The following is a 57,671-nucleotide window of genomic DNA, read 5'->3' as shown; positions in this document are numbered from 1 at the left end:
ACCTGCGCAAAATCAACCGGCGACAGGGTTGCAATGTTGTTTGATGGGAAGTTTATAAAGGAGGGTACTTTTGATGAAGTTTTTAATACAGACGACGAAAGAATAAAAAACTTTTATAATTATAATTTTATTAATCAATTGTAACATGCCTGGTAATGTTAGCGATAATCTGAATAAGACATTTCTTAAAAAATAAAAATAGTAATATGAAATCTACCGGTTATACAAGAACAATAATAGTTGGGATATTTGTTTTCCTGGGTGTGGCTATTTTTATTATTACCGTTCTCACCCTTGGCTCCCAACGTAAAACTTTCGAAAAATCAATCACCGTGAAAACTGTTTTCGACAATGTAAATGGTCTTCAAAAAGGCAACAACGTTTGGTTCTCCGGCGTAAAAGTTGGAACCATTAAAAGAGTAAATCTAAAAGATAGCGGAAAGGTAGAAGTAGTAATAAATATTGAAGATGTGTCTGTAAAATTTATACCCAAAGATGCAAAGGCAAAACTAAGTTCTGACGGTTTAATTGGTAATAAAATAATCGAAATACATGGGGGAACACCCGATGGGGCAAAAATTCAGGAGGGGGATATCATTGGCAGCGATAAAATATTAAGTACCGATGCAATGATGAGTACACTTTCAAAAAATAACGATAACATCCTGGCAATAACCAACGACTTTAAATTAATAAGTAGCCGAATTGTGGCTGGGAAGGGTTCTATTGGAAAATTATTAACTGACGAAACGCTGGCTGATCAGCTAAATGCAACTACAAATATTTTAAAACGGGCTTCGCTAAATTTAGAAAGATTATCTGAAAATGTATCGGACTATACCGCCAAGCTTAACAATAAAGGCTCTTTGGCCAATGATCTGGTAACCGACACTGTTATATTTAATAAATTAAGAACTACAGTCTCTCGCCTGCAGAATATCGCAGACTCATCACAAAATATTATTGCAAACTTTAACAAAACAGGAAACATTATTAATGAAGGGCTAACTAATAAAAATACGCCGGCTGGGATGTTGCTTAGCGATGAACAATCTGCTAATAAAATAAAAGGCACGTTACAAAATCTCCAGTCGGCCAGTAAAAAATTAGACGAAGACCTGGAGGCTCTTCAACATAACTTCTTGTTACGCGGATTTTTTAAAAAGAAGGCAAAACAGGATAAAGAAAATTCTAAAATTGTTCTAGATACGGTTGTAACTAATTGACACTCTTTCTAGGCGGCAGATTAAAAGCTTTCGCATCGTGCTCAAAATGCCCTTTGTGAGAACCATCGCAAAAAGGTTTATTCTGCGAAAGGCCACAACGGCAAATTGAAATAATTTCCCTTCCTTCAAGACCGTAAAAATTTCCTTCCATATCAACTATTTCAAAGTCGCCTTCTACCTTTAATGATCCATTGCTTTTTACCGTAATTTTCGTTGAAGCCATTTTTAACTTTATAATTGGAGCGCAAAAGTAATGAAATAAATCCCATGTGCTTTTTGGCACTATCTCTGTAATTGAAATGGTACCAAAATAATTGAATATATTCATTACACTTAATTTCAGTTGTTGACCAAATTTTTAAAATACACCTTGAGGGCGTTTGTAACGCTGCTGGGTACATTATTCCTTTTATACATCATTGTTTTTGTTTATGTTTCTATAAATAAAAAATCTATTATAAAAGATGTAACGGAAGAAATAGGCAAGAAAATAAATGGGAACGTGTCCATTGGCGACGTTGAATTAAGTTTTGTAAGAACTTTTCCAAAGATTTCCGTACTGCTTCATAAGGTTTTAGTTACGGATACGATGTTCGCTCAACACCATCATCCATTTTTTAAGGCGGAAGAGGTATTTGCGCAGATAAGTGTTATAAAGCTTATTAAAAAAGAATCTGCCGTTAACGGTATACGTGTTGAACAAGCGTCTATTTATTTATTTACCGACACCAGTGGCTATACCAATGCTTATTTATTAAAGCCAAAAACTAAACCTGCGGGAGTTAACGAGACAAAAAATGCTCAACAAAAAGTTCAATTAAAATTAATTGAGCTTAAAGACGTAAGAATAACAATTGACGATCGTCTTAAAGAAAAATTGTATGAGGGTGTGGTTAATAATCTAAAAGTAAAATTGGACGATGAAGACGATGCTTTATTTTTTTCTGCAAAGGCGAATATCGTTGTAAACACCCTGGCATTTAAATTATCTAACGGGAGTTTTATTAAGAACAAAAAATTAGAAGGTAATTTTGATTTCAGGTTAAATAAAAAATTACAGCAGTTACAATTCGATAGCATTGATATAAAATTGGCAGGTCAACCTTTCAACATTACCGGCAGGTTCGACCTGGTTAAACCTGATCCGCAGTTTAGCCTCAGGGTACATACGCGGCAAATATTTTATGATTTTGGACGATCATTATTGACTGCGAAAATAGACACAGCGTTAGCAATTGTAAGCCTCGATAAAAAATTAGATGCAGATGCAAATATCAGCGGATCATTAAATGGTGGCGATCCTTTGATAGTTGTAAATTGGAGCGTTAATCATTCAAAATTAACAACGCCCTTTTTAGATTTTGATGATGCTTCATTTGTTGGCTATTACACTGATGAAGTGGTTGAGGGCGAGCCCCGGCGTGATCCAAATTCTAAGATAAACATTAGTAACTTTTCTGCCATATGGAACGATCTGCCTGTTTCTTCTAACAATATTGAAATACTTAATTTATATAAGCCACAATTAACCTGCGATCTTACTTCCAACTTTTCGCTTGGAAAGTTAAATGAACTTATCGCAAGTAATTCTATTCAGTTTCAGGCCGGCAATGGCTCTATTGATGTAACGTATAAAGGCCCGCTCGAAAAAAATAATAATATCAATTCGTTCTTAAACGGAATAGTATCTTTTAAAAACGGGGATGTATTATATGGCCCAAGAAATGTAGAATTAAAAAATGTAAATGGCCGGCTTGAATTTAAAAATTCTGACGTGTTGATTAAAGACCTTCAATGCGAAGTATTAAATAATAAAATAATTATGAACGGCGAGGCGAAAAACCTGCTTACGCTTATTAACACCCAACCCAACAAAGCCATTATTGATTGGAATATTTATTCTCCTTCGCTCAACCTTGCATCTTTTGTTTATTTATTAAAAACGGGAAAAAAGGTTACACATAACTCTTCCAACACGACGGGAAATAAATTAAACCGGGTATCTGCAAATATCGATGACGTATTGGATAAGGGGTTATTGCGGGTAAATTTAAAAACGCCACACCTGGTATATAAGAAGTTTGAAGCAGGTAATGTAAATGCCAATGTTACGTTATTGCAAAACAGCTATGAAATTAATAATGTGAGCATGGATCATGCGGGCGGCCGTATTGGCCTCAGTGGCTCACTTATTACTGATAAAGATAATTATCACCAGGCAAAGCTTAATGCATCCTTAGATAATGTGGATGTAAATAAAATATTTACTGCTTTTAATAATTTCGGGCAAAATGGGATAGAAGCTCAAAATCTAGAGGGAAAACTAACGGCCAGTGTAAACGCAGTTCTTGCTTTGGATGATGAAGGAAAAGCTTACCCCAACAGTTTAAGCAGTAACATATTTTTTTCTTTAAAAAACGGTGGATTAAACAATTTCGAACCTGTAAAAAAAATACAATCCTTCATTTTTAAAAAGCGCGATTTTGATAACATTCGTTTTGCAGAGCTAAAAGATAGTTTAGAGATAAAAGACCAGGAAATTAAGATTAACAAGATGGAAATACAATCTAATGTTTTGTCCATGTATGTGCAAGGCGTATATAGCATGAAGGGCAATACTGACATGAGCATACAAATTCCGTTAAGTAACCTTAAAAAACGTAATGCTGATTATGATCCCCACAATGAAGGGCTCGATCAAAAAGCCGGGCCCAGCTTATATATCAGGGGAAGGCCAGGAGCGGATGGCAGTATCCAGTTTAAGCCGGAGCTGCTGCATATTTTCCGCAAATCAAAGAACAAGTAATATCGCACTGCATTCTTTTCTATAAAACTTAATTCCAAAATAATTTCCCGTAAAGTTTGCGTTTACTATAAAAGTTGTATAAAATTATATAGTTTTATTTCACTGGTTGACTTACTCACTTTATCCTGATAAGATAACATTTACCTCAGAGACATTTTGCAATTGATTGCAAAACGCAGGAAGATTATTTGATAATCAATTTTTCTAAAATATAATTCCTTCTATGAGAAGAATAATTCCTGCTCAAAAAATATCAGTCTTTCTAATGCTGGCTTTTATGATTACCTCTTGCCGGGTAATGTTGGTTCCCGAATATAGCGCTGCGTTAGAGGATCAAATTGCGAATACCGCAAAGGCAACTGATAAGCTATACATTGATATGCTGGATGTGCCGGTGAACAAACGAACGTATCATGATTTAAATGAACGGTACAATGAAATTGAAGTAGAAATAAATTCTATTCAACTTAAAAATGAAGCAAGGCCAAAAAACGGAGATTTTCTGGTAATTATAAAAAATTTGAAAGATGCGTTTGCTGAAGCAAAAAAATATCATAAGGATCATAACACGCTTACCGATGGCGAAGCAATTGCCTACCAGGCAACACTCGCGGGCTTTTGGAAGCCGCTTTATATAGCAGAAAAAGCTTTGAAATAATTTATAAAATCTTTTCAACCTAAATAAATAAATTATGGCATTCGATATAAATGAAGTTGTGGCCCAAATGCTTGGCGCAATTAAGGATACCGCAAAAGATAACTGGGATCTGGTGAAGAATAGTGTAAACGGCTATTTCAGCGATCATAAATCAAGGCTTGAGTTGCTGGCCAGCTTAAGGCTTAATAAACAAATAAGTGATGAATTTTTTGAGAGCCGCGTGGCGGATGAGGAAAATATTCTTGAATCTGAATTGCATTCTATAGCAATAATTACAAAAGCAGTTGCTCAAAAAGCTGCCAATGCAGCAATTGATATTTTTCAAAATGCAATATCAAAAGCTCTAGGCTTTTAAGGTGAATATATCAATTGATATATTTGCATCTTTAATTTAAGATGAAAAATATTTTTTTTACCGTGCTTTTACAATTACTTGTTCTTACCGCACTTTGCCAGGCCGATAAAATACCCTACGGAAATAATCCCGCAAATGGCAATTTTTATAACGTTCGCGGCATTAAAATTTATTGCGAAATATATGGTAGCGGGCAACCTTTATTAATGATTCATGGAAATGGGGGAAGCATTGCAAGCTTTAAAAATAATATTCCTTATTTCGCTAAAAAATATAAAGTAATTGTTGCCGACAGCCGGTCGCAGGGAAAATCAAAAGACATAAATGATTCTTTAAGTTTCGAGATGATGGCCGATGATGAAGCTACTTTGCTGGCTGTGCTTCACATTGACTCTGCTTATGTTTTAGGATGGAGCGATGGCGGCATAAACGCTTTACTGCTTGCAATGCGCCATCCCCAAAAAGTTATAAAACTTGCTTCTACCGGGGCAAATTTGTGGCCTGATTCTACCGCAATTATTCCCTCGCTTTGGAAAGATGAAAAGGCCACTTACGATTCTTCTAAAAATAAAACTTATACAACTGAGCAACAAAAGAATGATTGGAAATTGTTCCTGCTGGATTGGTTTCAGCCAAATATTTCATTGAACGATTTGGGTTCAATTAAATGCCCGTCATTAATTATTGGCGGCGATCACGATCTTATAAAAATTGAACATACAGTTTTAATTTATCAAAACATACCGCATGCTTATTTATGGATAGTTCCAAATTCGGGCCATGGAACTTTAATAGAACATCAAGACGAATTCAATAAAATTGTAGACGATTTCTTTTCGACGCCATTCCATTCCCGCTAAAAATTTATGATAGCATTCGCGTAATTGATTGGCCGCATTAACTACATTTGGACAATAAATTTTTTATGAAAAAATACCATATTTTTTCAGTTTGTTTTCTTGTTTTCATCCTCGCTGCCTGTAAAAATTCTTCGGGGCAAAATCCTGAAAACTGGACCAGCGATCAACTTACAGAGCCCTCTGCCCTGGCAGCGATTCTTAAGGAAAATAAAGATGTGCCGGTAATGTTTAGTGTGGGGCCTGGCGCAATAATTCCTAATTCTATTGATATCGGGATGGTAAAAGATGAAAAAAATCTTGCAAAGTTCCAGCAACAAATAAGTAAGCTTCCTAAATCAACCAACATCTTAATTTATTGTGGTTGCTGTCCTTTCGAGCATTGTCCTGATGTTCGACCGGCAATTGCGTTATTGCAAAAAATGAAGTTTACAAATTATCACTTACTTAATTTACCAAATAATATTAAAACAGATTGGATTGCCAAAGGTTACCCTACTTTAGATAAATAGTTTAGAAGCTCCCGGTTTTTTCTGAAGGTCTTATATCTGCATCATTTTCTTTTTCGTACACCATTACCTTAACCGTCCAGTTGGGCATGTTATAATTCAGGGCTATTTCAATTTTTAATCGTTGAAAAACTTTGTCGCTTACATTGGGTTCAAGAATACTTGATGCAAAAGACCGGGCATCATCGGGAGTATCATAAAGTCCTTCAAATTTCCAGGATTGATTTTCCTGTATTTTAAAATTTGAGCCATTAAGCTGATGAAATATTTGCTTGTATTTTTCTACGGCCTTTTCATAATCATCGGTTTTCAACAGGGTTGTTTGCCAGCTATAAACGTTATGTAGGCTCTTTATTTGAGTGATCGTACTTTCAAGTGAACCCGCGGGTATTATTTTGCTTTGATATTCAATAGTGCTTTCACTTTCCGAAATTTTTTCGCCCTTAATATTATCAAAATGATCATAGTAATCCCGGGCTACTTTTTCAATATCGGGCTTTATTGAGCTCCCGGTTTTTAAAAGCAAGAGGCTTTTTTGTGCTAAAAGATGAAAGGTTGAGAAAATAAAAATTAATGAAAGCAGTTTTTTCATAAGAGTAAATTTGGATTTTTTGAAACTTGAATTAAACGCGATAATAAGGATTATATTTTAAGCTTTGTTAATGTAAATAATCCACAGGTGTTGATATCTCATAGTTTTTGAATTGATAGCGCCGCAAATATGCCAAGATACATTCCTTGCCATCGTCTGTAATAAACATTTAATAGTCGTAAAAATTGCAGTTGCCAATTATTTTTTTTATATTAACTCAACCTAAAAGCTTGATATCATGAAAAATTTAATTTTGGCTTCAATAGTACTTGCCACAATAAGCTGCACTTCTAATGTAAAGGAAGCTCCCAACATGCCAGGCGCTTATTTTATGACATCTCAAACAATTAACGACGGGAAAAAAGACACTAAATACACCGACCTTAAACAACTTAAAATTTATACCGATAGCTTCATGATGTACACGCAGGTGAATCCAGGCGATTCTGTCTCATCTTTTGGCGTTGGTGCATACACTGCAGATACGGGAACTGTAACTGAATATGTAAAATACAGTGCGTCTGACTCAACTATTAATTCTTCTCCCAGAACGTTTACTTTAAACATTACCAAAACACCGGAGGGTTATACCCAGGTAATTCCTGACATTTCAATCGATACTCAAAAAATAAAACTAACTGAAGAGTATCAGTCAGTAAGTAAGGCGCAGAAAACACCGTTAGACGGCGTTTGGAAAGAAACAAATTCTTTTATCGTAAAGGGCAACGATACCACAAAAAACAACCGAACACAATACAAGGCTTTTTATGCCGGGTATTTTATGTATGGCCATACATTTAAAGATTCTGCTAATAGAAATTTTACGGGAATTGGCTTTGGAACCTTTACAATGGATGGCGATAACAAAATGAAAGAAGTGGATTTAAATTCAACCTATTCAATTGCAGTAGGCCAATCTTTCATGATTGATATTGAAATGAACGGCGCCGACAACTATAAACAAACAATTGTAAATGCAGACAGTTCAAAAAGTGTAGAATATTATGAACGCCTGAAAAAATAAACTACATTATTTAAAAAAATATTTTTCTAAATTCTTCTTTTTTACCGACTGTTAAAAACTTCATGGTTGTGTAAAGACGTCAGGCATCATCTTCTCTAATTGCCCGTTATTTTTATTTTTATTAACCTTGATTCTTTTATTTTTAGGGTTTACAGAAAATAAGTACATGAAAGCCATTTTTATTTCATTGTGCATACTGTATGGATTTTCCAGCAGCGCACAAAAGGATTATGACTACCAGGACACCCGTAGAAAGAATGAATCGTTTGCAAGATTGCCGAAGACACAAATAAGGGCTGACCTGGCAACCTTTACTTTATCGGGAATTAGCGAAGCAATTGGAAAAGATGATCTTCAAAAAATTCCTTTCACGACGTTTGGGCCTGATTTTATGAATTTTAATGGCGATAATATTAAGGCTAGCGTTAAACTTTCACCATTCGATAAAAGCAAACATAAACTTGATTTTGATGAAAGATATTTAATAAGAATTGACCGGAAGACTTATTATGGCGATTATGGAAATATTCCTAAAACATATATTAGCAATATAACTATTGCAGTAGATAACGACACCGTGGCAATACCGCCAATGGCCTACGCAGATATTTATAACCTTAACCTAACGTACATGGATAAGGGTACTTTAAGATCACGTAACGGAATTTATAAATCTAAGGATGGGCATAGAATTTATTTATATCTTTTTTGCAAAGATGCAACTGGCAGTTATGAAGTAACGTGGATAGTGCAGGACAAAAAATATTTACGAAGGGTACTTGATTACGGGTTTATGTAACTGATTTCAACATAGATTTTATTTTCGCTCCCTCTAAAACTGGAATGATTTTAGAGGTCATTTTATTATGCCTAATAAATCATCACTTCTCTATCTAAGCAGGTTCGGCATAATTTCGTCGGCCCTGTATTGTATCCCTGTATTTCTGTTCTTAAAAGACGAGCGATATTCTGCAACCTGGCTTTTATACCTCGGTAGTGCTATATTTCTTGTCTGCGTTTTTTCTTTTGGCCTTATGTATGGTGGAAAAAAGAATGATGACCCAAACAAAAAATATAATGGTTTCGTAGTGACAACTTTGGGTGTAATTTTCTCCTGCATATTAATACTGTTACTAACGCTTGTTTTTGCTCCCGGGGTTTTTAATATAGGAGCTTCAAACGATGTGCTGAGGCAAACACCGGCAGCGTTAAGTAAAAATGCCGGGCATGGTTTATTATTTTCCATGCTGGCAAATGCAATTATTGGTAACTTTTGTGCAGGAACGTTTGCTACCGTAATGGCACGTGGCAAAACTGAGGAAAACAAACTGCCACCAAATGCATGAAGCAATTACTTTGTTAAATAAATTAAATTATTACAATAAAATTTATTAAATGAACAAATTAGTAAGAGCGCTAATTGCCGGCTGGGGAGCAAAAAAATTAGGCGGAGGCTGCATAAGCACTATTATCGTATTTATTATTATTTACTATGCATTGGGTACATGCAATTCTCATCCTGTTCAAACACATACAGTACCTGCCAAAACTTCCAACCTTTCATCTCCTGCACTGAAGAATACTTCAATGGTTTATTTTTTTCATCAGGTACTCGTAAGCTAATCTAAATAAGAATTATCTGATTAATGGTTGTCAATTTCCCCAAGTTGGGTATTATCCTATAAAACCATCCCCCCTGATACCTCAATTCTTTGGCCACTTATCCATTTAGCATCTTCAGAACATAAAAATGCGACTACGCCACCAATATCGTTGGCCTGGCCTACTCTTCCCAAAGCAGCCTGCGAAGCAATCATAACTTTTCTCTCCGGGCTGTTGCGTATCGCGGCATTATTAAAATCGGTTTCAATTGGTCCCGGTGCAACTACATTGGCCGTTATACCTTTTTTGCCAACATCTTTTGCAAGATATTTTGTAAAAGTTTCTATAGCACCTTTCATGGAAGCATAGATAGAATAACCCGGAACACCAACCCGGGTGCTGCCTGATGATAGATTTATAATTCTGCCATTATTGTTTATGATAGGCAACAATTGTTGTGTAAGAAAATAAACACTTTTAAAATGGATATTCATAAACCGGTCAAAATCATTTTCTGTAGCCTGCTCAAACGGAATGGTAGCACCAACGCCAGCGTTGTTTACCATGAAATCGAACGTGCTGGTTTCAAAAAAACTATTTAATGTTTCTTTTACCTGCTTTATAAAATGATCTAACGACTTAAAATCAGCTGAGTCGTATTGCAAGGCTGTCCCTTTCTGTCCAATATTTTTGATTTGATTTACCACCTCCTCTGCAGACTCTTTGTTAGAATTGTAGGTGATAATTAAATCATGCCCATGATTAGCCAGTCTTATCGCCATATCTTTTCCAAGGCCACGACTCCCCCCAGTAACTAAGGCTATTTTATTTTTCATAATTTGTTTAGAGATTTAATTTATAATAACAATGTTGTATTGAATTGCAAATTTAAATCCATTAGTATTTATATATTTTTAAACGACTTTAAATAGTAAAAAATAAATGGCATAGAATTTAGGCCTACGTAATAATTTTAACCACCAAAAAATTTGCATGACAGAAACAAACTTGTTAGAAAAGAAAAAATTGGACTTGGAGCTTGTAACTGAAGCCCACGAGCAGGCGGAGAGAGATATTGGAAAAGATCCCGACTTAAATTTGGAGCCTAAAACCGGAGACGATCTTGATGAAGGCGAATTGTCGAGGCTTGAAGGTGAAAAGTAATACATTCTTCTGCAATGATAGCGTTGATATTACTTTCTTATTTGTAGCAAAAAAGCCAATAAAGTTATTTTTTTAAATTGTTGCTTTAAACTAATTCCCTGGATTTTTCCTGGCGTATTTTTTCCGAAGGGATATGATGCAAATGCTGGTTCAAATAGTTCTTTCAATTCAAAAACATTTCCTGCCATCGTCCATCCTTTAAGCGCAGCATGCCACACCTGGGCTTCTTTATTTAAAAGTTTGATTTTTAATTGGTCAATCGTAAATGGCCCGGCTTCGCAATCTTGTTCTTTGATAAAATAAGTTGTCATAGAAAGCTACTTGTAGTTGCGGTTCAAATTATTTTATAAAACGTTGAAAGATGTTATATTATTTCTTTTTAGCTTTTTATAAACTGGAAATGCCGGAATAAAAAATAAAAATCCGGGTTTTTAAAGAAACTGCACTGGCCATCACAACATTTTCTTATTTACTTTTGTTTCAATAAAAAATAAAAAAATGAATATTAAATTATTATCCATGAGTTTAATTATAGCTGGTACAGTTGCAATGAGCTGCAACCAGCAAACCAGCAATACCCAGGCAACTTCTTCAAAAGATTCGTCTGACATAAAACCTGTTGCAATAAAAGAAGAGCCTGTTACTTATAATGTTAGTGGTAAAGAGTATAATGGATATATTACTTACGATTCTAACCAGGTTGGTAAAAGGCCCGGTGTACTTGTTGTTCATGAATGGTGGGGCCTTACAGACTATCCACGCATGCGTGCTAAAGAATTGGCCGCTCTTGGCTATGTAGCAATGGCTGTTGATATGTATGGCGGTGGAAAAATTGCGCCAGATCCAAAAACTGCAATGGCGCTTGCTACTCCTTATTATAAAGAACCAACGCTTGCCAAAACTGTGCTTGATGCAGCAATTAATAAACTAAAAACATTTCCTGAAACAGACACATCCAAACTGGCTGCCATTGGTTATTGTTATGGCGGTTATATAGTGTTAAACGCTGTAAAACTTGGTGCTGATCTCAAAGGTGTAGTATCTTTTCACGGAGACCTTTCAGGTGTTGCGCCCAATAAAAATCTTATAAAGGCAAAAATTTTAATTTGCCATGGCGATTCAGATCAGTTTGTAAATCCTGAAGTTGCGGGTTTTAAAAAATCTATGGATTCAGCGGGCGTTGATTACACTTTTAAATCATATGCAAATGCTACTCATGCGTTCACAAATCCTGCTTCTGATGAAAATGGAAAGAAATTTAATATGCCGATAAAATATAATGCGGCTGCCGACACCGCATCCTGGAATGATATGAAAGAATTTTTTAAAAAAATATTTTGATATATGTAATTGGTTGACGTAAAATTCTATAAAAAGATCGTTGACCTGAATTCTAAACTTTTATAGTCTAAATAAAGACTAATAATTTTCTTATAATAGGATGATTGTAGACTACAAAGTTTTGCACAACTTCAAAAATTTATTATTAAACACTTGCATTAATTAATCTCAAACACTACTTTTACGTCCGACATACACATCGACTCTTCCCCCTCCACATCCTCTGAAAATCATAATTACTTTATCTTGACTTGTTGTCCGCTTTAATTTCGAATATTAATTTTCAATTCCTTTGAATTTCCCGGGATTTCATTACCTGAATTGTTAGCTTTCTATCAATAACAATCATAATTTAATCGCACCAATACTTCCAGGCAAACCCATCCGATTAAGAATTCCTATAATTTAATAGCGAATTCGGTAATCTCCTCCTCTATCCTTGTAAAGCATTGAAATCGTAATTGGCACCAAATTTAGTGCTAAGAAAATATAAGGATCTATTAACAGCTTAACCTCAATTAAAAAAACACGTATGGAAAATTTTTACACAGCCTATACGAAAGTTGTTCAGAATACAACTTTCTATTTTGTCAAAAAGTATATTACATTTCCTGAGTTTAAGGACGTGCCCGGTATACTCGATAGCTACGGTATGCATCCTAACTTTGAGCGTGCCTGCGAAATAGCTGCGATCAAGGAGAAAGAAATCAGGAAAAATTTGTTCGCTGATCTTCAGAATTGCGACGAAAATAGCGCAAGAATAATTCATATGAATATTACAAAAGGCCTAAGTGCTGCTCAGTAACTCAGTATCATTACAAAAAATTATGTTTGATTTTTTAAAGGTTTAAAATAATCTCCGGGATTGTTAATTACAATCCCTTTTTTATTTAGATCCTTTTAATTGAAATTACCTACTTGTTTATAGCTAGGCCTTTTACATCGTGCCCCCTGCTACCGCCATTAATAATCGATATTCCTTCCATTCTTTGTAACCTGTAATAAAACTGTAGCGTGGCAATTGCCGGTATGGATATTATTAGCTTTAATAAAATTTATATTAAACCGGGTTTGCATTTCTAAGTCTTAAAAATTATACCCCAGGTATAAATAAAAATTTCTTTTCGTTTTTAATTGAAAAATAAACTAACATATAAATGTCAATATCCGCCAATCAATTAAAAAATCAACATTTATTATGGAGGGCCGCATTTGGGCCAATGGCCGAAAATGCTAATGAACTATCCACCGTCCCACAAAAAGATTTGTATAAACTGCTGGTAAGAACTTCTTCTAAAAAGCCTGTTGAATTTAATGTTGCCAGTAACTTATTTGATGGCCTTGTAAAAGGAGTGCAGGATGTAGGTATGATGCAACAACTTACACAAGATAAAAAAAAAATGCTCCGGAAACAATCTGTTCAGGATATTAAAAATTTAAATCTCACATGGCTTAGCGAAATGATAAATAGTGAGGCGCAGATGAGGGAAAAAATGAGTCTCTTCTGGCACGGGCATTTTGCATGCCGCGTTATAAATATATATTTTCAACAACAACTCTTAAATACCATTCGCGAAAATGCTTTAGGGAATTTTGGCGATTTGCTTCGCGAGGTAAGCAAGAGTCCTGCTATGCTTTCTTTTCTAAATAATCAGCAAAATAAAAAGCAACATCCAAATGAAAACTTTGCCAGGGAAGTGATGGAACTATTTACAATGGGTCGTGGTAATTATACTGAAGAAGATGTGAAAGAAAGTGCAAGAGCTTTTACCGGATGGGGATTTAACTTAAAAGGCGAGTTTGTAGAAAGACCATTTCTTCACGATAATGGTAACAAAACTTTCCTTGGAAAAACCGGGAATTTCGACGGCGATGACATCATTGATATTTTATTGGAACAAGGCCAAACTGCAAAGTTTATAACTCAAAAAATATACAAATACTTTGTAAATGATAAGCCAGATTCCGAAAAAATTGAATCGCTTGCGAACAGCTTTTATCAAAGTAATTACGATATAAAAAAGTTACTAACTCAGATATATACAAGTGATTGGTTTTACAATGATAAAAACATAGGTACACATATTAAATCTCCTGTAGAATTGCTGGTAGGCATTCGCAGGTTACTACCTATGGAACTTGATAAACCCGAAGTGCAATTATTATTTCAGCGGGCGCTGGGGCAAATTTTATTTTATCCTCCAAACGTGGCAGGCTGGCCGGGCGGTAAAAACTGGATAGACAGTAGCGCTTTAATGTTAAGAATGAGAATTCCTCAAATTCTCACCGCTGCCGATGATTTTGTTGTAAATCCAAAAGATGATGATGATACCATGATGGGAATGGAAGACGTTGATAAAAAAGCAAAGGCCAGGCAAGTGAACTCCTCCGTTGATTGGGCTGCGATAACAAAAGTGTTTGACAATATCGCCAGGGAAAACCTCATGCAAAAAATAAGTGACATTGTTTTGCAAACAAAAAGTAAAATCGATAAAAATATTTTAGATAAATATGTAGAGAAGGATGCGAGAGATGGTTACATCAAAACAACAATAGTGGAACTAATGAGTACGCCTGAATATCAACTCTGCTAAAGAAACAATAAGAATAAAATTTTTAATTTTTTGAAATGCAATTCAAACGTAAAGAATTTTTGCAAATAGGCTCGCTTGCAACGGCATCTTTAATGCTGCCAAAATTTTTAAAGGCATTCGACGGAAAAGCGATTGTGCCTCCCGGTAATAAAGTTTTGGTTGTGCTGCAATTCAGCGGAGGAAATGATGGCCTTAATACGGTCATTCCTATTCGAAATGACATCTATTATAAATCACGCCCAAAACTTGGAATTGAAAAAGAGAAAGCATTATCGCTTACAGATGAAGCAGGAATTAATCCTGCATTACCTGCATTTAAAGAATTGTTTGATGATGGCAGTTTAGGGATTATGAACAGTGTTGGTTATCCCAATCCCGACCGTTCTCATTTTCGCAGCATGGATATTTGGCAAAGTGCAAGTGATAGTGATAAATATATTTACACAGGTTGGCTGGGACGATACCTGGATGCGCAATGCAGCGGCTGTAGTAAGCCTACGCAGGCACTTGAAGTGGATGACGTACTAAGCCTTGCTTTAAAAGGCGAAAATAATAAAGGCCTTGCAGTTAAGGATCCGAAACGGTTGTATAACACCAGCCACGAAAAATATTTTAAAGAAATAAATGCCGCACATGAAAACGGGGAAGAAACAGTAGATTATTTGTATAAAACACTTAGTGCAACATTAAGCAGCGCTGATTATATTTACCAGCAGAGCAGGCTGCATCCCTCATCGCAAATTTATCCTCCAACAGAAATGGGTAAGAATCTAAAAACAATTTCATCGCTTATTATGAGCGATATTAATACCAAAGTTTATTACCTCAGCCTTGGTAGTTTTGATACGCATGTAAACCAGGAAAATCAGCAGAGAAGGTTATTTACCGAACTGAATGATGCAATAAGCGCTTTTGTAAAAGATCTAAAAGCTAACAACCGGTTCGATGATGTAATGCTGATGAGCTTTAGCGAATTTGGAAGAAGAGTTGCACAAAATGCAAGCGGCGGTACGGACCACGGAACGGCAAACAATATGTTTTTTATTGGCGGCGGTTTAAAGCAAAAAGGATTAATAAATGCAATGCCCGACCTTAATGATTTAAACGAAGGGGATTTAAAATATAAAGTGGATTTTAAGGACGTTTATGCAACGGTATTACGTAAATGGCTAGACGCAAATGATAAGGAAATTTTGGGAACGCAATATGAGTATATGAATTTTATATAAGCAACATGAGGATAAAATGCTAACATAAAAAACTCCCTGAAATAATAATTACTTCAGGGAGTTTTTAATAAGAAGCTTTTTTATGCAGAACCGGTTTTATCTTTTACAATGGTGTTTAAAGATTTCAGCCTGCTAAAAATTAATATCCCACCAATAAATGCTGAAATGACAAGTATAAGAAAGAACACTTTTTTATCTGTAAAATCATCCCAAAAACTTGTCATAACACCTGCAATTTTTCCACCAATGGATGTAGACAAAAACCATCCGCCCATAAGCAAGGCCGTTAGTCTTGCCGGTGCAAGTTTTGATACTAATGATAAACCAATAGGGCTTAATAATAGTTCACTAATTGTAAAAACAAAATAAGTTCCCCAAAGCCAGTAAGGAGATGTCTTTTCAAGATAAACGGAGTTAACCGACATGATAGCAAACACCATCACCAATGCCGAAAGGCCTGAAATAAATAAGGCCATTCCAAATTTTGCGGCTGTCGAAGGCTCTTTATTTCTGTTTCGCAAAAAACTAAACAGGAGAACAAGCAGAGGTGTAAGTATTATTATAAACAGAGGGTTTATAGATTGAAATAATTCTGTATTGGCTAATTTTTCATTTCCCTTTTCCGGCCACTCACTTTTAGGTACATTGTTAAAGTAGGGATCAGGCCCCATCACCTGCACCACCCTTGTATTCTTATCTACGATATTACCGTCCACCAACTTTACATTGCCATTACCCGCAGGGCCGGCAATTGCTGCGTTATCTTTAATATCAACAAAATATTGATCTACTTTATTTACAAGTCTTGGGCTATCGCTTACGGTTTGCATAAAGCCTAATGATCCAGCTATTTTTTCTCCAGCTGGGGAAACCGTTCTGTCAGTATGCTTTTGAGCCCATAAAGTAAGTCCTGTAGAATTTTGGTTATAGATCGTCCAGAAAATAATTGAAATTGCAAAAATAAACAGTAACGAGCCAATGCCTTTTTTATCCTGGCCTTTTGCCCCTATATAAAGCGAAACATAAAAAGCAATAATCGGGAGGCAGGCAAAAATAAACGCATCATTTGATTTGCTTCCCATTATTGTGGTTCCAAAAAGCATTGTTGGAACTATCCATCCAATTACTGCGGCAATTATTGCAGGCAAAAATACATATCCAAAAATTTTACCTATTGGCATATCTTCCGGCCGCTTCTCCTTTTTTATTTCGCCTTCCCGCACGTTCTTGAGAGAAGAGGCGAGAATAATCAATCCAATTATTAGTCCTACACCTGCCGCGGAAAATGCATATCCCCATCCATATTTGTTTCTTAAATATGCAGCAACAAAATTGCATACCAGTGCACCAATATTAATTCCCATATAGAAAATATTATAAGCATTATCTTTTAATGGTTTAAGATCCTCACGATTATAAATATTGCCAAGAATGGTAGAAATATTTGGCTTAAAAAAACCATTTCCAACAATTATTAAACATAGTGAAACATATAATGCCGTATTGCCAGGAAGCGCAAGGCCAAAGTAACCAAGCGCCATTAAAGTACCTCCAATAAAAATTGATTTAATGTATCCTAAATAACGATCAGCAAGCAAGCCACCAATAAATGGGGTCAGATAAACAAGGGCAATAAAACTACCCACAATATCAGCACCCATTTTTTCAGTTAGCCCCTTACCACCGGTTTTATCGTCAATAAGATAAAGCAGCAAAATACCAACCATTAAGTAATAGGCAAATCGTTCCCACATTTCTACAAGGAAAAGCACATACAAAGATTTTGGATGCCTTCCTTTCCTTGTTTCAGCAGTATTTGCAGGAATTCCTTGGTCTTGCATAGTCTCAGTATTTTAAAAATTAACAAGCAGGTTTAGTTATTTAATAAATTGTAAAGTACAGATAAATTTTAAATACCAGTATTCAATTTTTACAAATTAAATGAAGTGATATTAATTCTTTACAAAAGGTAATGAAGTGAAAATCTTAATTCATAACTTGCGAGTTCTTATCCTTAAATTAAAAGATTTCTTTTGAAAATACTTATTCTTGGCTCCGATGGAAGAGCACATGCTTTTTGCTGGAAGATTAGCCAAAGTGAATTATGTACTCAATTATTTATTGCGCCCGGTAATGCGGGTACTGCGCAGTATGGCGAGAATATTGACATTGCGATTACCGATTTTGATTCAATTAAGAAAACGTGTATTGCCAAAAGTATTGATATGGTTGTTGTTGGCCCGGAAGAGCCGTTAGTAAAAGGTATTTATGATTTTTTCAAAAATGACGAATCCCTTAAAGATATTATAGTAACCGGGCCTTCCGCTGGTGGTGCAAGACTCGAAGGCAGCAAAGCGTTTGCAAAAGCGTTTATGCTGAGGCATAATATCCCGACGGCGTATTACAAAGAATTTGACGCAGATTCTTACGATGAGGGGCTTGATTATATAAAAAACCATCGATTGCCGGTTGTGCTAAAAGCTGACGGGCTCGCCGCAGGAAAAGGTGTTGTTATTTGCAATAATCCTGTAGAAGCTATGGGAGAATATGAACTTATCATTCAAAAATCAAAATTTGGAGAGGCTGGTAAAAAAGTAGTGGTTGAGCAATTCTTAGATGGTATTGAGTTAAGTGTTTTTGTTCTTACTGACGGTAACGCCTATGTGCTTTTTCCCGAAGCGAAGGATTATAAAAAAATACTGGAAGGCGATAAAGGTCCAAATACTGGTGGCATGGGTGCTGTAAGCCCTGTTCCGTTCGCTTCAGAAATTTTCATGAATAAGGTTATTGAGAAAGTGATTGAGCCAACGATAAAAGGATTGCGTGAAGAAAAAATAGATTATAAAGGATTTATATTTTTTGGATTAATAAAAGTGGAGGATGACCCTTTTGTTATAGAATACAATTGCCGCATGGGCGACCCGGAAACAGAAGTGGTATTATTGCGCCTGAAAAATGATCTTGTGAAATTGCTAATAGCCACGGAGCAAAAAAAATTGCATGAGGAAGAAATACTGTTGGATGAAAAAGCGGCTGCCACTATTGTTGCAGTAAGCGAAGGATACCCGGGAAATTATAAAAAAGGATTTGCAATAGAATTTGGATACCTGGAAAATCCTGAGGCTATGAAACACATTGATTCCGAGGGCGGCGTAATGGTTTTTCATGCGGGAACCAGGCAAGATGGCGGGTATGTTGTAACTAACGGTGGAAGGGTAATTGCAGTTTCGGCAATTGCAGATACGCTTGCCGAAGCAGTTGAGCTTTCTAAAGAAATATTAAATCAAATACATTTTGAAGGAATGTATTACAGAAAAGATATAGGATATGAGTTTATTAAATAATAATATCCAATTTCATTTTAACTCATTATTGTAAATAAAGCAGCCGAATTTTCCATTTTTTCAGCTAACTAAATCCCTTGAAAATTTAAAATTTAAATTTCGCATAAACGGTTGTAGTTATGCGTTTATAAGGGGTTAACGACTAATAATTTTAATTACGAAATTGTAAAAATCTAAATGAGCTTACAATTGTTAATTCAAATTATTTCCTACAACTTTGCATGCATTCGTAATTTCTCAATATCTAGTTAAAACATGGGTCTTTTTAATTTTTTTACACAGGAAATAGCCATTGATCTTGGTACCGCAAATACGCTGATAATTCATAACGATGTTGTTGTTGTAAATGAGCCATCTATCGTTGCATTAGATCGAAATAATCCGAAAAATATATTGGCGGTGGGCAAAAAAGCATTGATGATGCATGAAAAAACCCACGAAAGCATCAGAACAGTACGTCCGTTAAAAGATGGGGTGATCGCAGATTTCAATGCTGCTGAGCTTATGATACGGGAGATGATCAAAAAAATCTATCCCAAAAAACCATTATTTCCGCCGAGCTGGCGAATGATGATTTGTATTCCCAGCAGTATTACAGAAGTGGAGAAGCGTGCAGTGAGAGACAGTGCAGAACAGGCGGGAGCTAAAGAAGTTTATCTGCTTCATGAGCCTATGGCTGCAGCTTTGGGAATTGGAATTGATGTGGAAGAACCAGTTGGAAATATGATTATTGATATCGGTGGCGGAACTACCGGTATTACTGTTATTGCGTTGGCAGGCATTGTTTGCGATCAATCCATTCGCATAGCTGGTGATGAATTTACCGGCGATATTATGGAAGCGCTTCGCCGTTATCATAGTCTTCTTATTGGAGAGCGAACGGCAGAACAAATAAAAATTCAGATTGGCGCTGCAATGAAAGATATAGATAATCCCCCGGAAGATATGCCGGTAAATGGGAGAGATCTTGTAACCGGTATTCCTAAACAAATAATGGTAAGCTACCAGGAAATTGCTGAGGCTTTGGATAAGTCAATTTTTAAAATTGAAGAAGGCATTTTAAAAGCTTTGGAAACTACACCTCCCGAACTTGCTTCGGATATATATCGTCGCGGGTTATATTTAACGGGTGGTGGCGCTTTGCTAAGAGGACTTGATAAAAGGCTTGCAGCAAAAATTAAACTTCCAGTTCATGTAGCTGATGATCCATTGAAAAGTGTGGTGAGAGGTACCGGCCTTGCATTAAAGCATTACGACCGCTATCCTTTTGTAATGAGATAAAAAGAACTTAGCTAACAGGTGATATTTAATAAATCAAAAGGTGCTGTATCTTCCAAATAAACTTTCGAAATTTCCTGTTAAAGCGGGATAGAAAAGTCTTTTATGCGTAATATTTTTCTTTTTATCCGCATCTATTTTAATTTCCTTTTCTTTTTATTTCTGATGGGCATCTCTTTGTTTATGCTATTTAATTACAATCGCTATCAACATACCGTGTACTCGGCTACAGCAGGGGAAATTACCGGAAGAATCAGCAAACAATACAATGATGTTGAATATTATTTTCAACTTAAAAAGACAAATGATTCGCTTGTAAAAGCAAATGCTGTTTTGTATAATAAACTAAAACAGGATTATGAAATGCCCGATACAGTGAGCAAACTTGCTGTTGATACAATACAAATTGATACCATTCTTCATCAAAGAAAATATTTATACCTGCCTGCAAAAGTGGTGGGCAATTCTGTGAGTCAGCCCAACAATTATCTTCAAATTCACAGGGGTTCGCTGCAAGGGGTAAGCGCAGATCTTGGCGTAACGGATATCAATAATTATGTGGTTGGAACTGTTGTTGATGTAAGCAAAAATTATTCGGTAGTAATGAGTTTACTTCATCGCCAAAGTAACATTAGTGCGAAGCTTAAAAAAACGGGAGAAACCGGGAGCGTTATCTGGGATGGGGTTAAACCAAATGTTGTTATTCTGAAAGATATTTCAAAAGAAGTGAAAGTTGCAAAAGGCGATAGTGTTATTACAAGCGGCTTCTCTGATAAGTTTCCGCTTGGTCTGCTCATTGGTACAGTAACAGAAATTGTGAATGACAAAACGAGCAGTACTTATACCATCAAAGTAAAAACTGCGGCAAATTTTTATAACCTGCAATATGTAAATATTATTAATAATCTTCAAAAAGATGAACCAAAGCAACTTTTAAAAAGTGTTAAAAAAATAAATGAGTAGCCTCTTAAAAAATATTATCCGGTTTTCTTTTTTTATACTGGTGCAGGTGTACGTACTTAACCAGGTTCCACCATTGCATCATCTCGTTACCCCATATGTTTATTTTTTATTTATTCTCTGGCTTCCTTTCAAAATAGGGCGACGTGCCTTAATGCTTCTTGCTTTTGCCATTGGTTTTTGCCTTGATTGTTTTATGAAAACTTATGGGTTACATACTGCACCCTGCGTATTGATTGCCTATCTGCGGCCTTTTTTAATAAATCTCCTTATTTCGCAGGAAGGCGCCGAAAGTAATTATAATGAACCGTCAATTAAAAGCATGGGCTTCACTCCCTATTTTACCTATGTTGCCATTTTAACCCTGTTGCATCATTTTTTACTTTTCTTTTTACAGGCTTTGCAAATGGGAGGTTATTTTTATTTTATATTGAAAACACTATTATCTTCTGCAATTAGTCTTTTATTAATTTTATTAACAGAGCTTTTATTCGTTCGAAAGCAAAGATTTAGAACTAATACAGTATAGACATATTATTTTTGCAGTAAATTCCGTTCTATTCTTTCTCAACCCCCCAAAATCATTATAAGTCTGTGTCTGTTTTTAACCAGTCCCGAAAAAATATAATTATTGCCATGTTCCTGTTTATGGCGTTGGTTATTATTCTGCGGCTTTTAAACCTCCAGGTTTTAAATAAGAAATATTCCATAATGGCTGATGAGCAGGGAAAATTTCGTAAAGTAATTTATCCCGACAGGGGAATTTTATTTGATCGTAATGGTAAGGCTATTTTAAGAAATACTATTATTTATGATCTGATGGTAACGCCTTCAAAGCTAAAGGGAATGGGCTTAGATACTGCTGCTCTATGCCACATTCTTGATATAGATACGGCGGAATTTAAGAAAAGAATTATTAATGCTATTATTAAAAACAGGAGCTATCGTGCTTCGGTTTTTGAGCCTTTACTTCCACCTGAAAAAATCGCACGGATTAATGAAAGCATGTACAAATTTGTTCCCGCATTTTACCTGCAGGAAAGGCCGGTTCGCGATTATCCTTTTGATGCTGCGGGAAATATTTTGGGTTATCTATCGGAAGTGGATTCATCATTTATTAAAAATCATGAAAGCGATGGATACCAGGTGGGAGATTATGCCGGCAGAACCGGATTAGAACGCAGTTATGAAAAAGTATTAATGGGCCAAAGAGGTATTGAGTTTTGGAAAAGGGATAATAAAAACAGGCTTACGGACAGGTTTGATAAAGGAAGGTATGATACTGCTGCCATTCCGGGCAAAAACCTGCATCTTTCACTGGACATTAATTTGCAAATGCTTGGTGAGCATTTAATGGAAAATAAAATCGGTGCTATTGTTGCTCTCGATCCTAAAACCGGCGGCGTTCTTGCGATGATAAGCAGCCCTACCTATAATCCCGGACTTTTAGCCGGTGCCGAAAGACGGAAACATTTTGCAGACTTACTTTTAGATCCACGTCTTCCAATGATTAACAGAACGGTGAATGCCTATTATTCGCCCGGATCTACTTTTAAAACATTGCAGGCACTAATCGGTCTCCAGGAAGGCGTTATTACAACTTCAACAAGGTTTCTATGCACCGGTGCTTTTTATGGTTGCGGTAAGCCAATGGGTTGCCTCGATCCGGGCAATTTTAATTTGAAGGGAGCAATAGCCGTTTCATGTAATACTTACTTTGCGAACGTTATGCAAAGAGTTATTAATAATCCACAATATGGTTCTGTTGATAGTAATCTTAAAGTTTGGGATCATTATATGTATTCTTTCGGGCTTGGCCATAAATTAGGAATTGATATTCCTACGGAAAAAGGCGGCCTTATTCCTACCCCCAGAACTTATAACAGAATTTATGGAGACGGTCATTGGAATTTTTGCACTTTTAAATCTGTTAGCATAGGCCAGGGCGAAGTAAATGTTACCCCATTGCAGGTAGCAAATGAAATGGCCTACCTCGCAAATAAGGGCTGGTACATAACTCCCCACCTGGTTGATTCTATTGAAGGTGGAGACATTTATGGTCTGTTGGATTCTTTCAAAGAAAAACATCAGCCTCTTTCTATTCCGGATACAATATTCAATGCGGTACATGATGGTATGCAGGGCGTAATGGAAACAGGTACAGGATCGGCCGCGAAGGTTCCCGGCATTGTGGTTTGCGGTAAAACCGGCACGGTCGAAAACTATTATAAAGGTGTTAAACAAAAGTCTCATGCTTTTTTCGCGGCTTTCGCTCCAAGAGAAAATCCTCGTATAGCCATAGCCGTTATTTGTGAAAATGCGGGAATGGGTGCTAACTCTTCAGCGCCCATAGCCAGCCTGATGATAGAGCAGTATTTAAAGGATTCTATTCCTGAACCAGATAGGAAAGCAAAAGTAGAAGCACTTGCTAATCTTAATTTAATGCCGGCACGTATCTATGAAGCCATTCGCATTCGGGATTCTTTACGAAAAGTCAAAAATAATTCTTACAATATGGAAAAAGGATATATAAAATCGGCGAAAGATACTTCAGAAATTGAAGATGATGAGGACGGAGCAGACTCTTTATATAAAGAAAAAAAGCCTGTTGAAAAAAACAATTCACTTACAGACACACTGCCTACTAAAAAAGATAACGCATATTTTAAGCCTCAGCGGGAAGCAATATTGCCTGAGAGAAAAAAGAAATCAGACATTTCTCAACTAATAAAATAAATTTATTTCTCAAGTTAATGAGTAATCAATCTGTAATATCAAAAGGAATTGACTGGGTAACGGTTTGGCTTTATATAATCCTCGTGTGTATAGGAATACTTTGTATTTTTTCAGTTGAATACCATGGTAATGAAAATATTATTCAAAGTATAACCGGTTTGAAAAAAAATTATTCCAGGCAAATACTCTTCCTCGGAATCTCATCAGTAATCGCAGTGATAATTTTATTAACCGATAGTAAATTTTTCACGGCCACCGCTAATCTTAGTTATGTTTTAGGATTATTTCTTATGATCGCGACTTTTGTCGTTGGAAAAGATATCAATGGGTCAAAATCATGGATTCCGCTTGGATTCTTTAATCTCCAACCGGTAGAGACTTGTAAAATATTTACGGCTCTTGCGCTTTCAAAATATTTATCACGGCCCGAAACAAATTTTGAAAAGCCACGCTCACAACTTATTGCAGCAGCTATTATATTAACTCCCGCGGCATTTTCAATCCTGCAAAATGAAACTGGCCTGGCGCTGGTATATTTTTCTTTTCTAATTCCAATGTACCGGGAAGGATTACCCCCGGTTTATCTTATTATCGGGTTTTCATTTGCAATACTTGTAGTGGCAACTATTTTAGTTGAGAAAAATACTTTGGCAATTATTCTTACTTCGATCGCCGGTTTAACTGTTTATATTTTGAGAAAAAGTATAAAACGCGATAAAAGTGTGCTGGTTGTAATTCTTGGCCTTTGGATTTTATGTGTAAGTATTCAACGATTTGCTGTTCCCTATATTTTTAATCATGTTTTGCATCCCTACCAGGTTGAAAGAATTCTAAACACTTTTGGCGTAGATTATGTTCCCGATGCAAAGGCGGATTCGAGAGATCCTGAACAGCAAAAAGAAATTCAAAAATCAAAGGCATTAAAGAAAGCAAAAGAAAATTATAATGTTAAACAATCAAAAATTGCTATTGGTTCGGGTGGATTATTTGGCAAAGGGTTTTTAAAAGGAACACAAACGCAGGGAGATTTTGTTCCGGAACAACATACCGACTTTATTTTTACAAGCGTTGGAGAAAACTTTGGATTTTTAGGAAGCAGTTTAATTATTATTTTATATTTATTATTCATGTTAAGAATTGTATTTCTTGCAGAACGGCAACGAAGTACTTTTAGCCGCGTATACGCTTATAGCGTTGCTGCCATTTTGTTTTTTCATGTTACGATAAATATTTGTATGACGGTTGGCCTGGCGCCTGTTATCGGTATTACATTACCTCTGATGAGTTACGGCGGATCCTCTTTATTGACCTTTACAATATTGATTTTTATTTTAGTGCGCCTCGATGCAGACAGGCACATGGTTTTGCGATGAGAGTAAATAATTCAAACTCACTGCATTTTTTTTATAAATTATTTCAAGTTTAAATACTACTTAAAATAAAAAGCATTTATGAAGATTATTCCGCTAAGTGAAGGTTCGTTCACTGTTGGCCAAACAAAAAAATTTGTTCCCTTCCGGGTTGCTGAAGATGACTTGCAGCAAAGGTCGAAGGGAAGTTTGCTGGTAGAGATTCAGCCTTTCGTTGTTATTGCTTCAAAAGATATTTTGTTATTAGATACCGGCTTAGGCTTTGCCGATGAACATAACCAATTACAGATTCATAAAAATTTGGCTTTGCATGGAATCGACTCTTCCGATGTAACAAAGGTCCTTTTATCTCATCTTCATAAAGATCATTCAGGTGGAATAGCAATGCCGGGTAAAAAAGAATTAAGTTTTCAAAATGCAACTTATTATATCAATCAACACGAATGGAACTTTGCTTTTGAAAAAGGATTTCCATCTTATGTTACTGAAGATTTTATTTGTCTTAACAACAGTAACCAATTGCAGTTTATAGAAGGTAACGGAACAATAGATGAATACATACATTATGAAATGACGGGAGCCCACAGCCCTTACCACCAGGTTTTTTTAATTGATGATAATGTTGAAAAAATATTTTTTGGTGGAGATGTAGCACCGCAACTTCAGCAAATGAAAAACAGGTTTAAGGCGAAATACGATTATGATGGGGCTAAAGCGATGGAGCTAAGAATGAAGTGGTGGCAATTGGGAGAAAAAGAAAAATGGACGTTCCTTTTTATCACGATATAAAGTATCCCTATTACAGGTTTTAAAAGCGTTAAAATAGAAAAGGCCTGCCCTAAAAAGGGCCGGCCGTTGCTAACCTATGAAAAACACCTAGTTACAAAAATAGGAGAAATTTTAGTTTCTCCAATTATGATTTTAATTTATTACATAATAATTTAAATATTTACCTGCGGAGCGGCTCTAACCTTTGCTGGTTCCGTTTTTGAAGCCTTCGAATTAATATTTCTCGAAAGTCTCTCTCAGCATTAAAAAGCTTATTTACCTTTTGCGGACCAATTACTTTTTCAAAAGAGGCCACATATTTTTTACGGATATTCAATAACTTTTCTTCGTTTTCGATTACAGGCCCGTTTTTATCATTTAGTTGAAGTGCTTTAATTTCCTGGTCGTATTGATTGTAAATGGGCCAGAATTTTTGCGCCTCATCCGGAGTTAGCTGGAGTTTTTGAGTGATGAATGCGATTTTTAATGACTGAATCTTTTCTCCATCTTGCGCTTTAAGTCCAGGTAAACTACCAACTATTAATAATAATATAAGTAAATATTTTTTCATTTTTTATGGAGTTGAGTTACTAGTTTTTTTATTTTCTATTTTATCCAAATATTCATTCAAGGTATTCTCATCCTTTAAGTAATCAGATTCGCTGGGCATTTCGCTCACGTCAGTATTATTTATGAGTAATTCATTATCTAAAACATTACCATTCTTTACAAGATATTTGGCAATATCCGCATCATCTAATTTTGCAATTCCTGCGTTTACATCAGCCTCGGTTTTATATTGTAATGAAGCCTGGACATAACCTGGGAAAGACGAATTACTGTTATTAGACGAGCCCCTGAATACCTCTAGGGATGTCACGGCAATACCACCCGTAACCACTGCCGCCGCCGCATATTTCAACCAGAAAGTTCTTTTTTTCATGGTAATAACCTTAACCGCAGCAGGCTTTAATTTTTGATTAATATTTTCTGCAAGAGATTCAAAATAGCCTTCAGGAACTGTAAAAACATTTTCACCCTTTAATGCATATAACATTGGTGAAAGATTATTTATTTCTTCTTTAGCACTTTGGGCATTAGTTGTTCTCACTTTTGCAAGAATCAAATCACTTAAGTTGTCAAAATAACCTTCAGGAACTGCAAAAATATTCTCCCGCTTTAAACTATATAACAATGGAGATAGCTTACTTATCTCCTCTCCGGCACTTTCAGGATAAGCGGCCTTAACTTTTGCAAGAATTGAGTCGCTTAAGCTATCAAAGTACCCGGCAGGAACTTCCTGGAGATTTCTTTTATTAATATTTTCTACCGGTGAAGAATTATTAAGAATTGCAAAATTGGTTATCCTTGCATGCAACTCATTAAAATAACCTTCCGGAACACTAAAAACATTCACCTTCTCCAGCCCTGCAAGTAGTGGGCTGATAGCCATTAATTCATTTAATATTTCCGGTGAATTCTTCATTACGTTCTATCAGACTAATTTAATGGGTTTAGGTTTAACTATTTAATATAAACTCTTCAATTTTTTTTGCCGCATGATGGTAGCTCGCTTTGAGCGCACCTTCGCTTGTATCCAGTATTTTACTCATTTCTTCATAAGGCATTTCATCATAATATCGCAGGTTAAAAACAAGCCTTTGTTTTTCAGGCAAATTTTGAATGCCGAGCTGTAATTTCCATTCAAGCTTATTGGCGTCAAAATTCGTATCACTTTTTAACTTATTGCTCAATCCACTTTCCACATCACTCAGCGACACAGAACTTCTTTTTTTCTGCTGGCTCAAAAATGTAAGCGATTCATTGGTTGCTATGCGATAAAGCCACGTATAAAGCTGGCTGTCTTCCCTAAAATTTTCAAGCCCCTTCCAAACTTTAATGAACATGTTTTGCAGCACATCATTCGTGTCGTCGTGGTCAACGATCATTCTTCTTATATGCCAGTAAAGCTTTTCCTGGTATTTTTTTATAACACCTGTAAAAGCCTGTTCCCTGGTTGCAGGGTCTTTAAAGCTTAATAAAAGTTCCTGGTCATCTGTTTGAAGGGCCATAAATGTTTAAATATCTGGGCAAAAATAGAAAAAACCATGTGTATGACTCTATTTTGAATCGTACGTTTAAATATAAGTCCTCAATTCTTTACTATCATTTTAATAAATTCTGAAAATCCAGCTTTGATAAAAACTTTTTTTGGGAGAGAATTAAGCAATTTTAATTCTTCATTAAGAGTAGTTTCATTATCAAGAAATTTAAAAATATCAGCGGCTTTGTTTTTCTTAAAAAGAATAGAAAAAATAAGCTTACCGGCCAATAATTTTTTAGAAAGAATATGCAGGAGCGTACTATCATAAAAGTAGAATCTCCTTTTTAATTTTTTCTTTTTTGAAAGATTGCCTTTTACTATTAACTCTCCAACAATTTCCTCTGCCTGCTTCTGAATGAATCTGAATGTATAACCTGTGGAAGCTTTTGTTTGTCCGCCTGCCGTTCCAATAAAATACATACCATCTTTATAATAAGGAAAATTTTTGTTTGTCATAGGGATTACGCCAAATTCTTCCTCTACAACAGTATAGTCATGAAGGTTTAAAAATTCTTCAAGGTATTTTTGAAGTTCATTATCATATTCCTTATCAGGTAAAATATTTTCACTAAATAAAGTATATTCAAGTAAGGCTTTAGTAGAAGATAATGGTAAAACATACACGAAAGTAGTTCCATGGTTTTGCCTTACCCTAAAATCCATAAGCGTTGCCTGGGCAGGGTCAAACACATTTTCTTTACTTTCTATTATCCAACCTTTAAAATGTTGTAATAGATAAAATTTATTTTTTTGTTTTTCAGATGGAATATAAAGAGAGTTAAAGATGATGGTATTCTTATTATATACTAACGGCTCATCATTAATTTTTATCGTAATTAATTCATTTGTTTGCCCAAAAGAAATGTCCCCATAAACAATATCAATATTTTTTTGATGGGTTAACTCGGAAAAACATTTTTTATAAAAGTCGATGCCCTGTATCATTTTGTATTGATAGTTGCCCATTTCCAAAGGAATAGAATCCGCACCGGTTGTCTTAAAAAATACCTGTTTCCACTTTCGGTAAACAATGTCTTCAAAAAAACCTGGTTCCTCTTCCCAAAAACACCAAGTACGATCGTTTTTTGTTTTTGGCTCTTTATCTATAATCAATATTTTTTTTTCAAAAAATTTTTTGGAATGGATCATTCTCATAAGTATGCTTATAGAGGCACAACCAGCACCTAGAAAAATATAATCGTAGCGTTTCGAATCCATTTACGCGGAAGCAATTATTTAATAATCTTTTTAAGAATTGAAGATAAATAATTCAGTAGTGAATGAATAAAATTATAAGAAAGAAAAAATTATTAAAAGAAGATATAATTATGAAGATTGCATATTGGAGGAAACAGAAGAACTAGTTGTAATTTTATTTTCAGCAATTCTTTTTTTATCTGCTCTCACTTTGTCCCAATATTTTTTTGCAACCATAAGCATTCCAAAACTTTCGCCATCCTCTTTATCTATATGCTTGTGATGCATTTTATGCGCCCATCTTATACTTCGCACATATATATTATTACTTCGTGTGAAGAGCTTAAGTCGCTGGTGAATTATTACATCATGTACAACGAAATATGCAAAGCCATACATAGCAATACCGGTGCCTATTGCAGCCAGCCAGAATTTGTTATCAAATGTTCCAAACAATATGCAAAGAATACTTGGTATGGAAAATATAAGGAAGAAGGCATCATTTTTTTCAAAAAGACCCGGTCCTTTTTTATGATGATCTTCGTGCAAATACCATAAAAAACCATGCATAACATATTTATGCGTAAGCCACGTAACTCCTTCCATTAGAAAGAATGTACCAAGCATTATTACTATGAATAAAAATATTTGCATCAATTACAAAAGTAAGATTTAAAAAGCCCCCTGTTTTATAAAATCAGTGTAAAGTTTAAATTATAGTTTATTAAAGTTCTTTTCATGAAACGTTTTGATTTTCGGCAAAGCAATCTTAAACCATTCTGTGTATTTCTGCGGATGTGTTTGCACGGAGTCAGTAATATCTTCTAATTTTTTATAACAATAATCACTTACTTCAGCTTTATCTGCTTTAATTTCGCCATCATATATTCCTGTAAAAACGTGATCAAATTCATGCTCAGTTAATCCATTGTCAAACGTTGCATTGTAAATGAAATTAAATGCAGGAGTAAGTCTTGTTGAGAATCCCATTTCTTCTGAAAGCCTTCTGCAGGCCGCATTTAAAGTATCTTCTCCGGGAAGTGGATGGCTGCAGCACGTATTAGTCCAAAGGCCACCATTATGATATTTGCCTGGTGCCCTCTGCTGCAAAAGAAATTCGCCATTGCTTTTAAAGATAAAAATACTGAATGCCCGGTGTAATAAACCTTGCCTATGCGCCTCCATTTTTTCCGCAGTGCCTATTTGCACATTATCCTTGTCAACTAATATTACTTCTATCAAATCTTTAATGGCTTTAATGAGTTATTAAATGAGCTTGAGTTGATTTTTTACTGTGGCTCTCATAACTATAAGTGCTTTCGAATAGTTAGGTATTCTTATTCGACGCTCAAGAATTTTTTCTGCTCGTGTGCGCTTTATTTTTTTGAAAAGAGAAAGATAATATTTATAAGCAACATATACGCCAAAACGGGCCTTAAGCGGCAATTGCGTTATCCCATCATAGGCATTGCTAAAATCTGCCATAATTTCTGCCTCAATATTTTTTTTACATACGGGAGTAAAATTTCTAAAATCAATCCCCGGAAAATAAGTCCTTTCCAATTGCTGATAATCTGATTTTACATCTCTCAAAAAATTTACTTTTTGAAATGCCGCACCAAGTGACTGCGCATAAGGCATAAGTTTCTCATATTTCAATTGATCTTTTTCACAAAAAATGTTAAGGCACATGAGCCCTACAACTTCTGCACTTCCATAAATGTAGTCTTTGTAATCAGTGGGGTCATAAGTATTTTTCTCCAGGTCAAACTCCATGCTTTTAAAAAAAGCGTCTATAAGTTTTATATCAATTTCATATTCATTCACCGTTAGCTGGAAACTATTAAGTATTGGATTAAGGCTTATTTTTCTTTCGATTGCTTTGTAAGTTTCATTTTTAAATTCTTTTAAAAGTTGCTCTTTATCATATTCATGGAAAGTGTCTACAATCTCATCTGCAAAGCGCACAAATCCATAAATATTGTATACGGGCTTTTGCAGGTCTTTGTGTAAAAGCCTTATTGCACTTGCAAAAGAAGTGCTGTATTTAGTAGTGGTGAACTTACTGCACTCATAACTCACATCATGAAAGAGCTGTATCATAAGCCATGGTTTATGTTAATACTGGTTTTTTTATTAAATACAATTTAAGAATTAAAATGTTTAACTACTTCTTTAGCTACCACTTCACCACTTATAAGTGATGGCGGAACGCCGGGGCCTGGTACTGTTAACTGCCCGGCGTAAAAAAGATTTTTAACTTTTTTGCTCCTGCACGACGGTTTTAAAACTGCAGTTTGCATTAAAGTATTTGCCAGTCCATAGGCGTTCCCTTTAAATGCGTTGTACTCGTTTACGAACTCTTCAGGACCAAAAGTTTTTTTATAAACAATATAATTCGTCACTTCTTCACCTATATATTTTTCAAATCGCTTAATAATTTTTTTAAAATATTCTTCTCTCAATGTTTCTGTATCGCCAGGCAATCCGGCTGCAACAGGAATAAGAAAAAACAGGTTTTCACATCCATCAGGCGCAACACTTTTGTCAGTAACTGAAGGTGTACAGACATAAAAGAGTGGCTCTGATGGCCATTTTTTTGTAATATAAATTTCAGTTCCATGCTTTTCGAAATCAACATCAAAGAACAAAGAATGGTGTGTAATATTTTTTAATTTTTTATTTAATCCAACATAATATAATAAACAACCAGGAGCTAACACTTTCTTATTCCAATAAGATTCTTTATAGCTTCTCAATTTAGCCGGCAATAGTTTAGTTTCAACAAAATGATAATCGGCGGTAGCAACTATTACATCGCTATTGTAATTTTTTATAATTGTTTGCCCGTTATCATAAAGCTCACTGGTAATTCCGATAGCACAATTAGCTTTAGTATTGATAGCGGTAACATTTTCATTAAACTTAAATTTCACGCCTAATTCTTTTGCCAGCACATACATCTCATTTACAATACTATACATTCCATTTTCAGGATACCAGGTTCCACCTTTTATATCCGCGAAATTCATTAAGCTATAAAGAGCAGGTATATCTTTTGGCAAAGCGCCTAAAAACAAGACCGGAAACTCAAGTAACTGCCTCAGTTTTTCACTTTTAAAATATTTTCGAACATGGCTTTGAATCGAAGAAAATACATCCAGTTTCCATACGCCTTTTATGAGATCCCAATCTAAAAATTCCCTCAAAGATTGCCCGGGTTTTTGAACAAGTTTATTAATTCCTACTTCAAATTTATAAGCGGCCTGTTCAAGATATTGATTCAATTTTTCACTGCTTCCTTTTTCTATTTTTTCAAATAAATTCTTCAATTCTTCATAATCAGCAGGAATTTCAAAGGCTTCATCCTTCCAAAAAATTTTGTAGGAAGGATCTAGCCTTTTTAATGAATAATACTCTGAACGTTTTTTACCAAAACATTGAAAGTATCTTTCAAATACTCCTGGCATCCAGTACCAGCTTGGTCCCATATCAAAAACAAATCCCTCATCTTTAAGTTGTCTCGCACGCCCACCCGGCATATTATGCTTTTCAATTACTGTTACATCCCAGCCATTCTTTGCTAAAAATGATGCTGTTGATATTCCGGAAAAACCGCTACCTATTATTATTGCTTTTTTCAAATTTTTAAATCAAATCAAAAGGTAAGCCTTCTGTGAGTTGTAAATTAACTTTTAGAATACAGTTAAAATCTGCTTATCTGTTTCTTAAGAAGTTTCCTGGCAAAATGAATCCTGCTTTTAATTGTGCCTAAAGGTTCGCTTAATATTCCGGCAATCTCATGGTATTTGTATCCATCAAAATATAATAAAAAAGGTTCTTTAAAAATAGACGGTAAATGATAAACTGCTGTCTGAATTTCTTTTAACCTCAATTTGCTTTCTGCAAGGTTTGATATCGCCGACTGATTAAAATCTAATAAAAAATCATTTGGCGTGGTATCAAAAATTACATGCTGCTTGCTTTTTTTTCTGTAATCGTTTATGAAAATATTACGCATGATAGTATATAACCACGCTTTAATATTGGTACCATTAATGTATTTCTCACGATTTGCTATAGCTTTATATAATGTTTCCTGAACAAGGTCTTTAGCACTTTCTTTATCTCTTGTAAGGTTAATTGCAAAGGGATTTAAAAAATCAGAATTAACTAAAAGGAGCTGGTTAAATTCCAAAGTTGACATGATAATGTTTAATGTTTATATAATCAAAGTTAAACAAAAAATTAAATTGGAATATTTTTTTTGTTTAATTATTTTAAACTAAAGATTTAACAAAGCAGGTGCCAGAATTTTTTATAGATAATCTAAGCTACTGTAGATTTTTAATGAATTCTTTAACCTCGGCCAGGGATTTTTTAAAAATTATTTTTTGTGGAATTTTTTTCTCGTAAGAATGTGTGAGTCTTCCTGAAATGATTAAAGGAAATTTTTTGAACTCTTTATTAATTGTAACAAGGAACTTATCGAAATTGAAATCGGGACCTGCTGTGGTGAGGTGAGTATAAAGGTAATCAGGTTTTTTCGCGGATGTTACTGTTTGTAATTCTCTAAATGGAATATTAGCACCAAGATAAATAACCGGTATACCTTTTTTCTTTAAAAGAAAGGCTACAAAAAGAAGCGAGATTTCATGATACTCGCCCTCCGGAAGAAAAAGGCAGATTTTTTTTACAGATGTTTTCTTTGTGGAAAGAGAATCAATGCCAACAATTATTTTTTGTCGTATAATGTTACTTACCAGCCTTTCGTGTGCAGGATTTATGTGGTTAGTAAGCCATAAAATGCCTACTTTATCAAGAAACGGGAAGATGATATTAATTATTGATTCCTCGATTCCGGAATTTGTTATATACCTATTGATGATATTTTCAAAGCCATCCGAATCGAAATTTATCATACACTCCAGCAGATCATTAATTACAATATTTGCTTTAGCTTCTGTACCGGTTAAAGAAAGAACACTTGCAAACATTGCCTCACGGCTCATTTTATTTATACGTGAAATTTTGTACCCAGATTTATTAAGAAGCGCAATGTTAAGAATGACCTTGAGCTCATCACTGGTGTAAAATCTTATATTAGTATCTGACCGGTTTGGTTTAATAAAATCATAACGCTGTTCCCAAATGCGGATAGTATGGGCTTTTATACCCGAAAGATTTTCAATATCTTTTATTGTAAAAAGCATTCAATTTGTTTAAGCTATTACAAATTATTAGGCTGAGATGTTTAAAAAAGAAAAAAGGAACTTTTGTATAACGCTCTTATATAGTTGTAGATTTTTTTTAATTATCCGATTGATGCAATTATTGCTTTTAAATAAGCCTGGATAACAATTTGTTTATCATATTCTGCAATAATTTTCTGTCTTGCTTTTTTCCCCATTTCTCTACGTTCTTCAGCAGAAAGTAATATCATTTTTTTCATTTTATCTGCCAGGTCAAATTCATCTTTAACACGACAAAGAAAACCTGTTTCATTATCGGAAACGATTTCTTTACACCCGGTAGTATTTGTTGTAATAGTAGGTTTTTCCATGCTTGCAGCTTCCAGCAAAGTATTCGAGGTGCCCTCGCGATAGGATGGCAGAACAATACAATCGGCTTCGGCAATAAATTTCCTCACATCTTTTTTTTCTCCCAGGTAATCTATTACTCCTTCATCAATCCAGTTTTGTAATTGAGTATGCGTTATGGTATTCCTTTTTAAATTTTGGGTCCAAAAAGGCCCCATTACATTGAAAATTGCAGTCGGAAATTTTTTCTTTATAATTCTTGCTGCATTAATGTATTCAAAAATCCCTTTGTCTTTTATAAGCCTTCCGATAAATAAAAAAATAAATGAAGTAGAATCATGCCCTTTTAAAAGTATCGGGCTGAATTTTTTGTAATCGATTCCTGAACCTGGGATTCTTTCGGCAATTGAACTTTTTACAAATTTTCTTTCAATGAATAAATTCATATCGTCGTAATTCTGAAAAAAAACTTTTTTAGTTTGGCTTAGCGCATTTCTATATAAGGAGCGTGCCGTGCGGTATACAATATTTTTGCTTATAAATAATGGCCCCACGCCCGTGATGTTTGTGATCGTTGGTATTTTCAATTGACGAGTCACAAGGTTTCCCCAAATTGCCGGTCTTATGCTAAATGTGAGACAAACATCTGGCTTAATTTTTTTAAGTGCCCGGCGGAGATTGCAGATATATCTTGAAACTTTTACAAGGTTTAAATTTCCTGAACCAATATTTATTACCTTCAGGCCCATCTTTTCAACCTGGGTTACAAAGCGATTAGTATGTGTTAGAATATAGACATCACAACCTTCTTCGAGGAGGTGCATCATAAGGCCTTCTCGCATTGTATAAGTTGATAAAAGCCCGTTCTCAATGACAGCTATTTTTTTCCCAGTTAACTCAGTACTCATTTGTAAACTTTTTTATACCAAATTTCCATTGATAGTAATGTCCACAATATTTTAGCTCTTTTCTCCCCAGAGATATTTATTTTTTTTGAAAGCAGGTCGTGAACAAAGTTTTGTTTTACAAAATTTTTATAAAAACATTGAGGAGAGGTTAAATAATCGAAAACAGTTTCTTTCAATTCATTATCAACCCAATTTTTTAATGGTATTTCAAAGCCTCTTTTTGGTTGATTAATTAGTGTAGGGGGAAGGTATTTTACCGCTAACTTTCTTAAGATGTATTTGGTAGTTTTACCTTTTATTTTATAAGAATCGTTAAGCGGCGGAACATATTCCAATAATTCTTTTGAAAGAAACGGGCTTCTTCCTTCCTGGGAATTTGCCATTGTAGCAATGTCCATTTTTACAAGAAAATCACTAAAAAGAATGACATCGAAATCGAGGTTCATAATTTTCTTCAAACCCGATAAATTGCTATCGGCAATACTGTCGAAATCATTTTTAATTGGTTGCAAATAGTCAAACCCGGGTTTCAAAATAGCATCTTCGTAATCTTCAAAAATATCAGCTCCGGCTGAAAGATAAATTTCTAAACTAGATTTTGACGCAAGAGATGCAAGCCTGTATAGGTAATTATATGTCGATCTTTTGTTCTCCGGCTGCGGCATTGTGCTTTTGAAAAATGAAGCGCCTTTTTTTACAAGGAAATTTTTCTTAAAAAAATCATAACCGGCAAAGGGAACATAACGCCGGTATCCACCGAAGAGCTCGTCTGCTCCATCTCCATTTAACACAACCGTTACATGCTTTTTGGCTTCTTTACTTACATAATAACTTGGTATTACTGAGCCGTCAGAAATTGGTTCCCCGTAGTTTGATAAAATCTTTTCCAAGTCGGTTTTTAAGCTTGAAAATAAAATTTTAATTTCAGTGTGTTGTGTTTTATACTTTTCTGCAACAAGTTTCGCAAGTGGCGCCTCATTATATTCGCCAACAAAAGAGACCGTAAAGGTTTTAAGTTTATTATTGTATTCGCGGGCAATTGAAGTTATGATTCCGCTGTCAATTCCAGCGCTTAAAAAACATCCTACCTCCAGGTCACTTGATTCAATTCTTCTTTTCACGGCTGTATGAAGATAGTCGTCCGTTTTTTGTAAAGCTTCTTCAATGGAATCGTTACTTTGTTTTCTATAAAAATCGTTGATGTTCCACCATCTTGTTTGAGTAATAGAAAGGCTTTCGCAATCAACCACAAGAAAACTACCCGCTATCAACTCAGTTACATTTTTATATGGGGTAAATTGTCTGTAGAAAGTACCCAGTCTTAAATAATGATAAAAATTTTCACTATTTATTTCAAGGGGAACCATACTTTTCAGGCAGTTTAGTTCGCTTGCAAAAACAAATTTATCTTCATTATGGTAGTAATAGAAAGGCTTTTTTCCTGAACGATCCCTTGCGATAAAAAGCTTATTTTTTATTTTATCATGAATTACAAAAGCAAACATTCCATCGAGATATTCCAAAAATTGTGTACCAAATCTTTCATATAAAAGAAGTAACGTTTCGGTATCTGAAGAAGTATAGCCTGTTAAATTAAATTGTTTTCGGACCTCAGAGTGGTTGTAAATTTCTCCATTGAAAATAATGGTGTATTTATTACCTAAGTGCATTGGCTGTTTACCTCCCGCAATGTCAAGTATCGAGAGCCGCAGATGAAAAAAAATTACGTTTCGATCTGTATATCCGTTTTGTTCATTCGGACCGCGGTGGCCCATTGTTTTGATTACATCCTGATAAGAAAAATCGGAGTTAATACTTCCAGCAATTCCACACATTAATATTCCTGAATTTTATAGCGTGCAAAATAATCTTATTATTTGTGAATTGATCTACCCAAAAGGCTAATAGCAACAGTATTATGTAGCCACCTGGTATAAAGATATTTCCGGCTGCATTATCGAATTACTTTTTGCCAAAGATTTTTTAGCAGCTTTTTCTTTCGCTTTTTCATAAATAAGAAATAAAGCAATAGTATAAAAGGGAAGACAAGGAATTTTATATCGGACAAGGGTTCCAAAATTTAAAGTGCTCGCTCCTACAAATGTTGCAAAGACTATTGAAAACAGGAAACAATACATAATTATCGGGTCGCTTAAAATGAGCTTGATGCTATAAACCGGGCCACTTTTAAAAATTACAAATATTGTAAAAAATAAAAGGATAAGACTCTCAACTGAAGCAAGGATTTGCGAAATTTTGTGCGACTCCCAGATAAATGGACGGAAGAATGTTGTAAAAATTGCCACCGGAGCCAAATTTATTAAGCCACTAAATGTGCCATCGAACTCAGCTCCTAAGTCGAAATTTGAATCGGCAGTTTTATTACCATCCATTGCTTTAAATGCTCCATTTAAATGTTGAATGCTCGAGGTAAGATCTTCTACAGCATAACCGCCCAGTTCTTTGTTGAATGAATCCAATATCTGTGTAAATCCGTACATACAACTGAAGATAAGCATAGGGGCAAGTAAATATTTCAAAAATTTATTCTTTATTTCCTGGATGTTTTTGAGAACAATAAAGAGAATGAAAAATGGCACGTACGAAATAAGGATATAAACTTTAATGATTGCCAGGAGGTAACCAAAGACGAATAAGATGATCGAATTTTTTATAAAGCCCTTTTTTCGATATAACATTTCATATAGAGCATAAGTGACCCAACCAAGAGACGCGATACACAATGTATCTTTTAAAATTCCAGAGCTCCAGAAAACAAAGGTTGGGAAAAATAAAATAGCGAGGGCTAATCTTTTATGTAAATGCGGAAATTGCTCATAAAAGAAGAGAAAGAGCTTCCATATCCCAGAATATGCGATACACGCGAAAATAAGGCTCGTAGCAGCGTAGCGACCGACCGTGACAAATGATAAAAGTGCAACAATTCTTGCTACCATAAAATTGGCTTCAGACCTGAAATAACCACTATTAAACCTGTCTTTTAAAAAAGATTCATCAAAATATTTTCCCTTTTGAAAAAGCCATTTTAAATGGTTGGAATTATGTAAAATGAGGTGATAAATATTCGCACCTTCTTTTTGATACAATCCTATTGAATCGGCCGGGTAGAAATAAACGTTGTATATGATGAATACAATACACGAAAATATTTTAACCCAAAACCCTTGCCGGTGGTATTTTCTGAGAAGCGGATCGGTATAAGTATTTCTCCTAGACCTGAAGAACAGGCTAAGCATAATTAGAAATACAGGAAATAATATTAAATCGCCATAACCCATTCAGCACTCAATTTTTTAAAAGATGGAAATAGTTATGCTTTCTTTAATTTAACGCTGGAAGAAAATAAACCGCTAATTAATAATGCCACTGTTTTTACAGGAATGACTAAAAAATCAAAAGGCCAGTAAGGTGAGGTTGCAGAAATTCTTTTCAAAATTGCAGATGGGGTTGCCTTGCAATCATTAGTGAAGGCATCTGCAATTGGCCATAAAATAAAACTTAGCTTTTTAAGCTTGTTTGTTTTTTGAAAAATTATTATTGTTCCCGCAAAAGCAATTATAAAAGCCAGGTACATTACTACAGCAAGAGCAAGATGCCTGCTGAATTTAGATTTTAAAACATGAAACCTGTTGCGTACATAATAATACATTTTCCAGTTGGTGTGAAAGTTCCAGTCGTTTTTATATGAATAAGCTGATGCAGGGTGATAATGTATACTATTTGTCTTTGTATAAAAAGGTATTTTATTTTTCTTGATGATGCGATAGAGATATTCTGTTTCGTCTCCCCATAAAAACAAGTCTGCTTTAGGAAGTCCGACTCTCTCTATAATTTTTCGGTGCAGGAGTGTTCCATTAAAAGGATGGGCAACGTTTTTTATAACAGGGTTTTCTAATTCATCTATTGTAGAATAGTTTCCGGTTTTCCACACGAAACTCTTTTTGTCCTCTTTATTTATAACTGCACAATTGCGCAGGCACATTTCCTCAGTATTTCCTTCGAGCAGCCGTTCAAGCGCATCTTCTTTAGGATATCCGTCGTCATCCATAAGCCATATCCATGTATATAATTTTTCAAAGGCAGTTTTGATGCCTCTGTAAAAACCGCCAGCACCCCCTACGTTTTCCTGGGTTATAAACTCAATGTCGTCCTGGCTACGTAGCCATAATTCTGTGTGATCGGTACTGCCATTGTTAACTACGAGTATTTTATCAATTTTGCGTGTTTGTTTTCTTAAAGCATCAATACATTGAGCCAGCAAAAACTGACGATTGTAGGTAACAACTACGGCTATAACCTTGTCCATAGATTCAGAATTTGGTTTTTGAGATATGGATTGTGTATACCATAACGCAAACGAATAGCTCATATTGTCACTGAATATGAGAATTTCATCCTTAAATATTGAAAAGAAAAGAATCTTTGGTAAAAAAACATTACCGTTGTAGTAGTTAGAAGAGAGTACTTAGGTTGGCTCAACGTTTGGGAACACAGGGCGTTTTAAATTTTTGATAAAAGCATCTTTGAATTTGTCAGCAAAATGAAGTGCCTCATCTATAACGTGATGCATATCCATATAACGGTAGGTTGCCAGCCTGCCCAGAAAGGAAACATTTTGTAGTTTTTCTGCTTCCCTCCGGTAAAGTGATAACAATTTTTTATCGGCTGCAAGTCTTTTTGGATAAAACGGAATGTCGCTTCCGGAGGTCTCTTTGCTATATTCTTTGAAGCAAATAGTTTTTTCATGTTTTTCCCAGGGCGTAAAGTGCTTGTGTTCGGTAATGCGTGTGTATTTTACAGATTCGTCACAATAATTTATCACGGCAGTTCCCTGAAAATCTCCTTCAAAATAAAAGGGTTCAAAGGTAACCGTACGATAACCGAGCCTTCCGAATTTATAATTAAAGAATGCATCAAGCGGCCCTGTAAAAAAAATATGGGAATAAGAAGAATAGTCGTCCTCAGGCAAAAATTTCCTGTTCAGTGTAAGGTGGATATTTTGCCTGTCTAATAATTTTTGAACAAATTCAGTATAACCCTCTTTCGGAATTCCCACAAGCGAATTGTTATAATAACTATCGTCATAATTAAACCTAACAGGCAGCCTCTTTAAGATAGAAGCCGGCAATTCTGAAGGCTCACAGCCCCATTGTTTTTTCGTATAACTATAAAAGAAAGCTTTATAAAGGTCGTGACCGATAAATTTTAGAGCCTGCTCTTCAAAATTTTGAGGTTCACTTATACTCTTATTAGCCAAACTTTCGATAAAAGCTTTTGCTTCGGCCGGGGAATATGTTTTTTTGAAAAACTGGTTGATGGTGTGAAGGGTTACAGGTAGCGAGTACACCTGACCGTTATAAATAGCCTTTACTTTATGTGCAAAAGGCTGCAGTTGAATAAATCCATTGACAAAATCCCATATTTCCTTTTTATCGGTATTGAAAATATGTGGTCCGTAACGATGTACCATTATGTCCGTTTTCCGGTCTCTCTCGGTAAAGCAATTACCAGCAATGTGCGATTTTTCTTCCCAGATATCTATCTGGCAATCCATGTTACATGCAAGCTGGTGAGCGAGAACAGCCCCTGAAAATCCTGAACCAACAACGAGAATATTTGGGGTCATATTTTCAGTTTTCAAATTAGTAAATAACTAAAAATACAACAAGCAGTTCAATTCAAAAATAAATTGGGTAGCTTACAAATTGACTTTACTTTTTTATACTTTTGCGCCCCTATGCAGGTTGAATATAATACGCCACCAAAAGCAGTAATAAAAGGCGAGAATAAAGACATTTACCTTTTTTCCACCGCGGGTGAAAATATTAGCGATATGGTGGTGAGAGATTTTGGCTTGGAATGGATGAAATTTAAGGATTATTCCGATAAAGATATTAGGTCACTTGCTATAATGTATTTTGATATTTTGGACGATACAATAATCAACAAAAATACTTACGCTTTAGATATTGGTTGCGGTACCGGCAGATGGACAAAATACCTATCAGACAGACTTGGATTTATAGAAGCTATAGATCCAAGCAACGCAGTGATAGCAGCTGATCATTTATTGCGCAATGTTGATAATGTAAGAATCAGCAAGGCTGCTGTGGAAACTATTCCCTTTGATGATGAGACGTTTGACTTTGTGATGAGTATTGGCGTTTTGCATCACATTCCTGATACCCAGAAAGCAATGATGGACTGTGTAAAGAAAGTTAAAAGAGGCGGATATTTCTATGTGTATTTATATCATAATCTTGACGGTACCGGCCGACTGAAAAAAATGATTTTTAGGTGCAGTGAAACGCTCAGACGCTTTGTAAGCAAGCTGCCGCCGATGACAAAAAAATTTGCCTGTAACTTTCTTGCTGTTACAACGTATTTGCCATTCGTTTTTGCTGGTAGGCTATTAAGGTTTTTTGGCCTGGATAGCATTGCGAAAAGATTACCACTGAGCGATTATCAAAATAAATCATTCTTCATAATTCGCAATGATGCCCTGGATAAATATGGAACTACTTTAGAGCAACGCTTTTCCCGCGACGAGGTTATAACGCTTATGCGAAAGAGCGGACTGGGCGATATTGTTGTCAGCCCTTCCAGTCCTTACTATCATGCTATTGGTAAGAAGATGTAATCTGCAAATTTCTACTTCACTTTTTTAAACAATCGGTAATAAATGTACTGCCAGATGGTGGGGTGGTACCATAATTTGGATATCTCTTTTCCTTTGATAGTAATTACCTTGTTTTGTAAAGCGTCCTCTATTGCTTTTTGTAACATTGGTATAGCCTTTGCAATTTGAAGGTAAGGGTAGGTTATAAAATTATCTTTTTCGCTTATTTCAATAGTATCCTGGTACAAGATGCTACCCGTATCTATACCTTCGTCTACCAGGTGAACTGTAACGCCGCAATTTATTTTGTCTTCATTTACCAGCGCCCAATAGCCTCCATGAACACCTCTATACTTTGGCGTTATGCCTGCGTGCGTGTTGATAAAGGGACAGTTGACGGAACTCAAAATCTTTTTTGAAATTATCCTTGTGCCATTTACGATGACCACATCTGGCTGAATAGTTTGAAGCATATCTTTTACGTCGTTGGTATTTATAGACGAAACCCTTTTTACTGTATGCAGTGGAGGTTCATCTGTATTCAAACTATTTTCTTTGAGTATTACTTCAATTCTTTTGGCAGAAAATTTCCTAAGCATTTTTATAATAATTGCCTGGAAAAGTATTTGACCAGATACAGTTATTATTCCTAGCTTTTTTAACCGGCGTTTAAGAAATTTCCTTTTGTTTTCACTGCCTTCCATAATTATACTGTGTACGGGGAAACGTTTGTTGATGGCATGAAATATAATATTAGAGGAAACGCCGGAGCCTGCAAGCATTACTATTTTCTTATCCTTCATTCCTTATTTAATAATTTTTTGGCGAGGTTAGTCATAGTAATACTATTAAAGCCATATCGCTTATTGAGATCTCTATAGTGTAACAGAATTTCTTCAAGAAATTTAAAATTTTTATCCTGGTTTGTTCCAAAATTATGCGGATGCCACCAGAGATGATAGATTAATTTATTTTTGGCCGCATAAGTCATCTCGTTTTTGATTCTTTTCATTCGAATGCTTTCCAGGAGCCTTAGCCGGGAAGTATATGGCCGCAAAAAGCGGCTGCCTGGTAAGCGTATCGGAAAGGAAGATAACAGAGATTGGGAAGAATAACAATGGTATCCCGTAAGATTAATATAGTTATCCATAAGCCTTGAAATTTTTCTAACAATCTCGTTGCCATTTCCTGGAGTTACTTTATATAGCCATGAATTCTGGTTATTACGTACTACAAGTATTCCGCATTCTTTACACACTTGCAGGTAATCCTCGTTAAATTGATTTCTGGGGAAAACCATACTTGTAATTTCAATGTCTCTCTTTTTTGCTATTGCTATAGCCGCCTTTAAATCTTCCCGGAAATCATCTACTGTTTGCCCTTCTTCCAAACAGTAATAATGTGAAAATGTATGGGTACCTATCTCCTGGTTGGGCGCACTTTTTATGGTTTGAACAAGGTGAGGCGCAAAATGGTAAGGATCTACCGCGGCATCTTCACCCACTTGTCGGTCTAAATAATTGCCGTATGGGGACAAGATTTTATTACTGTAACTGGGAATATGCCGGGGTAAGTTCGATAACATTTCCTTTTTATTTCGAAAAAATAAAAGACCAACGGTAGCAAAAGTTGCTTCGATACCAAACTTATTGAATAGTGCGAGGGTTTTTGGTATCACCTCTTGAACACCCAATAGATTCTCCCCGTATGTTGTCGGGGTAACCTTATCGCGAACGCCCCACATTATTTCAAAGTCCAATGAAATTACAAATTGCCCAACTGACTCCCCGTCCATAACAAAAGTTTTATTTAAAAATAACGATAATTGATTAGGCAGGCTTGGTGAGGATGGTGGTGTAAATTTTTTTGTAAGAATCGATCGCCTTTTGTAAATCGTAATATTCCCTGGCGCCGTTTCTTATAATTTTACTATCAAACTTAATCCTATCTGAGATCAAACTTGCAACACTTTCAAATTCTTGCTGATTTAAATTTTTTAAAGTAATACCTGATTTAGCTCCCGTGATAATTTCGTCCACATCGCCGACTCCAGAATTAGATATGGCCGGAATTCCCATTGCCATAATTTCTCCATGTTTAGTGGGCGAAGAAGATTGCTTTGAATAACAGGGTTTAATAAAAAAGACTGAATAATCGCTGAACGAAAGCAAAAGAGGTACCTCATATCGCTGGGCATTATGAACTATAATTTTTTCTTTGGGAATACCAAATTTCACACCGATATCAATAATAATTGCTGGTTCATGCGGTGATATAAAAAGGAATTTCGCATTTGGATTTTTATCCAAAATGATTCTGTAAAACATCATCATCTCATTGGTCAGATACCAACCACCAATGGATCCCAGATAACTTATGACAACATCGTTTGCGCTTATATTCAGTTGCTTTCTTACAGCCGCCTTTTGATGAGCATCTATCCTTTCGGGATCAAAGAGTTGCATATCCACACTGCATGGAATAACTTCAAGAAAAACTTTCTGTGAATATTGCGGCCGTTGTTGTATAATTTTTTTAGCAGCGTAGGTAAGGCAAACCATACCATCACAATGCTTTACTTCTTCTTCCTCTATTCTTTTAAAATACTTATAGATAATCTTGTAAAGAGGATTTTTTAAATTCCATATTCCTCCATCAACCCTGCTGTCCGCATAAAATTCTCTTACATCATGAAGAAACTTTACATTGAACTTTTTCTTCATCCATAAGCCAATGAGCGATGGAATACCGGCACGTGTATGCACCATATCAAAGCTTTCTTTTGAATGCAAAAATTTTGCTTTTCTTTTTAGCATCAGGACGTCGTATACGGACGAAAGCACTGGCGGCTTCTTATGATAAACTATCGGAAACCATTTTACATCAAATGAACTCAGTAGTTTTTCAATATCTCTTTTATATAAAGCATAACGTTGCGGTTTTTCACAACTTAAAATTGTAAAACAATATCCATACTTTGTAAGCCCGGCCAGGTAAGGAATTACCTGGCTTTGGCCAAGCGGGTCAGTCAGGCCGTCATAAGAAATAAAGAGAATTTTTTTTGTCATCCCAGGTTAATTTATTTGCTCCAAATACCAATTATTACATGCCGACGTCAGTTTTTTATTTGAAATATTCTGTTAATGTGGGATACTATCTGAAAAAATATACTATCAAAATATTCAACGTTTTGGCTGAAAGGGTCCCTTATTTCATCATGACCACCTAAACTATAGATTTTGTCAATATCACTTTCGTCAGTTTCATTTATGAGGTTCATCAAGTTTTCTTTATCCATAACAACCCAGGCACTGATATTTTTTTTATCAATAGAATCTATATTGCTTGACTTGTGACAATAAATATCAATATCAAATTTGCTTGCAGCAGCCACTGCATTTAAAGGCGGAAGTCTTTCTGCTTTGCCGATAAATCCGCTTGAGTGGAAAATAAATTGTGGGTAATTCTTTTGCGCATACACCTCGGCGAAAGGACTGCGGCAAATATTTCCCTTACAAATAAATACAATAATATCTCCTTGCTTAGGCGTATACGATCGGCCACTGATTTTATTCCATAATATATCGGATTGTTTTTTCAGCGCTAATCTTGAAGTTCTTTTTTGAAAAGGGATTCTGATAATATCGATAATATCTAAAAATCGGTATCTGAAATCATTAAACAAATTGTCCTCAATAATTTCATTGGATCTCAGCGCCTTTCTAAAATTCCAAATCCATGTAAAAGGCAAACTATATTTTTTTTGAGAAATGATACCCTTTAATAACCAGGAAACTTCCATCTTAAAATTCCTTGCATAAAATTCGCCGGGCTTGTGTACTATATTTTTCTTGTCTATATTTTCAAGATTTACAAGTTGCATTGGAAAATTCTTTCCCGCGTATACGCCCAATTTTATTGAACCCCAAAACCGGCCGTTTAATTCCATCAGGTACGCCTTGCCGTTAGTGATTCTAAATTCTAACATGCCTACTCCATTCCAGCCCATTAATTTAATAAGCGCCTGAGTTCTGTCCAACAAACCAAATGGATCGCCGGTTATTGTTTTTCTATAAGAACTTTCTCCGCCTCCCCATGCTTCGTGTATTCGCTTATGAAAATAATAGTCTATTAATTCTCCGTTGCGTGCAATAAAATTCAGCCCGATTCCATAGCCATCTTTCAAATATTCCTGCAGCATTAAAGGAATCGTATTAATATTTTCTCTTACAAAATCGGAAAGTTGATCAATGCTGTTAAACTTTTTTACATGAAAACTTAAAACAGCGTTCCCTTTGAGTATCCGCGATGAAACAGGCTTGGCAATCACAGGAAATAAAATTGATTTTTTATGTTTTTCGAATTCGTTTAATGAATCTATATAAATGGTTTCTGGGTAATCAATACTACATTCTTTTGCAAGCGTGAGCAAAGCATATTTGTTGATAGCAAATTCCTGGACTACCGGATCATTTAATCCGATTATTTTTACTCTGCTATCCAGGCCGTTTTTGCATTGCAGGCAAATTAAAACAGCGATGTCATTTACAGGCAATAGCAGTTCATCTTCATTCTTAAAAATATTTATAAACTCATTTTTAAAAGCAGCAAAATCTTTTTCTGCGTCTGGTAAAAGAATAAACTCATCCACAAATTTTGAAAAGCGAATATTGTTTTGATGCCAGCTAATTACGCATACCGTGAACTTATTTTTTTTATACACTTCTGCCAAAGTGTGCGTAGCCCTGTTATTTGCTCCTAATAAATAAATTTTCGGATTGCTATACATATTGTTTTATTCTTAACCAGCTTTTCCAAAAAGGTTCATTGTATAATTCTATTCGCGGAATTTCAAAATTGTTTCCTGACTTTAGATCATATATTTTATGATTCACCGCTAATCCATATTTATAACCTGTTACAGCTGAAGCTTCTTTTACCTCCTGATTATAGCTGCCCACAGGGTATGAAATTATTTTTGGATTAATACCGGTATGTTTAAATAACGCTGACTTTGATTCTTCCAATTCTTTCTGTATATCAACTTTGTCAAGTGTTGCCAGTGACGGATGTGTTACTGTGTGTGAGCCCACTTCTATTCCATGGTTAATAATTTGATTTATTTCTTTCCAACTCATCATTAGCCCTGTTGGAATCGTTACATCGTTAAAAGAACTGAGCAAATCATATATCAAGCTTTTTCTTTTTTGTTCAGGGATTAATTTTATGTGCTGTTTAAATTTTAAACAAAAAGCGATTAATTCTTTCTTGTTGGCAAATTTGTTTTTTTGCAGTGTCGCAGGCATAAAGGATATATCGATTGTCCAGTTGATCTGCAATTTTTTTGTATGAAAAAAAAGATAATCTACTTCAAATGTCCACGTAGGTTTGTTTCTACAAATGCAATCTGTAACAACGTACATTGATGAGGGAATTTTTAAATGGGTCATTATCGGTAAACTATAGTCTATAAAATCCCTGTATCCGTCATCGAATGTAATTGCAGCTAAAGGCTTTTTTGTGTTGACTGGTTTTGTTTCAAGAATCTCCAACAGCGGCAACACGGTATAATTTTTTTTAATAAATTTTAAAATGGATTCAAATCGTTTTGGATCCATTGGGTCCCACAGAATATCTCTTGTAGGATGTACTCTATGAAATAATAATATGGAGGCTTCAGTTTTTTTCATAATGCTTATTAAACCACAATTGAAAAATTATAAGACTCCAAAGTTTTTTACCGAGATAGGAATTGCCGTTTTTAAATTCCTTAACTAATTTTTCTATAAAAGAATAATTAAAGATTCCTTGTTGTTCAATTTTATTTTTATCAAGTAAATGAATATCAATTAAATAAGCCAGGCTGCCCGAAAGCCATTTGGCAATAGGCGCCGGGAACCCCCACTTTTTTCTATAAATCAAATGTTGCGGCAGGTAACGTTCCAAATCTTGTTTCATTAAAAATTTATGCATTTTGCCGTTTATTTTTAAATCCGTCGGCAGGTTAATGCTAAATTCTACAAGCCGATAGTCTAAAAAAGGTAAACGCACCTCAAGGCTATTGGCCATTGAGGCAATATCCATTTTGTACATCAGGTTATTGGCGAGGTAATTATTTATATCGAACAGGGAAACTTTTTCTTTATTATCTATTGGCAATTTATCTATACTTATCCAATCGTTTACTATAGTTTGATGTGAGTATGGATTATTGAATAAGCAGCTTATTTGTTTTTCTGTGAACATACCCTGTTCCTGTGAAATGAGATGCAGTAATAATGTTTTTTCATTCTCGTTCTCTAATAAGGCTGACCCTTTATTATATTTCATTCCCATTCTTTTCATTAAAGACGAAGCAAGGTTTCTTAACGGGGTATTGCTGTATTTATAAACATTTTGTAATTGGCCGTAACGGCTATACCAGCTATATCCCAGGAATATTTCATCGCCGCCATCGCCGCTTAAAGCCACTGTTACCAACTGTTTTGCTTTTTCGCAAACTATTAATGTAGGAATGGTAGATGGCCCTACAAAGGGCTCATCGTAAGCATCTACTACAGCTTCTAATTCAGAAAGGCAATATGCTTCATCCACATTGAATTGGTGATGGGATGTTTTTAAAATTTCTGCAACTTCTTTTGCATATTTAGTTTCATCATATTCTTTTACATCAAACCCGATTGTAAAAGTTTCGACCGGAATGGAAGAATTCTCTTGAAACTTAGCAGCAATTAAAGAAGAATCAGTACCACCACTTAAAAACGAGCCGACCTTTACATCGCTGAGCATTCTCAACTTTACCGAGCTTTTTAATAAATGATCAAATTCTTCTACAGCATCGGCTGTTAAAACAGGTTTTTTTTGCAAAGAATATTTATCTAATAAATTATACCAGGAGAATATTTCTAAATCTTTGCCAGGCGTATATTCCAAATAATAGCCGTTAGGCAATTTATTTATTTCGTTGTATATCGATTGGGTTTTTGGTATATAATCAAGAAAGAAATAATCTTTAAGTGCCTCTATGTTCAATGTTTTTTGGACGGGTAAATCTTCAAAGGCTTTTAGCTGGGAAGCAAATATGAATGAATTTTTATCATAAAAATAAGTTAGCGGCTTCACTCCAAACCTGTCTCTTACCACGGTTAGTTTTTGCAGATGCAAGTCCCAAAATGCAATTGCAAACATGCCGTTGAACCAGTTAAAACATGAGATACCATGTTTGGCGAAACACTCCAATATCACTTCACTATCACTGTGTGTTTTAAAAACGACCCTTGCTAATTTTTCTTTTTGTAATTCCCGGAAATTATATATCTCTCCGTTAAAAACCATTAGAAATCGCCCATCATGGCTTATCATAGGTTGATTAGCCGTAGTGCTTAAATCTAAAATGCTTAGCCTTCTGTGAGCAAGGCCGGCATTATAATTATTTGAATCATCGTAATAAAACCCTTCTGCATCAGGACCCCGGTGAGCAAGGCTATCAGCCATTATATGTAAATGCTGTCGATTGAGTTTTTTATCTAAAGAAATAAAACCAGCGATGCCACACATGAATAATTGATTTTGAAATAAAGCGAAAATAATTATAAAATATTGTCCGCTTTTTCGGGTTTATTTACAATAAGACTGCACATTGTATGGGCCATAAATATTGTACCTCATGTCCATCATTTTACATAAAGCAATAATGTAAAATTTTATATTGCCCTTTTTTAAGAAAAGCAATCAATTAGTTCTTAATTTTTCAAAGTATTTCAATATACTCCTTTACAATTTCGCTTATGCGATACCGGTAGCTCGCAGCTTTTAAAATATTACTGTTAATTGGAGAACGAACTGCACGTTCAACCGATATTGCCATTTCAGCAGGATTTTTTACCGGGCATAAATATCCCAATTTTCCTTTTTGCAGGATTTCCGAAGGGCCGGATGGACAATTGGTGCTTACAATTGTTTTTCCCAGAGCCATAGCTTCTACCAGAACATTTCCAAAACCTTCACTTATAGAAGGCAATACAAAAACATCGCAATCCGCTATCCATTTATAAGGATTGGGATCAAATCCAACTAAAAAAATATCGTTTTGCAAATTATTTTCCAGGATATAATTTTCCAGTTTTGATTTTAAATTACCGATGCCTAATATAAACAGGATTATACGCGGCCTGGTTTTTTTTAAAATTTGAAATGATTTTATAAGTGTTAAGTGATCTTTCTGCTCTTCAAGCCGCCCAATACTTAAAAGAATTGTTCTTCCTGAAATATCCGCCGGGTAATTAATTTTTTCTTCGGCGAGCGTGTAAATAGAATCATCAAAAACAGGATTATAAATAGTTGTTCCGTGGGGCAATTTATGATTACTGAATTTTCGCAGCCATGCTAAATTTCCTTTGCTTACCGCTATTATTTTATCGGCACGTGGCGTAATAAAAAAATGAATAAACCTTGCAACTAAATCGCCTTTCCAATGTTTTAAAGACCGCTTCTGCGGTAAATGATAATGATGTGTATGATAAATTTTCGCCGCGACTCCGGATTTTTTTTTCGCAATTATAGCGGCAGCGCCCACATAATCGCTTGCCGTAAAAACATGGGTGTAATTATTTTTTATTAAAACCGCTGGAACTACTTGTAAATATTTATAAAACGAAGTGCCCCCGCCTTCAGTAACCGGAATGGAAGGATGCAAAACATCCAAATAAAGGCCTTGCTTTTTCCCAACTAAGAATTCTACTTTTATCCCATTTTCATAAAAAGAATTTGCAATATTTACCAATACCCTTTCTGCGCCGCCACCGCCAAGATCATTTAAAATAAACAGAATCTTTTTAATTTGTGGTTTCTTATTTACTCCTGCATTGTTATGAGGCTTCTTTACAAAATTACTGGTACCGGAGGCATCTTTTTTTATCGGATTGATAATATGTGGCATTGACTTCTTCATACTTTAGCAGAATGCAATAACAACTTCCAATATTTTTTGGTAGCTATAAATGCCAGCAACATGACTATAAAATAACTGCAACAAACGGAAACGGCAGCGCCTATAGATCCCATCGCTTTTATAAATAAATAATTACTGCAGAGGCTTATTGCAATTACGAAGAGCGCTTGCGCAAACAGTTTCATTTTTTGTTTGTGATACAAAAGAAAGGTGTACATAAAAACCGCTATTGTCCAAAAGAAATATCCTGCTGAAAGGAAAAAGAAATAACGGATGCCCGGCCAATAAGTACTATTGATAAAGAGGTGATATATAACGGGAACGCATAGTAGCAGTGCAACAAATGCGAAGGCCATAATGCTGAAGTACATTTTCGCCTGCTTTTGTATTTCAGCATAGTCTGTCTGCTCAGCAGCAAGCGCTTTGTTTATTTTTGGTACCATGTATTGAATGATGGCGCCCGACAAAGTAATGATGATGCTGCCAAACACGCAGGCCATTCCGTATATACCTACTTCAGCGGTATTTTTCGTGATACCGGCCAGCAAAAAACTATCGGACGAAAAAAGACAAAACATGCTTAACTGCATCGTAATTATGGGAACACTGTATTTTAGTTCTGCGATAATAATTTGTTTTCTAACCGTGCCGCATAAATAACCATTTTTTAAAAGAAAATATACCGCGTACAAAGCCACCATTGCTGCAGATACAAGTATACCCGAAACTCTTCCCAGCCAACCCCAGGAGAAATATACTATTAATAAAACGGCAAGACCTAATTCCATTACTATTTTCGTAATGTTTACTTTCATATAACGTGGCGCATCATCCCGGTTACGGACGAGCAGTATTACGAATTCGTAGCAGAAATTTAGAAAAGCTGCAAAAGGGATAGCCCAAATAAATATTGCTGGGAATGAGAATCTTTTTGACAGAAAATCACGACCCAGGAAGAAAGCGATTGCAGAAACTATCGCCATTGTGATTGCCATGGCAAAACCGGTAGTGCAGAAATCTTTAAAGTTTTTTCTATCTAATTTAAAATAGTCAACAGACGCCGATTGCAACACGCCAAGGTTAATAAAAGGAAGCACAAAAATAATAGCCTGTCCGAATAGGCTCAGCAAACCATTGTCAGCCGGGGTTAAATATTTTGGATTTGTAAAGAGTGGCAGTAACAAAAAGGACAATCCTTTTCCGAAAAAATTGGTGATAGTATAAATCCCCATCGCTTTCAATGCCGGACTTTTATACTGCCCTTTTAGAGATTGGATAGAGGTCATTAATGAATTTTGGAATACTGTATTTAAAATCGCTCGTATAGTTCTTATCAAACGATGATTTCGCTCGGATATTATGTCGTGTGCTATAGCAAGTATAATTAATGACCAATATTCACGCAAGGTTGAAAGTGTTGGGGATTGCATAACAAACGTATGACGTGTTTCATCTCATTTAAAAATTGGTAAAAAATTCTTCTTATACCTTCCCTAATCGAAGTGTAATATTTTAATCACCTTGTTTTATATTGGCAAAGTCTTTGATGATCTTTACAAAGTGGGCAGGATTTTGTCTTTCAACAAATTCTAAAAGTTACACTCGGTAACTTTTTCTAAAGCGATAAAAAATCCTGGAGTCTCACAGTTAACTTTTTATGCAACACCCGTCTACAATCTCAACAGTTTCCATCCTTATTAAGGAACAATGTAAAACTTTATAACCGGGCGATTGGTCATTAGATAGTTCTTATTAATACATTTTAATTATTCATTTAAGTGAGAGTGAATAAAACTTTTTAAACATATTTATAATGAGCCAGACAGTAGGAGATTTTTTAGTAAACAGGCTTTCAGAATGGGGCGTAACCAGGGTTTTTGGATTCCCTGGAGATGGCATCAATGGCCTTATGGGCTCCATGGACAGGGCAAAAGATAAGATTGATTTTATACAGGTAAGGCATGAAGAAAATGCAGCGTTTATGGCTTGCGGCCACGCAAAGTTTACCGGTGAAGTCGGTGTTTGTATGGCAACATCAGGACCTGGCGCTATTCATCTGTTAAATGGCCTATATGATGCAAAGATGGACCACGCACCGGTCGTGGCAATTGTTGGCCAACAAGCACGAGCGGCTATGGGTGGAAGTTATCAGCAGGAAGTGGATTTGATTTCTTTATATAAAGATGTTGCGCATGAATACGTTCACATGGCCACAGTGCCTTCCCAAATACGTCATCTTGTTGATCGTGCAATTCGTATAGCAAAAAATGAACGTTGCGTTACGTGTATTATTATACCCAATGATTTACAGGACGAAGATTTTGAAGAGCCAAAAAGAACTCACGGCACTGTTCATTCAGGTTTAAATTATTCCACTCCTAGAATCATTCCTCATCAATCAGATTTACAAAGAGCCGCTGACATTTTAAACGAAGGAAAAAAAGTGGCTATGTTGGTTGGTGCGGGCGCGTTGGAAGCTTCGGATGAGGTGCTGCAAGTCGCTGATTTATTAGGTGCGGGCATTGCAAAGGCATTATTGGGTAAAGCAGTCGTTCCAGATGAGCTTCCTTTTGTTACCGGTTCAATCGGTTTATTGGGAACTAAGCCCAGCTGGGATTTGATGATGGGTTGCGATACTCTGCTAATGGTAGGTTCCAGTTTCCCATATTCAGAATTTTTACCAAAGGAGGGGCAAGCCAAAGCAATTCAAATAGATATAGATGGAAAGATGCTCGGCATTCGTTACCCGATGGATATCAACCTACAGGGCGATAGTAAAGAAACACTGAAAGCTTTGATACCGCTTTTGCAAAGGAAAGAAGACAGGAACTGGCGTGAAACGATTGCAAGCAATCTTGAAGAGTGGTGGAAGGTTTTAGAAGCAAGAGCAATGAACAGCGCTGATCCGATAAATCCGCAAAGGCTTTTCTGGGAATTATCAAAACAACTTCCTGATAATTGTATTTTATCATCCGATTCAGGAACGTCAGCAGACTGGTTTGCTCGTGATATAAAAATCCGCAAAGGGATGAAAGCCTCTCTGTCAGGCAACCTGGCGACTATGTGTCCCGGCGTGCCTTATGCCATTGCTGCAAAATTTGCTTATCCTGATAGGATGTCCATTGCGTTGGTTGGCGATGGCGCTATGCAAATGCTTGGTAATAATGGATTAATTACGATCGCAAAATATTGGAAACGATGGAGCGATGCGAGATTAATGATCGTAGTACTGAACAATCGTGATCTCAACCAGGTAACATGGGAACAGCGTATCATGGAAGGCGATCCTAAATTCGAAGGCTCACAAAACGTTCCTGATTTTCCTTATGCGGAATATGCAAAAATGCTTGGGCTTGATGGAATAAAAATTGATAAACCTGAAGATATTGTTCCATCACTTGAGTTTGCATTTACCCTTAAAAGGCCAGTTGTTCTGGATGTATATACTGATCCCTCTGTACCACCATTGCCGCCGCATATAACCTTCAAACAAGCAAAAGCATTTGCGTCGTCTATGATAAAGGGCGATACAAATTCCTGGGATATGATTAAGCAATCATGGAAAGATGTAATTGAAAACTATTTACCGCATACACATAATTAGAAAGGTGGACGATTCAGATAGTATATTGATTGATGATTTAAAAGTATCCAGCTATAAAATACCCACAGACTTACATGAAGCCGATGGAACTATTTCGTGGGACAGTACAACAATGGTTTTGGTAGAAATAAAGGGAGGAGGCAAAACCGGAATTGGATATACCTATGGCCACGAAGCCACCGGAATTATAATTGAAAAGACATTAAAAAAACTGGTTCTCAAAAAAAATGCAATGAATATCGAAAGTATTACATCAGCATTAATAAGAGCCATAAGGAATAATGGAAACACCGGCATTGCGATGATGGCGGTATCCGCTGTGGATAATGCATTGTGGGATTTGAAAGCAAAAATATTTGACGTGCCCTTATGTAGCTTATTGGGACAGGCAAAAGATGAAATGCTTATTTATGGGAGTGGTGGCTTTACTTCTTATAATGATAAGCAATTAGAAAATCAATTAGGCGGATGGGCTAGTGAAGGGATAAGATATGTAAAGATGAAAATTGGAACACATCCGGCGGATGATGTATCAAGAGTAAAAAAAGCAAGAGAAGCAATAGGAAAAAATACAGGCTTGTTCGTAGACGCAAATGGAGCTTACACTGTGAAGCAGGCATTGGGAAAAGCAAGATCATTTGCAGAGTATGATGTAAGCTGGTATGAGGAACCGGTAACGTCTGATAACCTGCAAGGATTGTGTTTCATAAGAGAGCATGCCCCCTATAAAATGAATATTGCAGCAGGCGAATATGGATACAACCTCCCTTATTTCGATAAGATGATACATCAAGGTGCAGTAGATATTTTACAAGCTGATGCCACCCGATGCGGTGGCATTTCTTATTACATAAAGGCGGGCAACCTTGCTGAGGCGTATGAAATTCCGTTCTCTTCACATTGTGCTCCCGCGCTGCACTTGCACGCTTCTGTCACCTTGAAAAATTTTTATATCGGGGAATATTTTTATGACCATGTGCGCATTGAAAAAATGCTTTTTGATGGTGTGATGCCGTCAAAGAATGGGTGCCTCGTCCCTGATTTGCAAAGAGCAGGCGTGGGACTTGAATTTAAACATTCGGATGCAGAAAAATATAAAATTTAGGATCATGGCATTTTTTAAGCCACAAAGACCCGAAGCATTAGATCAGCCTTCGTGAACCTTAATTCTTTTGTTCTAAGTGGATACACAGTAAAATTGATAAGATCAAACTTTAAATTATTCGACTATGATAACCGATACATCATCAAAAAATAGAAAGACAGAAATTAATCCACAGCACAATGGTAATCCAAATCATGAACCTCACGTAAACGCACAAACGCAATTAGATACACGTTTTGAAACAAAAGATTCAATAAACGTCGATGTAAAAAATCTTGAAAAGGAATTAAAAAAAGCGATTGAAGGAGAAGTGCGTTTTGATACTGGAAGCCGTGCCTTGTACTCAACCGATTCTTCCAACTATCGCCAGATACCTATTGGCGTGGTGATACCAAAAACGGAAAATGACATAATACAAACGATAGCGTTATGTAAAAAATATCATGCGCCTCTTTTATCACGCGGCGGTGGAACAAGCTTGGCAGGGCAATGCTGCAATGTTGCGGTAATGATGGACATGGCGAAATACTTTAATAAAATTTTAAACATTGACAAAGAAAAAAAATTAATTACGGTTCAGCCAGGAATTGTGCTTGATGAAATGCGCAACGCCACAAAAGAAAAGGTGGGTTTAACTTTTGGCCCAGACCCTGCAACACACGACCACTGCACACTTGGGGGGATGCTCGGCAATAATTCCTGCGGGGTACATTCTGTAATGGCGGCGCTTGAAGGTAATGGAGCAAGAACTTCAGACAATACAGAATCCATTACAATTGTTACGTATGATGGTATAAAAATGAAAGTGGGTGCCACGTCCGATGAAGAGTTGGAACAAATAATTACTGAAGGCGGAAGGCGCGGAGAAATCTATAGAAAGCTAAAAGATTTCAGAAATAAATATGAAGACTTAATTCGCGGAAAATTTCCCAACATTCCGCGCCGTGTTTCAGGATATAATTTAACTGCTCTCCTTCCTGAAAACGGATTTAACGTAGCGCACGTGTTGATTGGCTCTGAAAGCACCCTCGTTACCATTACAGAAGCAACATTAAAATTATTGCACGAGCCTAAAGCAAGGTCGTTGCTGGTATTGGGTTACGATAGTTTGCCCAATGCGGGTTATGCGGTTCCATTTGTTATGAAACATAAGCCGATTGGTCTGGAAGGAATAGATGATTTGCTCCTGGAGTTTATGCGAAGGAAAGGA

At 35.7% G+C, this 57,671-nt stretch carries 55 protein-coding genes (2 of these 55 only partly in view); 27 read left to right on the top strand and 28 right to left on the bottom strand.

Translation table 11 applies throughout. The annotated features are described in order from the left end of the window. A protein-coding gene (locus tag FW778_RS07415) for an ABC transporter ATP-binding protein (RefSeq protein WP_150413964.1) crosses the window boundary here: on the top strand, positions 1–144 show its end. 636 nt of this gene lie to the left of the window's left edge; 144 of the gene's 780 nt are visible here — the last part of the coding sequence; its start codon lies off the left edge, out of view; it ends in the stop codon at positions 142–144. A gap of 62 nt (positions 145–206) precedes the next feature. Next, positions 207–1,226 (top strand): MlaD family protein, encoded by a 1,020-nt coding sequence (locus tag FW778_RS07410; RefSeq protein ID WP_150413963.1) that lies wholly within the window; start codon positions 207–209, stop codon positions 1,224–1,226. Here the strand turns inward: FW778_RS07410 and FW778_RS07405 are convergent. Continuing rightward, positions 1,219–1,449, bottom strand: a complete 231-nt coding sequence (locus tag FW778_RS07405) for a CDGSH iron-sulfur domain-containing protein (RefSeq protein ID WP_150413962.1) — start codon at positions 1,447–1,449, stop codon at positions 1,219–1,221. The genes FW778_RS07410 and FW778_RS07405 overlap by 8 nt on opposite strands. A 123-nt stretch (positions 1,450–1,572) precedes the next feature. On the opposite strand from FW778_RS07405, the gene FW778_RS07400 reads away from it, so the two are divergent. From FW778_RS07400 to FW778_RS07380, 5 genes are all read left to right on the top strand, one after another. Beyond that, on the top strand, positions 1,573–4,032 hold the full coding sequence (locus FW778_RS07400; RefSeq protein WP_150413961.1) for a YhdP family protein: 2,460 nt from the start codon (positions 1,573–1,575) through the stop codon (positions 4,030–4,032). Positions 4,033–4,255: 223 nt separating this feature from the next. Further along, complete coding sequence (locus FW778_RS07395; protein WP_150413960.1) at positions 4,256–4,690, top strand: hypothetical protein; 435 nt, start codon at positions 4,256–4,258, stop codon at positions 4,688–4,690. Positions 4,691–4,724: 34 nt separating this feature from the next. Beyond that, complete coding sequence (locus FW778_RS07390) at positions 4,725–5,045, top strand: hypothetical protein (RefSeq protein WP_150413959.1); 321 nt, start codon at positions 4,725–4,727, stop codon at positions 5,043–5,045. Positions 5,046–5,086: 41 nt separating this feature from the next. After that, positions 5,087–5,905, top strand: coding sequence for an alpha/beta fold hydrolase (locus FW778_RS07385; protein WP_150413958.1), 819 nt, complete (start codon positions 5,087–5,089; stop codon positions 5,903–5,905). Between the two features lie 65 nt (positions 5,906–5,970). After that, positions 5,971–6,414, top strand: a complete 444-nt coding sequence (locus tag FW778_RS07380; RefSeq protein WP_150413957.1) for a rhodanese-like domain-containing protein — start codon at positions 5,971–5,973, stop codon at positions 6,412–6,414. Between the two features lies 1 nt (position 6,415). Here the strand turns inward: FW778_RS07380 and FW778_RS07375 are convergent, their stop codons facing one another. Continuing rightward, positions 6,416–7,003 (bottom strand): hypothetical protein, encoded by a 588-nt coding sequence (locus tag FW778_RS07375; RefSeq protein ID WP_150413956.1) that lies wholly within the window; start codon positions 7,001–7,003, stop codon positions 6,416–6,418. A gap of 238 nt (positions 7,004–7,241) precedes the next feature. Between FW778_RS07375 and FW778_RS07370 the strand changes: the two genes are divergently transcribed. The 4 genes from FW778_RS07370 (at position 7,242) to FW778_RS07355 (ending at position 9,650) form a co-directional block, all read left to right on the top strand. Then, the gene (locus tag FW778_RS07370; protein ID WP_150413955.1) at positions 7,242–8,027 is read left to right on the top strand and encodes a hypothetical protein; all 786 of its coding nucleotides are present in this window, start codon (positions 7,242–7,244) and stop codon (positions 8,025–8,027) included. A 166-nt stretch (positions 8,028–8,193) separates the two neighbouring features. Continuing rightward, positions 8,194–8,826, top strand: coding sequence for a hypothetical protein (locus tag FW778_RS07365; RefSeq protein WP_150413954.1), 633 nt, complete (start codon positions 8,194–8,196; stop codon positions 8,824–8,826). Positions 8,827–8,893: 67 nt separating this feature from the next. After that, positions 8,894–9,373, top strand: coding sequence for a hypothetical protein (locus FW778_RS07360; RefSeq protein WP_150413953.1), 480 nt, complete (start codon positions 8,894–8,896; stop codon positions 9,371–9,373). A 49-nt stretch (positions 9,374–9,422) separates the two neighbouring features. Beyond that, the gene (locus FW778_RS07355; protein WP_150413952.1) at positions 9,423–9,650 is read left to right on the top strand and encodes a hypothetical protein; all 228 of its coding nucleotides are present in this window, start codon (positions 9,423–9,425) and stop codon (positions 9,648–9,650) included. A 56-nt stretch (positions 9,651–9,706) separates the two neighbouring features. On the opposite strand, the gene FW778_RS07350 is transcribed toward FW778_RS07355, so the two are convergent. Next, on the bottom strand, positions 9,707–10,465 hold the full coding sequence (locus tag FW778_RS07350) for an SDR family NAD(P)-dependent oxidoreductase (RefSeq protein ID WP_150413951.1): 759 nt from the start codon (positions 10,463–10,465) through the stop codon (positions 9,707–9,709). Positions 10,466–10,622: 157 nt separating this feature from the next. Between FW778_RS07350 and FW778_RS23050 the strand changes: the two genes are divergently transcribed. Beyond that, complete coding sequence (locus FW778_RS23050; protein ID WP_202552104.1) at positions 10,623–10,793, top strand: hypothetical protein; 171 nt, start codon at positions 10,623–10,625, stop codon at positions 10,791–10,793. Positions 10,794–10,822: 29 nt separating this feature from the next. Here the strand turns inward: FW778_RS23050 and FW778_RS07345 are convergent, their stop codons facing one another. Then, positions 10,823–11,104: a DUF4339 domain-containing protein gene (locus FW778_RS07345; RefSeq protein ID WP_150413950.1), complete on the bottom strand. Its 282-nt coding sequence runs from the start codon at positions 11,102–11,104 to the stop codon at positions 10,823–10,825. 187 nt (positions 11,105–11,291) lie between these two features. On the opposite strand from FW778_RS07345, the gene FW778_RS07340 reads away from it, so the two are divergent. From FW778_RS07340 to FW778_RS07325, 4 genes are all read left to right on the top strand, one after another. Continuing rightward, a complete protein-coding gene (locus FW778_RS07340; RefSeq protein WP_235906114.1) occupies positions 11,292–12,134 on the top strand; it encodes a dienelactone hydrolase family protein in 843 nt (280 codons plus the stop codon). Positions 12,135–12,666: 532 nt separating this feature from the next. Further along, entirely contained in the window at positions 12,667–12,939 is a 273-nt protein-coding gene (locus FW778_RS07335; protein ID WP_150413949.1) for a hypothetical protein, read from the top strand. A gap of 352 nt (positions 12,940–13,291) precedes the next feature. Continuing rightward, the gene (locus FW778_RS07330; protein WP_202552103.1) at positions 13,292–14,728 is read left to right on the top strand and encodes a DUF1800 domain-containing protein; all 1,437 of its coding nucleotides are present in this window, start codon (positions 13,292–13,294) and stop codon (positions 14,726–14,728) included. Positions 14,729–14,763: 35 nt separating this feature from the next. Next, positions 14,764–15,957 (top strand): DUF1501 domain-containing protein, encoded by a 1,194-nt coding sequence (locus tag FW778_RS07325; RefSeq protein WP_150413948.1) that lies wholly within the window; start codon positions 14,764–14,766, stop codon positions 15,955–15,957. An 80-nt stretch (positions 15,958–16,037) separates the two neighbouring features. Here FW778_RS07325 and FW778_RS07320 read toward each other — a convergent pair whose 3' ends face one another. Continuing rightward, positions 16,038–17,798 carry a peptide MFS transporter gene (locus FW778_RS07320; RefSeq protein ID WP_150413947.1) on the bottom strand — a complete coding sequence of 587 codons (1,761 nt, stop codon included), beginning with the start codon at positions 17,796–17,798 and terminating at the stop codon, positions 16,038–16,040. Positions 17,799–17,990: 192 nt separating this feature from the next. Here FW778_RS07320 and purD point away from each other — a divergent pair, with 192 nt between their 5' ends. The 7 genes from purD to FW778_RS07285 all read left to right on the top strand — a co-directional run bounded on the left by purD (position 17,991) and on the right by FW778_RS07285 (position 26,434). Then, positions 17,991–19,301, top strand: coding sequence for a phosphoribosylamine--glycine ligase (gene purD, locus FW778_RS07315; RefSeq protein ID WP_150413946.1), 1,311 nt, complete (start codon positions 17,991–17,993; stop codon positions 19,299–19,301). Positions 19,302–19,556: 255 nt separating this feature from the next. Continuing rightward, entirely contained in the window at positions 19,557–20,582 is a 1,026-nt protein-coding gene (locus tag FW778_RS07310) for a rod shape-determining protein (RefSeq protein WP_150413945.1), read from the top strand. 102 nt (positions 20,583–20,684) lie between these two features. Next, complete coding sequence (gene mreC / locus FW778_RS07305) at positions 20,685–21,542, top strand: rod shape-determining protein MreC (RefSeq protein ID WP_150413944.1); 858 nt, start codon at positions 20,685–20,687, stop codon at positions 21,540–21,542. Next, entirely contained in the window at positions 21,535–22,068 is a 534-nt protein-coding gene (locus FW778_RS07300) for a rod shape-determining protein MreD (protein ID WP_150413943.1), read from the top strand. Before mreC ends, FW778_RS07300 begins: the two co-directional genes overlap by 8 nt. A 65-nt stretch (positions 22,069–22,133) precedes the next feature. Next, positions 22,134–24,275, top strand: a complete 2,142-nt coding sequence (mrdA, locus tag FW778_RS07295; protein WP_150413942.1) for a penicillin-binding protein 2 — start codon at positions 22,134–22,136, stop codon at positions 24,273–24,275. 17 nt (positions 24,276–24,292) lie between these two features. Then, the gene (gene rodA / locus FW778_RS07290) at positions 24,293–25,648 is read left to right on the top strand and encodes a rod shape-determining protein RodA (protein WP_150413941.1); all 1,356 of its coding nucleotides are present in this window, start codon (positions 24,293–24,295) and stop codon (positions 25,646–25,648) included. A gap of 78 nt (positions 25,649–25,726) precedes the next feature. Then, complete coding sequence (locus FW778_RS07285) at positions 25,727–26,434, top strand: MBL fold metallo-hydrolase (RefSeq protein ID WP_150413940.1); 708 nt, start codon at positions 25,727–25,729, stop codon at positions 26,432–26,434. Positions 26,435–26,594: 160 nt separating this feature from the next. On the opposite strand, the gene FW778_RS07280 is transcribed toward FW778_RS07285, so the two are convergent. The 15 genes from FW778_RS07280 to FW778_RS07210 form a co-directional block, all read right to left on the bottom strand. Then, the gene (locus FW778_RS07280) at positions 26,595–26,984 is read right to left on the bottom strand and encodes a hypothetical protein (protein ID WP_150413939.1); all 390 of its coding nucleotides are present in this window, start codon (positions 26,982–26,984) and stop codon (positions 26,595–26,597) included. Between the two features lie 3 nt (positions 26,985–26,987). Next, entirely contained in the window at positions 26,988–27,899 is a 912-nt protein-coding gene (locus FW778_RS07275; protein ID WP_150413938.1) for a hypothetical protein, read from the bottom strand. A 34-nt stretch (positions 27,900–27,933) separates the two neighbouring features. Beyond that, entirely contained in the window at positions 27,934–28,485 is a 552-nt protein-coding gene (locus tag FW778_RS07270) for an RNA polymerase sigma factor (RefSeq protein ID WP_150413937.1), read from the bottom strand. An 80-nt stretch (positions 28,486–28,565) separates the two neighbouring features. Continuing rightward, positions 28,566–29,735, bottom strand: a complete 1,170-nt coding sequence (locus FW778_RS07265) for a lycopene cyclase family protein (RefSeq protein WP_150413936.1) — start codon at positions 29,733–29,735, stop codon at positions 28,566–28,568. Between the two features lie 108 nt (positions 29,736–29,843). After that, complete coding sequence (locus tag FW778_RS07260) at positions 29,844–30,368, bottom strand: sterol desaturase family protein (protein ID WP_150413935.1); 525 nt, start codon at positions 30,366–30,368, stop codon at positions 29,844–29,846. A gap of 60 nt (positions 30,369–30,428) precedes the next feature. After that, positions 30,429–30,956, bottom strand: coding sequence for an isopentenyl-diphosphate Delta-isomerase (gene idi / locus FW778_RS07255; protein WP_150413934.1), 528 nt, complete (start codon positions 30,954–30,956; stop codon positions 30,429–30,431). A 24-nt stretch (positions 30,957–30,980) separates the two neighbouring features. Next, positions 30,981–31,817, bottom strand: a complete 837-nt coding sequence (locus FW778_RS07250; protein ID WP_150413933.1) for a phytoene/squalene synthase family protein — start codon at positions 31,815–31,817, stop codon at positions 30,981–30,983. Positions 31,818–31,861: 44 nt separating this feature from the next. Further along, a complete protein-coding gene (locus tag FW778_RS07245; RefSeq protein ID WP_150413932.1) occupies positions 31,862–33,358 on the bottom strand; it encodes a phytoene desaturase family protein in 1,497 nt (498 codons plus the stop codon). A gap of 62 nt (positions 33,359–33,420) precedes the next feature. Then, entirely contained in the window at positions 33,421–33,921 is a 501-nt protein-coding gene (locus FW778_RS07240; RefSeq protein ID WP_150413931.1) for an RNA polymerase sigma factor, read from the bottom strand. Positions 33,922–34,048: 127 nt separating this feature from the next. Continuing rightward, on the bottom strand, positions 34,049–34,927 hold the full coding sequence (locus FW778_RS07235) for a MerR family transcriptional regulator (protein WP_150413930.1): 879 nt from the start codon (positions 34,925–34,927) through the stop codon (positions 34,049–34,051). Between the two features lie 101 nt (positions 34,928–35,028). Continuing rightward, positions 35,029–36,162 (bottom strand): glycosyltransferase family 4 protein, encoded by a 1,134-nt coding sequence (locus tag FW778_RS07230; protein ID WP_150413929.1) that lies wholly within the window; start codon positions 36,160–36,162, stop codon positions 35,029–35,031. Further along, positions 36,159–37,997: an asparagine synthase (glutamine-hydrolyzing) gene (gene asnB / locus FW778_RS07225; protein ID WP_150413928.1), complete on the bottom strand. Its 1,839-nt coding sequence runs from the start codon at positions 37,995–37,997 to the stop codon at positions 36,159–36,161. Before asnB (FW778_RS07225) ends, FW778_RS07230 begins: the two co-directional genes overlap by 4 nt. Positions 37,998–38,078: 81 nt before the next feature. Further along, positions 38,079–39,461, bottom strand: a complete 1,383-nt coding sequence (locus FW778_RS07220; RefSeq protein ID WP_150413927.1) for a hypothetical protein — start codon at positions 39,459–39,461, stop codon at positions 38,079–38,081. A 32-nt stretch (positions 39,462–39,493) separates the two neighbouring features. After that, positions 39,494–40,489 carry a glycosyltransferase family 2 protein gene (locus FW778_RS07215; protein WP_202552102.1) on the bottom strand — a complete coding sequence of 332 codons (996 nt, stop codon included), beginning with the start codon at positions 40,487–40,489 and terminating at the stop codon, positions 39,494–39,496. A 159-nt stretch (positions 40,490–40,648) separates the two neighbouring features. Next, positions 40,649–41,809: a UDP-galactopyranose/dTDP-fucopyranose mutase family protein gene (locus FW778_RS07210; protein WP_150413925.1), complete on the bottom strand. Its 1,161-nt coding sequence runs from the start codon at positions 41,807–41,809 to the stop codon at positions 40,649–40,651. A gap of 63 nt (positions 41,810–41,872) precedes the next feature. Here FW778_RS07210 and FW778_RS07205 point away from each other — a divergent pair, with 63 nt between their 5' ends. Continuing rightward, on the top strand, positions 41,873–42,823 hold the full coding sequence (locus tag FW778_RS07205; protein WP_150413924.1) for a class I SAM-dependent methyltransferase: 951 nt from the start codon (positions 41,873–41,875) through the stop codon (positions 42,821–42,823). 11 nt (positions 42,824–42,834) lie between these two features. On the opposite strand, the gene FW778_RS07200 is transcribed toward FW778_RS07205, so the two are convergent. From FW778_RS07200 to FW778_RS07165, 8 genes are all read right to left on the bottom strand, one after another. After that, complete coding sequence (locus tag FW778_RS07200; RefSeq protein WP_150413923.1) at positions 42,835–43,605, bottom strand: formyl transferase; 771 nt, start codon at positions 43,603–43,605, stop codon at positions 42,835–42,837. After that, positions 43,602–44,597 (bottom strand): polysaccharide deacetylase family protein, encoded by a 996-nt coding sequence (locus FW778_RS07195; RefSeq protein ID WP_150413922.1) that lies wholly within the window; start codon positions 44,595–44,597, stop codon positions 43,602–43,604. Before FW778_RS07195 ends, FW778_RS07200 begins: the two co-directional genes overlap by 4 nt. A 34-nt stretch (positions 44,598–44,631) precedes the next feature. Continuing rightward, on the bottom strand, positions 44,632–45,870 hold the full coding sequence (locus tag FW778_RS07190; protein WP_150413921.1) for a glycosyltransferase family protein: 1,239 nt from the start codon (positions 45,868–45,870) through the stop codon (positions 44,632–44,634). A 47-nt stretch (positions 45,871–45,917) separates the two neighbouring features. Continuing rightward, complete coding sequence (locus tag FW778_RS07185) at positions 45,918–47,591, bottom strand: arsenate reductase/protein-tyrosine-phosphatase family protein (RefSeq protein WP_150413919.1); 1,674 nt, start codon at positions 47,589–47,591, stop codon at positions 45,918–45,920. After that, positions 47,584–48,492, bottom strand: coding sequence for a polysaccharide deacetylase family protein (locus FW778_RS07180; protein ID WP_150413914.1), 909 nt, complete (start codon positions 48,490–48,492; stop codon positions 47,584–47,586). The genes FW778_RS07185 and FW778_RS07180 overlap by 8 nt, the downstream gene beginning before the upstream one ends. Beyond that, positions 48,479–50,359, bottom strand: a complete 1,881-nt coding sequence (gene asnB / locus FW778_RS07175) for an asparagine synthase (glutamine-hydrolyzing) (protein WP_150413909.1) — start codon at positions 50,357–50,359, stop codon at positions 48,479–48,481. Before asnB (FW778_RS07175) ends, FW778_RS07180 begins: the two co-directional genes overlap by 14 nt. A 193-nt stretch (positions 50,360–50,552) precedes the next feature. Continuing rightward, positions 50,553–51,752: a glycosyltransferase gene (locus FW778_RS07170; RefSeq protein ID WP_150413908.1), complete on the bottom strand. Its 1,200-nt coding sequence runs from the start codon at positions 51,750–51,752 to the stop codon at positions 50,553–50,555. Continuing rightward, positions 51,749–53,038 (bottom strand): lipopolysaccharide biosynthesis protein, encoded by a 1,290-nt coding sequence (locus FW778_RS07165; protein WP_150413907.1) that lies wholly within the window; start codon positions 53,036–53,038, stop codon positions 51,749–51,751. Before FW778_RS07165 ends, FW778_RS07170 begins: the two co-directional genes overlap by 4 nt. Positions 53,039–53,565: 527 nt before the next feature. Between FW778_RS07165 and FW778_RS07160 the strand changes: the two genes are divergently transcribed. The 3 genes from FW778_RS07160 to FW778_RS07150 form a co-directional block, all read left to right on the top strand. Continuing rightward, positions 53,566–55,356 (top strand): thiamine pyrophosphate-requiring protein, encoded by a 1,791-nt coding sequence (locus FW778_RS07160; RefSeq protein ID WP_150413906.1) that lies wholly within the window; start codon positions 53,566–53,568, stop codon positions 55,354–55,356. A 4-nt stretch (positions 55,357–55,360) separates the two neighbouring features. After that, complete coding sequence (locus FW778_RS07155) at positions 55,361–56,461, top strand: enolase C-terminal domain-like protein (RefSeq protein WP_235906107.1); 1,101 nt, start codon at positions 55,361–55,363, stop codon at positions 56,459–56,461. 124 nt (positions 56,462–56,585) lie between these two features. Then, positions 56,586–57,671, top strand: partial view of an FAD-binding and (Fe-S)-binding domain-containing protein gene (locus FW778_RS07150; protein WP_150413905.1) — the 5' portion only. 2,106 nt of this gene lie beyond the right edge of the window; the window shows 1,086 of its 3,192 coding nt (coding positions 1–1,086); the start codon lies at positions 56,586–56,588; the stop codon falls past the right edge of the window.

This window comes from Ginsengibacter hankyongi, from assembly GCF_008710285.1.
Taxonomy (GTDB): domain Bacteria; phylum Bacteroidota; class Bacteroidia; order Chitinophagales; family Chitinophagaceae; genus Ginsengibacter; species Ginsengibacter hankyongi.
Note: the sequence above shows the minus strand (reverse complement) of the source record. Positions and strands in the feature narration are given on the sequence as shown.

What these genes read in the sequence shown, in the direction of transcription:
- FW778_RS07410 (WP_150413963.1), top strand. Translation starts at nt 207, where the DNA reads ATGAAATCTACCGGTTATACAAGAACAATAATAGTTGGGATATTTGTT.
- FW778_RS07405 (WP_150413962.1), bottom strand. Translation starts at nt 1,449, where the DNA reads ATGGCTTCAACGAAAATTACGGTAAAAAGCAATGGATCATTAAAGGTA.
- FW778_RS07395 (WP_150413960.1), top strand. Translation starts at nt 4,256, where the DNA reads ATGAGAAGAATAATTCCTGCTCAAAAAATATCAGTCTTTCTAATGCTG.
- FW778_RS07390 (WP_150413959.1), top strand. Translation starts at nt 4,725, where the DNA reads ATGGCATTCGATATAAATGAAGTTGTGGCCCAAATGCTTGGCGCAATT.
- FW778_RS07385 (WP_150413958.1), top strand. Translation starts at nt 5,087, where the DNA reads ATGAAAAATATTTTTTTTACCGTGCTTTTACAATTACTTGTTCTTACC.
- FW778_RS07380 (WP_150413957.1), top strand. Translation starts at nt 5,971, where the DNA reads ATGAAAAAATACCATATTTTTTCAGTTTGTTTTCTTGTTTTCATCCTC.
- FW778_RS07375 (WP_150413956.1), bottom strand. Translation starts at nt 7,003, where the DNA reads ATGAAAAAACTGCTTTCATTAATTTTTATTTTCTCAACCTTTCATCTT.
- FW778_RS07370 (WP_150413955.1), top strand. Translation starts at nt 7,242, where the DNA reads ATGAAAAATTTAATTTTGGCTTCAATAGTACTTGCCACAATAAGCTGC.
- FW778_RS07365 (WP_150413954.1), top strand. Translation starts at nt 8,194, where the DNA reads ATGAAAGCCATTTTTATTTCATTGTGCATACTGTATGGATTTTCCAGC.
- FW778_RS07360 (WP_150413953.1), top strand. Translation starts at nt 8,894, where the DNA reads ATGCCTAATAAATCATCACTTCTCTATCTAAGCAGGTTCGGCATAATT.
- FW778_RS07355 (WP_150413952.1), top strand. Translation starts at nt 9,423, where the DNA reads ATGAACAAATTAGTAAGAGCGCTAATTGCCGGCTGGGGAGCAAAAAAA.
- FW778_RS07350 (WP_150413951.1), bottom strand. Translation starts at nt 10,465, where the DNA reads ATGAAAAATAAAATAGCCTTAGTTACTGGGGGGAGTCGTGGCCTTGGA.
- FW778_RS23050 (WP_202552104.1), top strand. Translation starts at nt 10,623, where the DNA reads ATGACAGAAACAAACTTGTTAGAAAAGAAAAAATTGGACTTGGAGCTT.
- FW778_RS07345 (WP_150413950.1), bottom strand. Translation starts at nt 11,104, where the DNA reads ATGACAACTTATTTTATCAAAGAACAAGATTGCGAAGCCGGGCCATTT.
- FW778_RS07340 (WP_235906114.1), top strand. Translation starts at nt 11,292, where the DNA reads ATGAATATTAAATTATTATCCATGAGTTTAATTATAGCTGGTACAGTT.
- FW778_RS07335 (WP_150413949.1), top strand. Translation starts at nt 12,667, where the DNA reads ATGGAAAATTTTTACACAGCCTATACGAAAGTTGTTCAGAATACAACT.
- FW778_RS07330 (WP_202552103.1), top strand. Translation starts at nt 13,292, where the DNA reads ATGTCAATATCCGCCAATCAATTAAAAAATCAACATTTATTATGGAGG.
- FW778_RS07325 (WP_150413948.1), top strand. Translation starts at nt 14,764, where the DNA reads ATGCAATTCAAACGTAAAGAATTTTTGCAAATAGGCTCGCTTGCAACG.
- FW778_RS07320 (WP_150413947.1), bottom strand. Translation starts at nt 17,798, where the DNA reads ATGCAAGACCAAGGAATTCCTGCAAATACTGCTGAAACAAGGAAAGGA.
- FW778_RS07310 (WP_150413945.1), top strand. Translation starts at nt 19,557, where the DNA reads ATGGGTCTTTTTAATTTTTTTACACAGGAAATAGCCATTGATCTTGGT.
- mreC (WP_150413944.1), top strand. Translation starts at nt 20,685, where the DNA reads ATGCGTAATATTTTTCTTTTTATCCGCATCTATTTTAATTTCCTTTTC.
- FW778_RS07300 (WP_150413943.1), top strand. Translation starts at nt 21,535, where the DNA reads ATGAGTAGCCTCTTAAAAAATATTATCCGGTTTTCTTTTTTTATACTG.
- rodA (WP_150413941.1), top strand. Translation starts at nt 24,293, where the DNA reads ATGAGTAATCAATCTGTAATATCAAAAGGAATTGACTGGGTAACGGTT.
- FW778_RS07285 (WP_150413940.1), top strand. Translation starts at nt 25,727, where the DNA reads ATGAAGATTATTCCGCTAAGTGAAGGTTCGTTCACTGTTGGCCAAACA.
- FW778_RS07280 (WP_150413939.1), bottom strand. Translation starts at nt 26,984, where the DNA reads ATGAAAAAATATTTACTTATATTATTATTAATAGTTGGTAGTTTACCT.
- FW778_RS07275 (WP_150413938.1), bottom strand. Translation starts at nt 27,899, where the DNA reads ATGAAGAATTCACCGGAAATATTAAATGAATTAATGGCTATCAGCCCA.
- FW778_RS07270 (WP_150413937.1), bottom strand. Translation starts at nt 28,485, where the DNA reads ATGGCCCTTCAAACAGATGACCAGGAACTTTTATTAAGCTTTAAAGAC.
- FW778_RS07265 (WP_150413936.1), bottom strand. Translation starts at nt 29,735, where the DNA reads ATGGATTCGAAACGCTACGATTATATTTTTCTAGGTGCTGGTTGTGCC.
- FW778_RS07260 (WP_150413935.1), bottom strand. Translation starts at nt 30,368, where the DNA reads ATGCAAATATTTTTATTCATAGTAATAATGCTTGGTACATTCTTTCTA.
- FW778_RS07250 (WP_150413933.1), bottom strand. Translation starts at nt 31,817, where the DNA reads ATGATACAGCTCTTTCATGATGTGAGTTATGAGTGCAGTAAGTTCACC.
- FW778_RS07240 (WP_150413931.1), bottom strand. Translation starts at nt 33,921, where the DNA reads ATGTCAACTTTGGAATTTAACCAGCTCCTTTTAGTTAATTCTGATTTT.
- FW778_RS07235 (WP_150413930.1), bottom strand. Translation starts at nt 34,927, where the DNA reads ATGCTTTTTACAATAAAAGATATTGAAAATCTTTCGGGTATAAAAGCC.
- FW778_RS07230 (WP_150413929.1), bottom strand. Translation starts at nt 36,162, where the DNA reads ATGAGTACTGAGTTAACTGGGAAAAAAATAGCTGTCATTGAGAACGGG.
- asnB (WP_150413928.1), bottom strand. Translation starts at nt 37,997, where the DNA reads ATGTGTGGAATTGCTGGAAGTATTAACTCCGATTTTTCTTATCAGGAT.
- FW778_RS07220 (WP_150413927.1), bottom strand. Translation starts at nt 39,461, where the DNA reads ATGGGTTATGGCGATTTAATATTATTTCCTGTATTTCTAATTATGCTT.
- FW778_RS07215 (WP_202552102.1), bottom strand. Translation starts at nt 40,489, where the DNA reads ATGGACAAGGTTATAGCCGTAGTTGTTACCTACAATCGTCAGTTTTTG.
- FW778_RS07210 (WP_150413925.1), bottom strand. Translation starts at nt 41,809, where the DNA reads ATGACCCCAAATATTCTCGTTGTTGGTTCAGGATTTTCAGGGGCTGTT.
- FW778_RS07200 (WP_150413923.1), bottom strand. Translation starts at nt 43,605, where the DNA reads ATGAAGGATAAGAAAATAGTAATGCTTGCAGGCTCCGGCGTTTCCTCT.
- FW778_RS07195 (WP_150413922.1), bottom strand. Translation starts at nt 44,597, where the DNA reads ATGGACGGGGAGTCAGTTGGGCAATTTGTAATTTCATTGGACTTTGAA.
- FW778_RS07190 (WP_150413921.1), bottom strand. Translation starts at nt 45,870, where the DNA reads ATGACAAAAAAAATTCTCTTTATTTCTTATGACGGCCTGACTGACCCG.
- FW778_RS07185 (WP_150413919.1), bottom strand. Translation starts at nt 47,591, where the DNA reads ATGTATAGCAATCCGAAAATTTATTTATTAGGAGCAAATAACAGGGCT.
- FW778_RS07180 (WP_150413914.1), bottom strand. Translation starts at nt 48,492, where the DNA reads ATGAAAAAAACTGAAGCCTCCATATTATTATTTCATAGAGTACATCCT.
- asnB (WP_150413909.1), bottom strand. Translation starts at nt 50,359, where the DNA reads ATGTGTGGCATCGCTGGTTTTATTTCTTTAGATAAAAAACTCAATCGA.
- FW778_RS07170 (WP_150413908.1), bottom strand. Translation starts at nt 51,752, where the DNA reads ATGAAGAAGTCAATGCCACATATTATCAATCCGATAAAAAAAGATGCC.
- FW778_RS07165 (WP_150413907.1), bottom strand. Translation starts at nt 53,038, where the DNA reads ATGACCTCTATCCAATCTCTAAAAGGGCAGTATAAAAGTCCGGCATTG.
- FW778_RS07160 (WP_150413906.1), top strand. Translation starts at nt 53,566, where the DNA reads ATGAGCCAGACAGTAGGAGATTTTTTAGTAAACAGGCTTTCAGAATGG.